Here is a 57319-nt window from a genome sequence, read left to right as displayed (position 1 = left end):
CGGAAGTCGTGCACCACGACCTCGCAGAACGAGCCGAGTGTCGCCGCGATGCCGTCGGCGACCGGGGCGAGCGCGTCGAGGATCGCGTCCTGTTCAGACATCGCGTACTCGGGCGAGGGCCTCGACCTCGACGACGCCGCCATACGGCAGGGACGCGACCCCGACGCAGGTACGGGCGGGCCGGGGCTCGGAGAAGAACTCTTCGTAGACGCGGTTGAGACCGTCGCGGTCGGCGATGTCGGTCAGGTAGGCGACGACCTTCACCACGTCGGCCCGGGTCGCGCCCACCGAACGCAGCGCGGAGTCCAGGTTGGCGAAGGCCCGCGGGCATTCGGCGTCGAATCCGCCGGGTACCAGTTCTCCGGTCCCGGTCACGCCGAGCCGCCCGGACACGGAAACCAGGTCGCCGCTGCGGAACGCCGGAGGGTACGGATGCTCATTGGTCACGAGACTGACTGTATAAGCGTTGGACGGAAAGTCCAACGAATTGAGAAGTGACCTGCCACTCACGCCCCGCGTCGGGGAACTGACCAACCCGGTCCGGCCTCGTGAGTGGTGAGGACGGTTCTAACCGTCCTCACCACTCACGAGCTTCAGACCACCTCGAAATTGGCCATCATCGCCATGTCCTCGTGTTCGGCGTTGTGGCAATGGAAGACGTAGCGGCCGCGATAGCCGTCGAAGCGGGCGATGACCTCGACCGACTCGCCTGGGCGCAGGTCCACGGTGTCCTTGATGCCGCCGTCGAACGGCCCCGGCGGACGTCCGCCGCGCGAGAGGATCCGGAATCCCACCAGGTGCAGATGCACGGGGTGGTGGATGTCGGCGACGAACCGCCAGATCTCCGTGTCGCCGAGGCGCGGGCTCGCCGATATCAGGTCCGGCGAGAACGGCTCCCCGCCGATCACCCAGCCCGCGCGTCCGTGGACGGTGCCGGCGCGGAACGAGAACTCCCGCGTGGTCGTGGCCTGCTCGCGAGTGAGCGGCGGGATTTCGCCGAGTTTCGCCGGAACCCGGCTGTCGTCCGGTGCGCGGCGCGCGACGACGAACCGCATGACCTGCGCGACCGAGCCGGTGCCGAGCCGGTTCACCAGGGTGACCTCGGTGCCGACCGGATACCGGCCGAAGTCGACGACGAGGTCGTACCGCTCCGCCGGTGCGATGGGGAGATGGTCGTGTTCACGCGGCGCGCCGAGGAGCCCCTGGTCGCCACCGATCTGCACGAAACCGCCTCCACCGGACGGCGGCGGGTCCAGTGCCAGGTCGTAACGGCGGGCGTTGGAGGCGTTGAGGACACGCAGCCGGTGCCGCACGGCCGCAACCTCGTGCACCGGCCACGGTGCGCCGTTGACGAGGATGACGTCACCGAAAACGCCCTCCACGTAAGCACTTTCGACTCCCGGCGTGGTCCGCAGCGTCCGGTCGAGGGAGGGATAGGCGAAGGCACCGTGCTCGTCGAAGGAACGGTCGGCGATCATCAGCGGCAGCTCACGCTCCCCGGACGGGAGCCCCAGCGAGTCTTCTTCGTCGTCGCGGATCAGATGGAACCCGGCCAGGCCCCGGTACACGGCCGGACCGGTGAAGTCCATGCGGTGGTCGTGGTACCACAGGGTCGCGGCCCGTTGCCGCGACGGGAAGACGTAGTCGCGCTCCCCGTTCGAGATCCGGGCGCGTGCGTCGACCATGCCGTGCCCGGTGTGCGCGGTGTTCCAGCCGGACCGCGGCAGGACGAGGTCGGTCGGGTAACCGTCGGACTCGGCGGGCGTGTGCCCGCCGTGCAGGTGGACCACGGTCGGCACGGGAAGTTCGTTGCGATGGTGTGCCACCACCGTCCGGTCCCGCCGCGATTCGATCGTCGGACCGGGGAAGATCCCGTCGTAGCCCCAGATAGGCGTCCGGACGCCGGGCAGGATCTCGGCCGTCGCCGCCCGCTGGGTGATCGTGTAGTGATCGGCGCCGGCGGTCCTTTGTGGACGCAGGACCGGCGGGATCGGCAGCGGTACCCGGAACGGTTCCGGCAACGGAAGCCCGCTGCGCAGCAATTCGCCGGTCCCCGGCGCACCCTGCGCGAGCAGCCGGGGAGCCGCGACCCCCGCGGCCACGAGGACACCTGCGCTGCCGGCGAGTCCGAGGAACGTCCTGCGAGGCAGCCGACGGCTCATCGGCCTGCCCGCCAGGGCTGCGGGCGCCAGACGGCGATGGCCGTCAGCGCCGTTCCGGTGACGAGCGCGACTCCGAGGGGTATGTGCAGGTCGAGCGCGCCCGCCATCCCGGCGAGGTACTGCGCGGTCTCGCCCGCCGCGAGCAGCAGGCTGATCCAGAACAGCCAGCGCGGCCCGCGCACCAGCCACAGGACCAGCGCCGCCAGGATCTGCGCGTACGCCAGATACGACACGGCGTCGGCACCCCAGCGGTGCAGCCAGAGCATGTCGTAGTCGCCGCCGAGATAGCCGCCGGCGAACACCGGCTGGCCGATGATCGCGACGGCGTGGGCGCTCACCAGCACCCGGTTCACCACCAGAGTGCCGCTCGCCTTTCGGCTCGGGCTGGTCAGGGTTTCACTCACGCGCTCGAACGTAAGAGCCGACGACTTATGCTGTCCAAGACAAGATCGGTTATCTGTTCATAACAGGCGAGGTATCAGCAGTGGATCTTCTGGCGCTCCGGTACTTCCAGACGGTGGCCCGGCTCGAACACGTCGGCCGCGCCGCCGAGAAGCTGCGTGTCGCGCAGCCCTCGCTCAGCCGGACTTTGGCCAGGCTGGAAAACGATCTCGGCGTACCCCTTTTCGACCGGCACGGCCGCCGGATCAGGCTCAACCGGTTCGGCACCGCGTTCCTCCGCCGCGTCGACCGGGCGCTGGCCGAACTCGACGACGCCCGGCAGGAACTCGACGACGCCGCCGGGCTGGAACGCGGCACCGTGACCGTCGCGGCCGAAAGCCTGCTCGTCCTCACCGAACCGCTTCGCACCTTCGTCCCCGGCCATCCGCTGGTGGACGTGCGGCTGTCCCAGTCGTCGGGGGAGGGCATGGCGGAGAAGCTGCGATCCGGCGACGTCGACCTGTGCGTCACGTCGCAACCCTTGACGGGCAACGACATCCGCAGCCGCGTGCTGCTCGACGAACAGGTGATGCTCTGCGTGCCTTCCGGGCACCGGCTCGCCGGACGCGGCCGCGTCGGCCTCGCGGATCTCGAGGGAGAGCCGTTCCTCACCACGCGGCCGGGCTACTGGCAGCGCGCGCTCGCCGAGCGCCTTTTCGCGAAGGCCGGTCTCGAACTCCACATCGTCTGCGAGGGCGACGAAGCCGCTGTGCTCTTCCAGCTCATCGACGCGGGCCTCGGTATCGCGTTCGTGCCCTCTCTCGGGCTGCGGGCCGACACCAGCTCCACGGTGAGCTGGCTCGACGTCGACGATCCCGAATGCCGCCGCGTGCTCAGCGTCGCGTGGCGCGAGGACACGTACCTTTCCGCCGCTGCCCAACGCTTTCGAGACCACACGGTGGACCATTTCCGCGCACAGGCCGTGCCCCGGTCGCGGTGACCGGGGCACGGCTTCGGGATCTGCTTACGGGTTGAGCGTGACGCTGTAGGCGCTCAGCGCCTCGCCGATCGGCTGGAAGTACGAGGTCCCGCTGCCCTTGCCGGAGGTGATGCCCAGTCCGACGCTGCCGGAGAAGAGGCAGCCGCCCGAGTCGCCGGGGTTGACCAGCGCGTTGGTCTGGATCAGCTGGTGCACCGAGCCTTCGGCGTAGTTCACCGTGACGTTCAGCCGCTGCACAGAGCCCGAGGTGAGGCGGGTGGTGCTGCCGCTCTTGCTGATCCGCTGCCCGACGGTGGCGGAACCGGCGGAGGCGATCCGCTGGGTGGAGCCGTTCCACAGGGTGACCGCGCCGGGCGCGCTGCCGCTGGTGTTGCGGATCAGGCCGTAGTCGTTGGTCGGGAAGCTGGCGCCCTCTGACGGACCGACGTTCCATTGCGACACCGCGCGGGTGCAGTGACCGGCGTCGAGGATGTAGTTCTGGCCGCCGCGGTTGGTGTTGAACCCGACTGAGCAGCGGGTGCCGCCGCCGGTGATGGCCTCGCCGTTGTAGATCGCGGTGTGCATCTCGCCGGTGGTCCGCTCCACGCGGACCCGGTCGCCGAGCGCTTCAGCGGCCTTCACGAGGCCCTCGGAGCCCTTCGCCGCGTCGGAGATGGTCAGCACGACCTGGTTGGCCTTCGGGTCGAGGCCGATCGACGTGTGCGCGACCGTCGGCAACGCCTGCAGGGCGTTCTGCGCGCCCGCCAGCGCCGCACTGGAGTGCTTGACCACGCGGGCCCGCGCCCCGGTCGCGGTCACCTGGTCCGCGGCGGCCTGGTCGAGCACGTTCACCACCGGTTCGGCGTCGTCGTCGAGGTATCCGTCGGCGGCACGGGAGCCGAGCGACGCGGTGACCTTGTGCAGCGTCTCGACGCTGGCCGTCTGCGTCCGGAGGAACTCGACGGCGGCGGCCTCGCTGATCCCGGCTTCGGAGGCTAGGGACGTCACCGCCTCGTGCTGCACGGTGGGGGAGTAGCCCGCGATGGTGGTGGCGGTGGCCGTGGACGGGGCGAGGAAGCCGACGGCGGCGGCCGCGGCCATCAGTGTGGTGGCGGTACGGGCCAAGGGGTTTGTGCGCATACCGGTGACTCACTTTCGCGAGGGAAGATCCAGCGCGAGGGGTGGCCGCACTGGACACAGTGGGGTCGCCGGGCACGGCCAAGGCGACCCGGCACCGGTGATCCGGTGCCGATCATGGTGATCCGCGGCACCGGTGGCGGATACCGACTTTCGTTGGACAGGAAGAAAAATAGGTACCCGCAGAGGGGCTAACGAGATATACGCGCACAGTAAACGCGGTGGCTCGTGAGTGGTAAGGACGGTTCTAACCGTCCTTACCACTCACGAGGTGTTTTGCGAAACGTTCCCCGATGAGCCGGTGCGTGGCCGCGTCCGGATGGAGGTCGTCGGGCAGCGGCAGGACGGCATGGTCCGCCTCGCCGTAGAGTTCGAGGCCGTCGAGGTAGCGAAGGTTCGGATCGGTCGTGCTCCGTTCCTTGACGATGCGGGCGAGTTCGCCGCGGATCACGGTGAGCGTCAGCTTCCCCGCGGCGGTTTCCGTGGGATCACCGGTGGCCCTGAACCGCACTTTTCCTTCCCGCAGGCCGTCCGGGTCGAACTGGCCGGGCCCCGGGGTGTGCTCGTGGATGGGGCAATGGATCGGCGAGACGACCAGCAACGGTGTGGTGGGATGCCCGTCCCGGATGGTGTCGAGGAAACCGTGCACCGCCGGGCCGAACGCGCGCAGGCGCATCAGGTCGGCGTTGACGAGGTTGATGCCGATCTTCACGCTGATCAGGTCGGCGGCCGTGTCCCGCATCGCGCGGGCGGTGAACGGGTCGAGCAGGGCACCGCCGCCGAAGCCCAGATTGACCAGGTCCACTCCGGCGATGGCTGCGGCCGTGGCGGGCCAGGTCCCGGTCGGGGTCACCGCGTTGGACCCGTGACTGATGGAGCTGCCGTGGTGCAGCCAGGTCTTGCGACCACTTGACTGTGCATTGTGGACGGCCGTGTCGGTGCGCAAGGCGACCAGCCGCGTCGTTTCGTTGTGCGGCAGCCAGATTTCGACGTTCTTCTCGTGACCGGGCAGGCCGGTGAAGCGCAGGGTTCGCACGGGACCGGGCTGGTGCCGTGCGGCGCCGGTGGCCAGGTCGACGCTGATCGTGTCGCCCTCGGTGACGCTCGCCTGCCCTGTGAGCTGCCCGTCGACGAGCATCTCGTAGACACCGTCCGGCCGAGATGGCACGCCGGCGAACACCCGTTTGGTGGCGAGGACGTCCAGTTCGACGATCGTGGCCGTGGTGCGGAAGGCCAGCCGCACCCCGGACGGCTGCGCCTCCGCCATGGCCAGCTGGCCGTCGGGGATCTGCTGCCTGGCGCGCGCGGGCAGCCGGTGGGGGAGCACGCCGCGTTCGGTGTGCTCGAGGTCCAGTGCGCCGCGGACGAGGTCGGCGGTGATCGGGGTCGTGAGCATTCTTCCGTTCATTTCCTTCGGGGCCAGGCGCGCAGGAGGACGTCGAGCGCGTCGAGGATCTCGGTCCAGCTCTCCTGTGAGCCGGGGGTGCTGTGACTGAAGCCTCCGGCGGCCTCCAGGCCGACATAGCCGCTGAACACACTGCCCAGCAGCCGGACCGCGTGCGTCTGGTGCGGTTCGGCGAGGTCGTAGCCGCGCAGGATCGCCCGCGTCATTTCGGCGTGCCGGACGCCGGCGCTGGTGGCGGCCGTGTCCGGCGCGAGCCGGAACCTGGCGGCGGTGAATCTGCCAGGGTGTCGGAGGGCGTAGTCGCGGTGGACGTTCGCCAAGGCGATCAGCGCGTCCCTGCCCGCCAGGCCCGCCACCGCGGTGGCGGCGAGGTCGGCGAGTTCGCTCAAGGCCAGCAGGGCGATCTCGGTCTTCAGTTCGTGGGCGTTCTTCACATGCGAATACAGGCTCGCCGTCTTGACGCCGCACCGTTTCGCGAGCTCTGTCGGGGTCACGTGCTCGAAGCCGATCTCATCGGCCAGTTCCGCGCCTGCCCGGACCACACGCTCCGTGGTCAGTCCCGCTCGTGCCATGTCCGCCACGTTAGCATAGTCCATTCTGGATTTGCCTAATGCAATTAGGAAACCGGAACCTGGGTTCGGTAGCACCCGGTCGGAGGAAGGCTGGGCGAAGACCGAACGAAGGTGAGCGTGATGAAACGGTGGTCTGCGGTTGTACTACGCCGATCGGTGGGTGCCCGCGGTCCTGCTCGTCCTGACGTCTCTGATCCCAGAAGAAGGTCTTCGTGGCGCTCCGGCGCCATCCCGCCCTCAGCGACTGGTTGCCCGCGGACTCAAGCCCGCCCCTGAACGTCTGGAGACACGTCCATGCCGCTCGCCCTTGTCCGCGGTTTCCTGACCGGGATCGTCACCGGGACGACCCTCTGCGCGTTCGTCGTCGGCATCATCATCGAGTACGTTCCGTTGATCATCACGGGCCTCGGGCTTCCCATCGCCTATGGGATCCTGCTTTACCTCGCCGGCGCCCCGCGACGTGCTCGTGAGGCGAAGCTCGCGCCGGTGATCGCGCTCGCCAAGATCGAGAGCCTCCGGGCCGGCGGCACCGAGACAGGCGACATCCCAGTCGACCTCGTCCTCACCGTCGTCCCCGACGGCATGGCGTCGCATCGAGTCAGGATCACCCACGGCATCAACCTGGTCGACATCCCGAACTACCGGCCGGGCGATGTCCTCGTCGTCCGGTACCCGCCGGACCGGCCGTGGAAGGCGCGGGTCGTGGAGCGGCCGTCGCCGGAGTGGGAGCGCCGCGCCGCCGAAGCCGTGATCGAATCCGCTCCGGAGTCCAGCCTGGTGCAGGAGCCGCCGGAGGGTTGCGCGTTCGGCGCGCTCGCGGTCCTCGGGTTCCTGCTCGGCGCGGCGCTCGTGCTGTCCCTGTTCCGCGCGGAGCTTTTCGCGCCGGAAGCGCCCGCACGGACGGAAGAAACCCTGTCCAGCGTGACCACGTCCTCCTCGGGATCGGCGACCGTGAACGTCGACAGATCCCTGCTGGGCGAAGGGGAGTTGCGCCGGGCGATCGACTCGCTGGCGCTGGCCGCGGACGTTTCGCAGGTGATCACCGTGGTCGTCGAGGACCGGCGGCTGACCGTGGTCTTCGCCCCGACGAGTGCCCAGGTGCCGCGGTTCGACCTCCGTGCGCTGGCGGTCGACCGCGTCCCGGCCCTGGTCCGGCGGGCGACGGCGACGATCGACGTCGGTTCGCCGCGGACGTGGCAGGTCATGATCGTCCCGTTCGGGACCGCGGTGAGCAGCCGGGTGATCGTGACCGGCCCCGGCGGCAGTGGCTCACTCGCGGACGGTGGCTGAGTCCCTCGACAGCTCGCCGAGGCCAATGCCCTGGACGCGCCGGGGAACCTGGTCCAACCCGGAACAGCGCTTGCGGGTGCCCTGAGCCCCGCGGCCACGAGCGGACAATCCGGACACTGGTAGAAATGTCCGGTGCGGGATTTCTTCAAAGGTTTCAGGATGTTCGGGCAAGGACTGGGCATCCTGCTGCGGTCGCCGAGGCTGCTGCTGATCGGCGCGCTGCCCGCGTTGCTGACCACGCTGTCGCTGGTCGGCGGGGTCGTCGCGCTGGCGTTCTGGATCGATGATCTCTCGCTGCTGCTCACCCCGTTCGCCGACGACTGGTCGCCGGGCTGGCGGACGACGATCCGGGTGGCGGCCGGGGTCGCGGTGTTCGGGGTGGCGCTGGCCATCGCCATGATCGGGTTCACGGCGATCACCCTCGCCGTCGGCGGGCCGTTCTACGAGCACATCGCGGAGAAGGTCGAAGACGACCTCGGCGGCGTGCCCGGCGCGGTGGACCTCTCGTGGTGGCGGTTGCTGGTGATGGGCCTGAAGGACGGCCTGTCCCTGGTGCTGCGCTCGCTGATGTTCACGATCCCGCTGCTGATCGCGGGCTTCATCCCTGTGGTGGGGCAAACCGTCGTGCCGGTCCTGCTGGCCTTGGTCACGGCGTGGTTCCTGGCGCTGGAACTGATCGCCGTGCCGTTCTACCGGCGCGGGATGGGCTTGAAACAGCGTCGGACGCTGCTGCGCCGTCACCGCGCGCTCGCCCTCGGGCTGGGTCTTCCCGTGTCACTGCTGTGCTTGATCCCGTTCGCTGCCCTGATCGTGATGCCGATGGGTTTCGTCGGCGGCGTGCTCGTCGCCCGTGAGGTCCTTTCCCCGGCCTCGTGAGTGGCTAGGACGGTTCTAACCGTCCTAGCCACTCACGAGGACCGCGACCAGCTTCGCCTAGCCGATCGGCTCGATCCAGATGTTGCGGAACCGCGGGTTCTCTCCCGGATCCCCGTGATCCTGGAGACGGATCGCGCCCGGACCGGCGTTCTCCAGGTTGCTGTCACCCGTGCCGCCGTCGATCGCCACGTCGTTGTGGACCACGACGCCGTTCCAGACCACGGTCACGCGGGCGTTGTCGGTCTTGTTCCCGGCGCCGTCGAACCGTGCGGCACGGAAGGTGACGTCGTAGGTCTGCCAGGTCCCGGGAGCCGTCGCCATGTTCCGGTCAGGCGCCTTCTTCGAGTAGATCGCGCCCGCTTCGTTGTCGGCGAGCGTGGTGTCCCCGAAGGATTCGAGCACCTGCAGTTCGTAGCGTTCCTGGAGGTAGACCCCGCTGTTGCCCCTGGCCTGCCCGGTGACCTCCGGCGGATAGTCCGGCTCGTTCCATTCGACGTGCAGCCGGAAATCGCCGAACTGCTGCTTCGTGCGGATGTCCCCGCCGTTCGACTCCATCGCGCCGCCGGACACCGGCCAGGTCGCGGCGCCGCCCGCGCGTTTCTCCCAGGCGTTCAGATCGGTGCCCTTGAACAACTGGATGCGCCGGGACTCGGTCAGGGTGAGGCTGTCGAGATTGACGTTGCCCGCGTCGCCCGTGTCGTAGCGATAGGAGATCGTGTTCGACCCGGCTTTGAGGTTCAGCGTTTCGGGCTGGGTGTTCCAGGTGTCCCAGTCGCCGGTGCTCGCGAGCCTGACCTGTTTCACCTTCGTCCCGTTGACGTAGACGGTCACCGATTTGGTCCCGGGAGCCGGATCCGGGCCGTTCGAGTAGCGCAAGGCCGCATTGTAGGCGCCGGACTTCGGCGCGTTCACGGTGAACGTCGTCGCGGCGCCCTGGTTCCAGTATCCGTCGACGAATCCGGTGCCCGCGTAGCCCGTGTGATTCGTGTTCGTCGCGGCGCCACCGCTCAGCGCGGCCCGCTCCGCTTCATATGTCGTGCTCGCCGGAGGGCCGCCGACCAGTGAGTTCAGCGTGTACCAAGCCTCGGTGCTCCACAGCGCCGCACCGGACTCCGCCGCGAACGGACGCGGCGACCGCACGTGGACCACGTGCCCTGCCTTCAGTCCCGCCACCTGCAGGGTGACCTTCTTGTGGTCGGCCGACAGGCTCGCGGACGTGACGGATAGGGTCTGCTCGTCGATCTTCGGCCCGCCGTACGCGGGAGTGGGCTGGTAGCGCCACTGCTGAGCCTGGTACTTCGCCGCGAGGTTCTGCGCGGTCTCGGCCGACAGTGGCTGGGTGTACTCCAGTTCGAAACCGCCCGCGACGGCCCGCATCGCGCGGATGTCGAAGGCGTTCGTGCCGTTGGGCGTCACCTTCTGGAGGCCGTAGGCGAGTTTGCCGGGCTGGCCCCAGTTCCCTCCGCCGTCGATCCCGCCGGTGTAGATCGCGCCGTCGGGACCGAGGCTGATCCGGCTGACTCCCGACTCGAGTCCTTGTGTGAGCCGGAAAACGGCGCCCTGGTACTCGCCGTTGACCTTCTCCAGGAAGGCTCGCTGCAGTCCGCCGTAGGTCACGTCGCCGTACACCATCTGCCCGGCGAAGGGACCCTGCGACAGCATGACCATGTTGCTCGGTGAGTTCGCGATCTCGTTGTGCGGCAACCACAACACGGGCGCGGTCACCGGTTTCGAGTCGAACGGTCCCGGGGGATTGGTGTAGTGGTTGAAGAATCGGTCCTGTTTGACCCGCACCAGCTTGTTCGCCGGCAGCCAGCCGCCCTGGTTGTCGGTGACGAAGACGTCGCCTTCCGGTCCCCAGCCGATGCCGTGCGGCGTGCGCAGCCCGCCGGCGATGTAGGACACCTGACCTGTGGCCTTGTTGATCTTGATCGTGGTGCCGCGGTTCGGCGCGGGCTGCGGGTCGGTCGTGGCGCCGCCGTAGTTGATGGCCACGGAAAGGTTGGCGTAGAAGAAGCCGTCCTTGTACAGCAGGCCGAACGCGAACTCGTGGAAGTTGCCGCCGAACGGCCAGGTGGCGACGGTGCGGTAATCGTCGGTCACGCCGTCGCCGTCTGTGTCGTTCAGTTCGACGAGCCGCGTCTTCTCCGACACGTACAGTTTGCCGTCGACGTACTTGACGCCCATCGGTTCCTTCAGCCCGCTGGCGACGCGCTGGGTCCGGACCTTGCCCGGGTCGGTGTTCCCGCTGACGTTGCTGAGCAGATGGACCTCGCCGAGGACCTTGTCGGATCCGCCCCAGGTGGCGATGGCGAGCCGTCCGTCCGGCAGCCAGTCCATGCCGGTGACCTGCGGCTGGAATCCCTCGGGACGCAGATTCGTCACCGTGAAGCCGGGGTGGACGCCGTTCAGCGGCAGGCCGTCACCGGGCGAATCCGTGGCGCCCTCGCATTCCTTGCGCCCCGGCGAGGTCACCCGGACGACGTCGGCGTCGGTGCTGAGCACCGAATTCGGCACGAGCGCGAAGCCGGCCGCGCCCGGCGGCCGCCATTCGAGGGTGACCTGCTGGTCGTTGGTGTTGTCGAAATGGTCGATCCGCAGCGCGTGATACCCCGTGCTCAACTGGACCGAGCCGGTCGCCGGGGTCGCCCCGTGCAGGCCGTCGTGGTTGATCACCGTCTGGCCGTCGATGCTGAGCCGGGAGCCGTCGTCGCTGGTGAGCCGGAATTCGTACTGCCCGGCCGTGCTGACGTTGAGGTTGGCGATGACTTCGGAGACGAACTGCTCGTTGAGCCCGAAGTCGGCCGTGGTGGTCCAGTCGATCGTCGGCATCAGTTTGTCGACGTTGGGTGTCTGGCCGGACTTGATCGCGCAGAGCTTGGTGATCTCACGCTGGAGGTCGTACGTGCGGAGCGTGACACCGGGTTGCTGGGGTGGGATGGCCGCTTCGGCCGGGGCTGTCACCAGCCCGGACACTGCCGTGACCAGCGCCAACGAGGCGACGATGGACCGGTTGAAGCGCTTGCGGACAGACGGAAGCATCGTTGCTCCTCGGGTCGGCGGCGGAGCACCTCTGTGACGCCGCTGAACCTAAGAGGGCTTTCGTTCGAAGTCAACGAAAGTATGCACGAAACGGACGAAAGTTAGCCCGAACGGTCTCTCGGATAGAGTGAAACAGCGCGAGAGGAGGGCGATTGGCGACGGGATCGGGCGAGCCCCGGCTGCGTTCGGCCGTCCTCACGCAGGCATGGGAAGGCATCGACGGCGTCGAGGTCTTGTCGACGGCAGACGGCGGACCGCTGACCCGGACGATCAAGAAGATCATCGACCCGCTGGTGGTCCGCACGGCGGCGCGTCCCCGGCTGGGGCGTCCCGTATTGGACCCGGTCGCGGCGGCGGAGCTGACGGAACTGCTGCTGGCCGACGCGGACAGACTGCGCGCGACGGCCGCGTGGTTCACCCACCTCAAACGTCAACGCCGCGCTTTGCGCATCACAGCGGGCAACGTCCAGGATGTCTGCTTCCCCTTGGCGTACGAGCTGGCGACGGGGTTCGGCACACCGGGGCCGGACGCGACCGCGACGGCCGCGGCGGCGTTGCGGGATCTGCACGGCGAGAGCGGCGCGGCGGGCGTCGATCAGCTCACCGGATATCTCGCGGATCCGCGGCATGCGGCGGAGCTGACCGCGGAGCTGCATCGCCGCTGGCACGCCGAGTCCGCCGTATCGCCGGACATCACCGCGCTCCGGGCGTTCGTCGACGGTCTTTCCGACACCACTTGGCGCGCCCTCGCCGATTCGGCCACGGGGCACGCCCTCGGGCTCGGGTTGCGACGGCCGGGCGGGGCTCGCGCGCTGAGCGAAGTCATCCAAGAGATCTCCGGCCTGCCCGCTCCGGACCTCGGCCTCCAGCGCGGGGAACGCACCGCCGTCCCACCTTTGAACCGGCGCGACGAAACCGGTCCCGAACTCCTCGAACGCAGTGTCGAACGACGGGTGCGCGCGACCTTGCGCCGTCTTCCCCCGGACGAGCGGGCGCCCGTCGAAGACCTCGTCGACGACGAACTCAGCCGGGTCGCCGCCGGATTCGGGCTCGGGCTGCCCGCGCTGGCCGCCTGTTTCGCGCTCGGTGTCGTCCTCGCGCCCGCGCTTCGGCCACTCGACGGCGCGGCACCGGCGGGCGTCCCCGAATTCGCGCGGCGGCTCAATGCGCAGGTCGCGCGGGAGGGTTATGTCCTGCACGCCCGTCGCGCTCTTGCCGGAGCCACACCGCTCACTCCGCGGCCCGACGCCGAACTCCTGCGCGACCTTCGCGAGTTCGCCAAGCAGTTCCTCGGCAGGCTGTGGGTTCGGCTGCACGGTTTCGACGTCCGCGGTGACCTGCCCGCCGACGCCGCGGACGTCCGCGACCTCGTCACCGGCGTCGTCCGTTCGACCTCGTTGGATCTGCGGACGAAAGTGCGCCGTGCGCTCGTGGCCCGCCTGCCGGAACTGGAGGCCGTGTCGTGACGCATCCGGTGCACACACCCGTCCTCGCGGCCGACGGCGGCCTCATCCGCTTCGCCCTGGCCGATCTGCTCGCCGGCCGGACGACCACGATGCGCGTCGAACTCAGTGACGCCGGGGCCGCCGAACCATGGCTGACCCGGATCGCGGGAGCGGAAGCGAGCCTCGCCGCGCTCGGTCAGGGCCACGCGGACCTCCCCGCCCGGCCGGAATTGGGCAGACTCGCTTCGCTGCTTTGGTTGCGTCGCTGGTGGCCCGCCAGTCCGTCGCTGGGAATCCCTTCGCTGGATCCGGCGTTGCTGGACCTCGAAACGGCGGTCGCGACAGCTGACGTCGAGGACGTGGCCGAAGGTCTCCTCGACGGTTTCGAAGCCTCCCCGGCCGAGCTGTTCGACGCGGCGATCGCGGGCGACGCGCTACTGGCGGCGGCGCCGCCGGTCGCCGAGGAAGTCCGGGGACTGTGCGCGCGCCTCGCCGCCTGGTTCGACGACCAGGACGACGTCGTGCGCGCCGAAGCCGCGGCGGACGTGTCGGCACGCTTGGACACGGCGGCACCGAGCCAACGTGCCTACGCGCTGGCTGCGGGCCTTGACCCGGTCGCGCCCGGCGAAGGCGTACTGGCGAGCGGACGCGCGAGCGTCGACTGGGCGCGGGTGCCGCCAGGGATCCTGGACGCCGGCGAGGACACGGTGACCTGGCGGATCGTCGCCGCCGCGGCCGCCACCCGGCTCGAAGTCGTCGTCGCGGGCGCGTTCGCCGACGCGGCCATCACCGCGTTCGCGAGCCATGAGGGCGAGCCGTTCGCGGAGGTGCCGCTGGAGCTGGGTGCCGGGCGGTTCACCGGCACGGCCGATTTGGACGAGACCGCGACCCGCCTCGCGGCCGGTGTGCACAGCGGACGGATCGCACTCGCCGTCGGTGTGGCGGGCGAGGGGGTCGGCGGGACCACGGCGGAAGACCGGGCAGAGGTGGTCGCGCTCGTACGTGCGCGCCCGCCGGACGCCGGAACGCTCGCCGAACGGGCGGCGGCCGCTTCGACCGACGAGGAGTTCTGACGTGCTCGTCGGCATGCCGCCGCCCCGGAACCCGCCGGACCGTCCGCTCCCGCCCGAATTGAGCGCGACGAGTTCACACGGTTACAACTGCCGTTGTGTCGCCAGGCATTTCGGTCTCGATCCGGCTCCGTACGGCGAACTGCCCGCATGTTCGCTTTCCGAACGCCAGTACCGGAAGCTGCTTGTCGACGCGGTCAAGCTCCAGGACAAGGCCAAGCGGCTCGCCGCGGCGCGGGACGTCGCCGGTGCGCACCGGACGTACGGCCGGATGCGGGAGATCGCGCAGCGGCTCGACAGGACGGATCTGGAACTCGCCGCGGTCAGCGACCTGGCCACCGTCTGCTATTCCGCGGGCGACCTGCGCAACGCGCGGCAATGCGCCGAAGCCGTGCTCCACGCCTTCAAGATCAGCACCATCGGCATCGTCCACTTCGGGCAATACGCCGAACTGCGGATGATCGAAGGATCACGGGAGGTCGCCGAACGCGTGCTCATCTCACTGTCCACGGAGGAGGGTGAGGTCACGAAGGCGCGCGAGCTCATCGCGGATCAGCGGCGGCGGGCGGCGTTCCGCAAGGCCGCCGAGCCGGGACAATTCCCGCCCGAGCTACTGGACACGCACTGTGCGGACGAGTTGGAGCTGCGCATCCTCGACGCCCGCGTCTCCATCGCGGCCGGGGATCCGGCCGGCGCACGGGACGCGCTCGACGAGATCCTGACGGCGCTGGACGCGCTCGCGGACGTCGACGCGGTCCGCGAGCAAGTGGCGTCCCTGCAGGCGATGGCACGAGCCGAACGGGCACGCGTCCGCCAGACAGGTGGCGAGGACGCGGACGCGCGGGCGGATCTGCTGCGCCTCAGTGCTCAGCACGAAGGCCGCCCGCTGGCCGCCAAGGCGGGCATCGATCTGGCGGCGGACCGGGCACTCGGCGGCGACTTCCCGGGTGCGGTCGAGGCGATAGTGGCGGCCCGGGACGAACTCGCCACGGCGGGCCTGACCGGGGACGTCGCCGAGGCGAGCCACGCGCTGGGCGGGTTGCTGCTGATGGCGGGCGAGGTAGGACAGGCCCGCGACCAGTTCGAACACGCCGGAAGACTGTGGACGGCCAACGGCGACACCGCGGGCCTGCGCCGTCTCGACGTGGCGCTGGCCCGCTGCGCCGCGGCGACGGGTGACTGGGCGGTGGCCGAGGAGCACGTAAGCCGCGCCCGGGAGTCGGCGCGGACGTCGGGGGAGTGGCCGGACCTCCTGCACACGGATTTCGTGGCGGCAACGATCGGATTCGCCCACGGGAAGGACCCGCGTGCGGTGCTGGATCTGCTGCTCCCGCTGACGCTCGCGGCGGCGGAGTACCGGTTCGAGTTCACCGCTCCGCAGGCACGCACGGCCTGGGCCCGCGATGTCGCCGGTCCGGCGATGGAACTGCTGATGGCGTTGCTGGCGAGGCTCGACGAGCGGAGGCTGGCGGCGGAACTGATCGAGCGCACTTGCGCCGTCGGCGCGTACACCGGCGCGGAAGAGCGCTCGCTGGACCTCATCGGCGCACCGCCCACTCTCGACGTGGGCCCGGTCGCCGAGGGACTTCCGTTGGCGGCACTGGGTTCCGTGACGTCCTCGCTTCCGCTGCGGCTCGCTCCGCCGCCCGCCCTGCGCTGGTCACCTTCGTCGCCCATGGAGCTGGATCCGTGGCTCCGCCTCGCCGCCGAGCGATATCACCTCCCCCGTCCGGTCGCCGAAACCGTCGAGACCTGGCCGGCCGCGAAGCCCGGGCGCGAGACCTTCCTCCTGCGCTTCGCCGACGCCGGGCACACCTTTCTCACTTGGCGGACCACCGAGGACCTCGACACCGTCCACACGCATCCGATCGACTTCGCTCTGGTCGGTACCGCTCGTCAGTGCCTGGACGCCGCGTCCCCCACGCCGCACGAGGGCGAGAACGTGGCCGACGCCGTCCGGCGCTCACTGAGCGAAGACGCGTTCGGCGGCTTCGCCGGTGAACAACGTCTTGCCCGCGTCCTCGCACTCAACCTCCTGCCCGCCGACCTGATAGAACGGCTCCGATGTGCCGCCGGCAGCGGAAACCGCCCGCTCCTGCGGATCCAGCCGTCCCCGAGCCTCGCCGGTGTCCCGTGGGGACTGCTGGCCCTGCCCGACCGGCGGGCCGATCACGTGCTCGGGATCGACGAGATCGGCATCTGTTTCGACAGCGACGAGCGCGTCCTCGACGTCGCCGACGTCTCGCTGCTCGCCCCTGCCGCGATCCCGCGCCGTCCGCCCGTCGCGGACGGCCCGCCCGTCTACCTGCTCGACCCGCGAATTCCAGGTCAGAGTGCCTTCGGCGAACTGGGTTCCGTGCTCGGCAAGCAGGACGCGGCGTCGCCGCTGATCCGCCATCTCGACGCGCGGCTCGCCGAGGGCCCGGTCCTTCCCGCCGCCGGACGCGGGCTCGATCTGGTCCGCCGCACCGACACCGACCGCCGCCTGCTCGCCGAACTCCTGGCGCGGCCCTGTTCGCGGCTGGTGTTCGTCGGACACGTCAGCCGCGTCAGCGACGAGCACGGCGCGCAGACCGCGCTTCATCTGTCCTGTTCGGCCGACCTTCCCGGCACGGCCACGCCGATCGGAGCGCACCGGCCGTTCACCGCCGCCGACCTCGCACTGTCCGAAATGGACACCATGCCCGCGCGGGTGGCGCTGATCGGCTGCGCCAGCGCGAGCGATTTCGGCCTCGCCGAACCGTTCGGTGTACTGCTCGCCGCAGTCGCGGCCGGAGCGGGGCTCGTCGCCGCCACGGTCTGGGCGTTGCCGACCTCGGCCGCCGTGCCCGGTTCGGACCCGATGTCCGAACTGGTCATCGCCGTCGACACCGCGCTCGCCGGTGACGACCCGGTCACCGAACTGTGCGCCTGGCAGCGGTCCCGGCTCGCCCGCTGGCGCGAAAAGCCCGAACCGGCGGCCTCGCCGGTCTTCTGGGCGCCGCTGACCTGCCTCGACGCGACCGACGACGGGAAAACCTGGGTTCGGTAGCAGGACGTTCCGCCGAAGCTGTTTCCAGCACGAACGACACGGCGAAAGGCGGCACCCGATGTTCAAGAAGATCCGCGACAAGATCAACGACGCGACGCAGCAGGGCATGACGCGGGGCGCGCAGGACTTCCAGCGCCACGCGGAGCAGTTCCGGCAGGCCGCCGCCGCACAGGGCCACGACATCACCCCGCAGCTGCCCACCCCGCAGCTGGCCGCACAGGCGTTCCGTAACCTCGACGCCGACCCGGACATGGCGGCGTTCCTGGCGCTGCCGATGGAGGAGCAACTGCGTCAGCAGCAGGAACTGCAGGCCTACGGCACCGAACTGCGGCGGCTCTACGACACCTGCGAGCCCGCCACCCTGGTGATCCGCGAGCTCGAGCCGACCGGCCGGAAGATCGCCGGACAGGCGCAGTACACCGCGACGCTCGAGGTCACCCGCGCCGACGGCACCACGTACCGGACGGTGACTCGGCTGATCACGCCGCTGGCGACGATCCAGCAGTACGCGCCCGGCACCCGCCACGAGGCCCGCGTCGACCCCGCCGACCCGGCGAAGGTCGCCGTGTTCGGCCCGATCTCTTAGGCCTGGTAGGCGGAGCTGCGAGAGGTCCGGAGAAGTGACCATACGCATGAACCCGCCGGCCGAAGGCCCCGCTATCGCGGTGGCAGGGCGCCTTGTTCGCTCGACATGACGTGTTTTGCCATGCCCGCCCTGCCGACGTCGATCGCGGTCGCGGGTTCACCCACGAACAGTTAGGCGGTGGCGATGTTCGGCTCCTTCGAGTTCGGCCTGCCGGAAGACCCCCGGCGGGCCCGGCGCGCCGGCCTGCGTCTCTGGCTGCTCGGCGTGCCGACGACGCTCGCCTGGGCGGCCGTGGGCTGGTCGGGCGCCCTCGGGCTGCTGGACGGCTTCCGGCTGATGTCGCTGAACCGCGTCGACGCGTGGGGGGCCGACGCGGGCCCGGCGGTTTCGCTCGTCCTGTTCTTCAGCATCTCGATCACGGTGGCTTCGTCGCTCGGGTTCGCGATGCTGTGGGGTGGCGGGATGTCGCTGCGCGGGATGGGCGTCGGCTTCCGGGCGAGCAGTTTGGCCGCGTCCCTCGGCATCGCGCTGGGGAGCGGCGTCGCGATCCCGTCGTGGACACCGCCCGAGTCGGTGGGGCAACGGCTGCCGTTCGGTGACGGTCCCGCCGAACCGTGGACCGACGTCGACTGGATCGTCTACTACGAGCCGTATCTCGTGCCGGCGGTGGCCGGCGTGACGGCGCTGGTCATGATCATGGTGCTGGGGCGGGCGTTCGTCACCAAAGCCGAGGCGGACGATCGCGCGCAGGCGCTGGCCCAGACCGGACGCCAGGTGACCGGCCACGTGATCGGCGTCGAGTTCACGAACGTCTGGGTGATGGGGAATCCGAGGTTCACCGTGCAGGTCCGGTTCCCCACGGAAACCGGTGAGCGGACGGTCGTAGCCACGATGATCACCCCGCCGTTGCAGGCTCCGGCCCGCGGTTCGACGGTGAAGGTCACCTACGACCCGCGGAACCCCGACTCGGTCCAGGTCGATCCCGATCCGGCCGATCGGGCCGCCGGTGGGAACCTCGGTGCCTTCCTGCCCCCGCTGTTCTGATCGCCCTCTACACTCCCGCGGATGGACGAACAGACGGCAGAGGTGTCCACCGCGCAGGCGGTCCGCAAAGCGATGATCCGGCTGGTCCCGTTCCTCGGGCTGCTCTATCTGCTCAACTATCTCGACCGGGTCAACGTCGGCTTCGCGGCGCTCACCATGAACGCCGACCTCGGCATCAGCTCGGCCGCCTACGGGCTCGGCGCCGGTCTGTTCTTCGTCGGGTACTTCTTCTTCGAGGTGCCCAGCAACGTGATCCTGCACAAGGTCGGTGCCAGGGTCTGGATCGCGCGGATCATGGTCACCTGGGGCATCGTCGCCTCGGCCACCGCGTTCATCCAGGGCGAGGTCAGCTTCTACATCGTCCGGGTGCTGCTCGGCATCGCCGAGGCCGGGTTCTTCCCCGGCATCATCCTGTACCTGACCTACTGGTTCCCGCGGAAGGTGCGGGCCAAGATCGTCGCGCTGTTCTTCCTGGCGGTTCCGCTCTCGTCGGTCATCGGCAGCCCGGTCTCCGCGCTGCTCATCAAGCACGGTGAAGGGGTCCTCGGCTTCGACGCGGGCTGGCGCTTCATGTTCTTCGCCGAAGGTATTCCTTCGATCCTGCTCGGCGTCGCGGTGCTGTTCCTGCTGCCGAACCGGCCGAAGAACGCGAAATGGCTGTCCCCGGAGCAGCGCACCGCACTGCAGTCGACCCTCGACGCGGAGGACACCCGCGAGGTCGGCCACGAAGTGAGCACGCGATCGGCCCTGACCGATCCGCGCGTGCTCGCCCTGAGCGCCGTCTACTTCGGAATCATCTTCGGCCTCTACGTGCTCGCGTTCTTCCTGCCGCAGGTGATCAAGGGCTTCCAGCAGCAGTTCCAGACCACGTACAGCATCGTGGAGATCGGGCTCATCACGGCGATCCCCTATGCCGTGGCCGCCGTCGCCATGGTGTTGTGGGCACGCCATTCCGACCGCACCGGCGAACGAGCCGGGCACGTCGCCATCGCGGCGTTCGTCGGCGCGGTCGCGATCGCCGCCGCGTTGTACCTCGGTTCGCCGTTGCTGGTGATGGCCGCGGTGACCCTCTGCGCGGTCGGCGTCTTCACCGCGGTCCCGGTGTTCTGGCAGCTGCCCAACGCCTTCCTCACCGGGGTCGGCGCCGCCGCCGGGATCGGCCTGATCAACTCCTTCGGCAACCTCTCCGGTTTCGTGGGCCCCTATCTCGTCGGCTGGCTGCAGGGGATGACCGGCAGCTTCCGCCCCGGCATGTGGGCCGTCGCGTTCTTCATGGGGATGGCGGGCGTCATCGCGTTGTTCTTCCGCCGCAAGGAGAAGGCCGTCGTCAAGTGAGGTGATCGAATTCGTCCCAGAACTCGGACGCCGGATCGGGCGCGGGCAGCCATTCGCGAGTGCGCTCGCTGGCCAGCACCGGAACTCCGCCCAGCGCACGGCTCCAGCTCAGCCGGGCGCCGAACATGTCGCCCGCTTTCTCGATGCCGGCCGGGTGTTCGATACCGCATCTGCCGCGAATCCACCTGATCGACAGTTTGCGGCCTCCAGCGCGCTCAAGGTCAAGACGCGTCTTCCCCCGGCTCGCCGAGCCGGGGGAAGACGGGGTTCAGCCGATGGTCGTCTTGCCGAGGACGGCGTCCTGGTCGGGCGGGTCGAGCGTGAGCTGGACGTCGAACTCGCCCAGCGAGCTGTCGGTGATGATGTGCGAGGTCGCCGCGGCGTCCACGCTGCTGGTCGCCTCACCGGCTGGGGTTCCCGCCGGGATGGTGAAGTCGACCTTGCCCTCCGCGGTGAACTTCAGCGGGCCTTCGGCGGGCACCTCGGTGTCCGGGATCGGCAGCTCGATGGGGATCGCGACCTTCTGTTCGCCGAGCGCGATGTTCACCTTCGAGCTGATCGTGCCGGACAGCTTCTTGGCGCCGACAAGCCGGAGTCCGTCGCCCGCGGACTGGCCGGCGTCGACGTCGAGGGTGAACGGCACCGAAATCGGCTCCCCGGCCTTCGCGGTCGCCGGGATTTCCGCCTTCACGACCACCGCGACCTGCTGGTCGCCGATGATGGGGAAGCCGCCCTTGTACGTGAGATTCTTTTCGACGGCGGCCGCGGTTCCCGCCGCGGTGAGCATCACGGTTCCGGCGACCACGGCCGCGATCCCGGCGGCACAGAACCGGCGAACACCCTTCCGTACGAGGGTTTCCGTCATGTCAGGTCCTTTCGTCGTTGAATGGGCTCGAAACCGAACTTAGGTGGAAAGTCACCAACGAGGAAAGGGAAAGATCTCTCGCGTTTTCTTTACGCTTCGATCTTGTCACGCGTATGTGGAATAGCGAGTTCGTGAATTGTCACGTGAAGGCGGAAAGGGGAAATGCCTTCTGCTTTCTTGTCATCCCGGTGACAGGTGCCCCGGTCCGGTGGAGAGCGGGCTAAGGTCTTGATCGTGACCGAACGAGCCGAGCCGTGGCACCTCCGGACCCGCAGGTTCCTGCGCGCGACGGACCAGCGCCGCGAACTGGTGCGCGGCGCGAGGTTCCTCCGCAGGCTGGTCCCGGGGGACGGCACGCCCGGCGATCCGCCGTCGACGGGCCGTTCGTCCGACCGGCTCGCCCGCCTGCTCGCCGAGGCGGGCGCGGACCGGCCCAGCGCCACCCGCGAGCTGGGGCTGGCCGCCGTGCAGGCCTGGCAGGCCGTCCGCCGATCCGGCGCGCCGCCGGTGGCCGCGGACGAGATCACGGTGCTGTTCACCGACCTGGTCGGCTTCTCGACCTGGGCGTTGCAGGCGGGCGACGAGCGCGTGCTGGAGCTGCTGCGTTCGGTCGCCGAGGTGACCGAGTCGGTGGTCGCGGGGCACCGTGGCAGTGTCGTCAAGGGACTCGGCGACGGCGTGATGGCCGTGTTCGCCGACCCGGGCGAGGCGGTGAACGCCGCCTACGAGACGTGCTCCGCCGTGAGCGTGATCAAGGCCGAGGGCTATCTTCCTCACCTGCGCGCGGGGCTTCATCGCGGGAACCCGCGGCGGGTCGGCGACGACTACCTCGGCGTCGACGTGAACATCGCCGCCCGGATCATGGCCGCCGCCGACGGCGACGAGGTGCTCGCCAGCGGAAGCGTCGTCGACGAGCTGGACCCCGGCGCGGTGATCGTGCGCCCGCGCCGGAGTTTCCGCGCCAAGGGGACTCCGAAGGATCTCCGTGTTTACCGGGTCGTCCCGCGCTACTCCTCGTGAGTGGTAAGGACGGTTAGAACCGTCCTGGCCACTCACGAGGGAATCCGGCTAGCCGGGCATCTCCGAAGGCTGCGAGTCCAGCCCCGCCCGGGGCTTCGTCCAGCCGCCACGCGTGAAGTCCGGCACCGCGACCGGTTTCCCGCCGCGGGCCAGTGAGATCACGCTCAAGGGCACGGGGGAGCACCAGGCCGCGGAGTCGTAGACGTCGATGTCCGGCACCAGCCCGGCACGCATCTGCTGCACGATCCGCCACTGCAGCACGTAGTCCATGCCGCCGTGCCCGCCGAGGTTCGGATCGTCCTTGAGTTTCTTCCACAGCCAGTGGTCGTGGCGGTCGCGGTACGGCCCGAAGTCCTTCCACGCGTGACCGCTGTGGTCGGGCTCCACGTAGATGCGGGCGGGATAGTCCTCCACGATTCCGCGGCTTCCGGCGAGGCTGTTGATGCGGCTGTACGGACGCGGCGAGCTGACGTCGTGCTCGGCGCGGATGATCCGGCCCTGCTCGGTCTCGATCAGGCAGGTCACCAGGTCGCCGTTGATGTAGGTCTCTTTCCACGACGGGTGGCCCGGCGGCATGTGGCGCTTCCGGTAGTCGGCGAGCCCCTTCGGTTCGGTCGCCGTGGCGCGCAACGTGGCGAACCGGTCGCCGCGGTTGACGTCCATGCAGGCGGCGATCGGTGCGAGGCCGTGCATCGGGTAGAAGCTCGCGGTGCTGCGGGTGTGCCACTTCCGGCGCCACGCGTCGGTGTAATACGTGTCGGAGAACAGCAGTTCGCGCAGGTCGTGCAGGTAGCCGCCGTGCCCGTTGGTGACCTCGCCGAAGACACCCTCGTGCGCCATCTTGAGAATGGCCAGCTCGTTGCGGCCGTAGCTGCAGTTCTCGGCGAGGAACAGGTGTTTGCGGGTCTGCTCGCTGGTGTCTACCAGGTCCCACAGCTGGTCGAGTTCGGTGGCGATGGGCAGTTCGACGCCGACGTGCTTGCCGGAGAGCAGCGCGGCCTTGCCCTGCGGGTAATGGAACTCCCACGGGGTGGCGATGTAGACGAGGTCGATGTCGTCGCGGGAGAGCATCTTCTTGTAGGCGTCGGCGGATCCGCCGTACTCGGCCGGGCGCGGACGCCCGTCGGCGGCGAGTTTGTCCGCGGCCGCTTTCGCGCGCTCGGCACGGATGTCGCAAACAGCGGTGACCACGGCGCCAGGTACGGCGCTCCATCCGCCGATCATGGACATACCGCGATTGCCGAGACCGATGAGCGCGATCCGGACGGTCTGGTGCCGCTCGAACGGGACCCCGATCATGCTGCGCTGACCAGGACGGCGGGGCGTGCTGTCCGCTCCGGTGGCCTCTTCCGCGGCGGTGGCGCTCGTCGGGATCGCGGCGAGCGCGCCGGCGGCGAGAGCGCCACCGAACAGTGTCCGCCGGGAGACAGAGGGCAGGTCGGCCATGAAGAACACTCCTTCGTGTCGCCTTCGGTGCCCAGACTGTGTCCAATCGCCGCCGGATATGTCAAGAGATGCGCCAAAGTGAGCATTAAACTGCACTAATGCGCAGTTTGGGTGCTTAATTCCGGCCGCTTCGCGCAACCCGGATGCGCGCGCACCCGGGTCACGCGTCCGCTCAGCGGCGGATCATCACCTGGTCGATCGACTTGCGCACCAGGTTCGGCACCACGCAGTCGTCCGCCGGATAGCCGACCGGGATGACGGCGAACGCCTTCTCGTTCTGCGGTCGCTCGAGCAGTTCGCCGAGGAACCGCATCGGTGACGGCGTATGCGTCAACGCGGCGAGTCCGGACAGATGCAGCGCCGTGAGCAGCATGCCGACCGCGATTCCCACCGACTCGTCGACGTAGTAGTGCTTGTGCTTGGTGCCGTCCTCGTCGAGGAAGTAGCGCTGCTGGAAGACCACGATGAGGTACGGGGCGTCGGTGAGATGGGTCTTGACGGCGTCGGTGCCCAATGGGCGCAAGGCGGACAGCCATTCCTCGCCGAGCCTGCCCTCGTACGAGACGCGTTCCTCCTCTTCGGCGGCGTCGCGGATACGTTGTTTGGTCGCGGCGTCCTTGATGAGCACGAACGTCCACGGCTGCTGATGCGCGCCGCTGGGTGCTGTCGCCGCCACCGCGATGGCGTCCACCACCACCTGCTCGGGCACGGGGTCGGTCGAGAACATCCGCACGGTGCGGCGAGTGTCCATGCGGCGGCGCAGATCGGCGGCGGTGGCCAGCGATTCTTCCGCGGACATGCGCGCCGGACGGTAGGGCACCGGCTCGAAGGGGTCGCCGTAGGTCGGGGTCCACTGTGCTGTGGTCATGATGCCGATTGTGGTGGCGGACGACGCTCACCGGAAGCCCTGGAGCGAGGTTATGCCCCTGGAGTTATGCCGCCGTCTGTCTCAAGTGGACGGATGCCGGATGGAGCAGCCTGCAGGTCGTTCCGCTACCTAGAGGGGCACTTAGCGGTAGTCGCGACGAAGAGATAGGTACCTACTGCACGACTTTCGTCGGTGTCCGATTTCTCTTGCCTCGTCACAGAATCAGCACACCCGTCCCCATCGCGCGGCTGAGTCCCGGCCGCAGAAATGAGTCGGAACCATGCGACTGCGCTCTTTCGCCCTGGTCGCCGGCACCGCCTTCGCGGCGTTGCTCGGCGTCACCGCCCCCGTGGCCTCCGCCGCGGAACCGTCCTCCGATGTCCAGCCCATGATCATCGGCGGCCAGAACGCGTCGAGCGGCCCCTGGGCGGCCAGGCTTTTCGCCAACGGCCGGCAGACCTGTACCTCGACGATCATCGCGCCGCAGTACATCCTGACCGCGAAGCACTGCGTGGCCGGCGGCGGCACGTTCACCTTCCGGATCGGCAGCCTCGACCAGCAGAGCGGCGGCACCATGGCCACCGGCTCCACCGTCACCCGGCACGCGAGCGCGGACCTCGCGATCGTGCGCCTCACCGCCCCGGTGAACGCGACGTACTCGCCGCTGGGCACCACCGCCAGCGTCTCCGTCGGGCAGACCGTCCAGGTCTACGGCTGGGGCGCGACCAGCCAGTGCGGCTCGGAGATCAACTGCCAGTCGCGTTACCTGAAGGTCGCCAACGTCCAGGTCACCTCGGTCTCGTGCCGTGACTACAACGGCGGCGTCGCGGTGTGCGCGCGCCGCGGCGACGGCATCACCGCCGGCGGGGACTCGGGCGGCCCGATGTTCGCCTCCGGTCGTCAGGTCGGCGTCGCTTCGACGAGCGACCGGCAGACGACCACGGCTTACACGAACATCACGCAGTACCGGTCCTGGATTCAGCAGGTCGCCGGCGTCTGACGCTTGGTTGTAGCGGTGCCCTCCCCGGCGTTTGCAGGGGAGGGCACCGTGTTTGCGGGTACGAACCACTGATCGGCGGACTCGATTGACGAATCTTCCTTCTCGGGTGCCTCGAGTCGATCCCTTACGTGCTTGTCGAGCAGAGTGGTCTCATCGGCGATCGCATGCGGCAGCTGGACCGCGTCGACCTGCGCTGACTCGAGATTCGCGCCTCGTATTGAGAGGTAAGGCAACGGTGGCTCAGTGTCAGGGTTGGCGGCGGGAGCGGGCTCGCCAAAGCGACCTGGCGCATTCTTGACTGTCCATAAGAGACACTGATCCTGATCAAAGTGCCCGATTTGCGCACTTCGCACGGGGGTCGTGAGTGATAAAGAGCGTTCTATTTGAGGGGTAAGGCAAAGGTGGCGTGTTGCGTGCCGGCGGCCGGCTGATCGCGATCTTACCGTCCACAAGGGACACTAAACTCCTCCGCGTGTCCGATTTGAGCGGTTTTCGCGGGGGTCGTGAGTGGCAATGATCGTTCTAGCCCTCTTTGCCACTCACGACCCGCGCGAGAACTGGACATCAGGACATCAATCAGGCGCACAATCCGTGCGAAGTGTCCCTTGTGGACACATCGCGCCGAGGTCATCCCCGCGAGCCAGTCCGGAACCCTGCTGTCCGGGGCGGCCATCTCATCGCGAGTCGGCGAGGACGGCCTGTGCGGCAGGGGTTCGATCACGCCACGTTTGACTTACCCCTCGATAACCCTCTTTATCACTCACGACCCCCGTGTGGAACTGTACATATGGGCATCAATCGGATATTTGCCGCCAGAAAGTGTCCCATGTGGACACTCGATGCATGGCTGGTCTCGTCGGCCAGTCCGGAACAGTATGGCGAAGGACTCTCTGCCCATCTTGAAGTCAGCGAAGAAGGCTTTTGCCACAGGAGAGTCGGTCACGACACGTTTGTCTTACCTCGTCATTCGTGCGCTGCCGCTTGGCGCGCTCGGTGGTTCGCGACATTGACGCGGTTTCCGCATAACCCCGGCATGCAGTATCGCCGCCGCCCGGGTCGCGTCGTGTCGATGAACGCGCCCCGGCAAGTGGGTGCGCCGCACGCGCGGAACCGTTCTGCGCCGAGCGTCTGGACGACGCCGAGTATCCCGATGCCACAGATCAGGGACAGCGTGTCGGTGACAGTCGCACCCGGTCGGAGTGAAACGGTCCATCGACGGCGGTCGGACGAGGTATCGAGGGTGATGCCGCCGGTCGGCGAAGTGAGTGCGGATGCTCCGGCGATGAGGCGCGCCTGTTCCGGGTGATCGATCAGATCCCGCACGGTGGCGCGAAGCCGGTGAACGGCACGCGGATCACCAGGCCGAGCGCGTACTGGTAGCGAGTGAAGGTCAGCGAAGGCGGCGAGGGATGCCAGGTCGGGCAGTTTGTCTTCCCCGTGCCAAACCTCAGGAGCGGTGTTGACCAGGTCGGTTGCGATGCCCGCCGCCCAGACGTAATCGTCTAATGCCACTTGCATCCCTTACCAGCCTCTCGTACGTTCGCGGTTAACCAACACTTTAACCCTTACCGGGAGGTTTGCTGTGGAGATCGACGCGTTGGTGTTCGACATACTCGGGACGCTCGTGGACGAACCGGCCGGGATTCGCGCGGCCATCCGGCAGGCCGTACCGGATGCCGATGCGGATGAGCTGGTCAAACTGTGGCTGGACCACGTCGAGATCGAGCAGCGGCGCATCGTCGAAGGGGAAAGGCCGTACGCCCCGAGTGACGTTCTCGATCGCGAAGCGGGCCAGCTCACCACTAAGACAGACGTGGCGCCGAAGCTGCCGCCCTGGCCTGACACCGCCGAAGGGCTGGCTCGGCTCGCTGAGCAGTGCCCGCTGATCGGCCTTTCCAATGCCAGCCGGACGAGCCTGCTCAGGATCAACGCCCACGCCGGGCTCCGCTGGCATCAGGCTCTGTCCGCGGAGGAGGCGCAGACCTACAAGCCGGACCCGGCTGTCTACGAACTGGCCGTCAAGGTCTCAGGCGCGCCGCCGGAGCGGCTGCTGATGGTCGCCGCCCACGCGTGGGACCTTAGGGGAGCGCAGAGCGTCGGCTTTCGGACCGCCTACGTCGCCAGGCCCGTCGGCGACCCTCCGTCGGCGGCGGATCGGTTCGACTTCCAAGCCGACGGTCTCGCCGATCTGGCCGTTCAGCTCGCAAAACGCCAGATGTGATCAAAACTGTCGGTGCCTCCCGCTAGGTTCATCCCAGTCCCCACCGAGGCACCCCGCAAGGAGAAGATGCGTTGTCAGACTGGGAAAGAGCAAGCACGGCCAGGGTGTTGCCACCTGCCCGCCCGCGCAAGCTCGCGAAGGTCCCGTTCGTCGAACTGGCCGACGGACGGGTGCAGGGCGTGGTGTCCAGCGGCTCGGACATCGGCCGGGTGTACGTCTCGTCGGTCGCGGCGAGCACGTACGAATTCGCCTGTAGTACCAACAACAACCGGCCTTGCGGCGGGGCTCGGGGGATGTTCTGCAACCACATTCTCGCCCTGATCAACGAATCCACTCTTCAGTACGGCGCCGAGCGGGTGGCGCGGTACCTGCGCGTCGAAGTTCCCGAGCCGACCGCGCAGGCCATTTCGCAGACCATGAGCGCGACACGGCCGTCGCAGGGTGACAACACCGCCGCCGCTTCGGTGTTCAGCCAGTTCTTGCGGCACTTGGCATACCTCGAATTCGAGCCGTCGACGGCGCCGGTGCCGGAGCTGCAGTGGTTCCCGCCGACCAGGGCGGTGGTGTGATGCGCATCGACCTGCTCACCGATCCCATCGCCGGTCTCGACGAGGCGCTGGCGGTTGTCGACGCCTTCGACGACGTGCTCGTCGCCGGGCTGCTTCGTCCCCAGAAGATCGCGGGCTTGACCGAGCTGGCCGACGCCGTCGCGGGGTCGCCGTTGGCGGCACGGGTGGCGGAGGCGGCCGAGAAGACCGCAGCCGGTGCGGCGGGGGAGGAACACTTTGTTTCCCTTGCGGCGGCGAGGATCGCAGTCTTCGGCTCCGTGCATGACGCGATCCTCGCGTGCCTCGCCGAGGCGTCCGGTCGTCCACTGGACGAAGAGGTCGCCTGGCAAACCTCGGAGACGGAAGCACCGAATCTGCTGGCCGCCGCACGGTCCTGGCTGTCCGATCTGGCCCGTGCCGGGTGGCGGGGCATCGACCACGACCTGATCTCGGCTTCGGCGCCGGTGATCTCCGCGCTGCTCGCGGAACCGACCTCGCGCCGGCTGGCTGTCCTGCTCGACGGCTTCGCGGCCGAGCTCGCGGCGTCCTGCCCTGGTGCGGCATTGGAGCGCGTCCCCGCCCGGCGCTGGGGTGACCTGTGGTCACGCGGAATGGTGCTGACCTTGCCCGGGGCGGCGGCGACGCCCGCGACCGGCACGATCACGGGCCGCCTGCTGCCGCTCGGGGTCGATCTGCTGGAACATTCGACGGCCGCACAGGCCCAGGTCCACGCCGTGTTCGAACCCGACGACGGCGCAGCGCCCCGTCTCGTGCGCGCGAACGTGACCGTGCCGAAGCCGGACACGATCATCGGCGCCGGGATCTGGCAGTTGCTGCGCCCGCATCTTTCCCTGCTCACGGCGATCAGCGAGGGCCGGTCGATGGACCTCACCGACATGCCGGTCACCGCCGAGGGCGACCTGCTCTGGCAGGACGAGCATGCTCGCCTCGGCGAGCCCGCGGACGCCTTCTCCACCGCGCGTGTCGCTCTGCCGAAGGCCTTCACGCCGGTGGTCGCGCCACTGGACCGGCACCCGGTGCGGATCGCCGTCCCTGTCTTCCTCGAGGGTTACGGCATCGAGGGCGACGAGGACGCGCTCACGTTCACGTTCGCCGGGAACCAGCTCTCCGTCGAGACCGATCGCATCCCGGCCGCCGGTCCGCTCACGCCGAAGGCGGTCGCGAGTTCCAGCGCGTGCATCGGCCTGATCCGGTGGGACGGCGGTTTCCGCCTGCAGCCGCTCGCCGTCGAGACCACCGTGCGCAAAAAGACCACCCCCGTGCACGCCGGCGCGTGGGCCGGGGGCACCACGGACAAGGCCGGGGTGAAAGCCGAGAAGGCCGCCACCGACGCCGCGGCCGTACTGCGCGAGCGCGCCGGAAGGCTGTTGCGGAAATGACCGAACCCGAGGACAACCGCCGCCAGGTCCTGTACTGGCGGCTGCTCGCCCGGCTCTTCGACACCGAGGAGCAGGCCGCGCTCGAATCGGCGAGTGTGGCCGTGGTCGAGGACATAGGCCTGCCGTCCGCGCTGCTGGACCCGAACGTCGCGGTCGACTCGGTCGTCCAGCGTCATCCTGAGCTGGCCGCCGAGTTCGACGGGCTGATGGTCCCCGAAGCCGAGGACATCAGGGACAAGGCCGCGGAGGTGCGGCGCGCGGCGCTGGTGTCGAAGGTGTTGCTCAACGTCTTCGCCCCGGCACCTCACACGGTGACGGCAGGGCAGCTGTCCTGCTGGCAGGCCGACGCGGGCTGGCTCGAGCGCGCGTTGGGCTGCCGTCCGGGCGAACTGCGCGGCGGTCGTCCCGGTGGCGCCCCGACCGGACTCGGCGGCACCGGCGGGGGAGGCACCCCTGACCTGAGCACCCTGATCCCGGCGATCGGCCCGGAACTCGGCGCCCTTGAGGCGGACCTCGTCAAGCGGATGCATCTGCGCGAGGTCCTCGCCGATCCCGCGCTCGCGGCGAAGCTGAGCCCGAGCATGTCCCTCATCGAACAGTTGTTGCGGGACAAGGACAATCTGTCCGGAGTGGCGCTGGCCAACGCCAAGTCGCTCATCCGCCGTTACGTCGACGAGATCGCGGAGGTCCTGCGGACCCAGGTCGAAAAGGCCTCGACGGGCAAGGTGGACCGCTCGGTCCCGCCGAAGCGCGTTTTCCGCAACCTCGACCTCGATCGCACCATCTGGAAGAACCTCACCAACTGGAGCCCGGAAGAGGAGCGACTCTACGTCGATCGCCTCTACTACAAGCAGACCGCGAAGAAGACCACGCCACAGCGGCTCATCGCGGTCGTCGACCAGTCCGGCTCGATGGTGGACTCGATGGTCAACTGCGCCGTGCTGGCCTCGATCTTCGCCGGACTGCCCAAAGTGGACGTTCATCTGATCGCCTACGACACCCAGGCGCTCGACCTCACGCCGTGGGTGCATGATCCGTTCGAAACGCTGCTGCGCACCAACCTGGGCGGCGGCAACGACGGCATGGTCGCGATGGCGCTGACCCAGCCGAAGATCGCCGAACCCGCCAACACCGTGGTGGTGTGGATCTCCGACTTCTACGAGACCCGCGTCGAGCAGCTCTTCGAAAGCATGGCCGCGATCCACCGGTCCGGGGCGAAGTTCATCCCGGTCGGTTCGGTCACCAGTGCCGGCCGGGGCAGCGTCAACCCTTGGTTCCGCGAGCGCTTCAAGGATCTCGGCACGCCGGTGATCTCCGGCCACATCACCAAACTCGTCCACGAACTCAAGACTTTCCTCACCTCCTGAACCTTCCCGAAAGGCAAGACATGTCCGACCTGTTGCGCGCCCCCGCCGAGATCAAGTACGCCGAAGAGCTGGATTGGCTGGAGTCCGTCGACGACAACCCCAAACCGTTCGCGTGGCGCCTGTCCCCGAAGATGCTGCGTCTGTTCATCCTCGGCTCCGAGCGAGCCGACGGACTCGACCGCGAGATCTCGCAGAAATGGTTCGGCGACCGGAGCATCGTCGAGCGGGCCATCGTCACGCTCGCCTCCGACCGCGGGCTCCTGCTGATCGGCGACCCCGGCACCGGCAAGAGCTGGCTCGCCGAACTGCTGGCCGCGGCGATCTCCCGCAACTCCACGCTCGTCGTGCAGGGGACCGCCGGCACCACCGAGGACCACATCAAGTACTCGTGGAACGTCTCCATGGTCATCGCCAAGGGCCAGTCCCGCGAGTCCATGATCCCCTCGCCGATCATGACCGCGATGGAGGCGGGTTCGATCGGCCGGTTCGAGGAGCTGACCCGGTCCACCAGCGACGTGCAGGACGCGCTGATCTCGATCCTGTCGGAGAAGTACATCTCGGTGCCGGAACTGGACAATGACGGCATCGTCTTCGCCAAGCCCGGCTTCTCCGTGATCGCCACCGCCAACAGTCGCGACCGCGGAGTCAACGACCTGTCCTCCGCGCTCAAGCGCCGCTTCAACTTCGTCCGTATCCCGGTGGTCACGAACAAGAAGAGCGAGGCGGAGATCGTCCGCTTCCGCACCGAGGAACTGCTGCGTCGCCACCAGATCGAGCTGGACGTGCCCCCGACGCTGCTCGACGTGCTGCTGCGCAGCTTCGGCGACCTTCGCGCCGCGGCGGCGTCGGCGGGCAGTGACGACGAGAAGCTGGAGTCCGCGTTGTCCACCGCCGAACAGATCGGCGTGCTCGAAGACGCGGTGCTGCACAGCAACTTCTTCGGGGAACGCGCACTGACCGCCCGCACGCTGGCGTCGTCGCTCGTCGGCTCGCTCGCCCGTCGTGAGCCGGAGGATCTCGCGATCCTCAACAAGTACCTGCACGGCGTCGTCGAACCTCGAAGCAAGGACGAGGGCGGGGACTGGCCGGAGTTCCTCGACGGCGGCCGCGACGCGATCGCCACCCTCTCGTGAGCGGCGCCTTCGAGGCGTTGCGCGGCCAGCTGCAGGAGGCCGCGGCCGCCTTCGCCGACGGACCCGCAGCGCTGGAGGGCATCCTGCTCGGGCTCGTCGACGACGTCGACCGCGCGGTGCGCGAGCCTTTGGAGATCTTCCCGGTCTGCCACCATTCCCCGGCTTCGGCCGTGGCGATGGCACGGCGGTTGCGGGAGAAGCAGCCGAAGGTGGTCTACCTCGAACTGTGCGAAGACATGGCGCCGTTGCTGACCGAGCTGCGGAACTGCCGTCTTCCGGTGGCGGTGCAGGCTTTCGCGACGGACGTGAAGGGATTCCCCGCCGAGTGGGCGCCCCTGTCCGTGGTCGCGCCGATCACCGAGGCTTCGGCGGAGTACCAAGCGATCGCGTACGCCCTCGACACCCCGGGCGTCGAACTCGTCCTCGTCGACCGGTCGGCGGACCACGTCTTCCAGTGGAACGAACGGGAGCCGTCCCCGGACCCGGACGAGCCGCCCGCCGAGGAGGAGGCCGCGCTGCACGGTGACGCGGTCGGCGTCGAGATCGGTGATCTGCGGCCCCGGTTCGCCGAACTCGAGGAGCACCTGCTGCGGCACGGGCGGGTGCGGCACTGGTCGGAGTGGTGGCACCAATATGTCGAGCTGCCGCTCGGCGACAGTGACCATGACACCTACCGCCAGGTCATGTTCCTGATCGGCAGCCTGTTTCGCCGTCTCGCGCCGGGGGACACCCGGCACGTGCGGGTGGACGAAGACCGTGAGCGTTACATGTGGACCCGTATGCGTGAGCATCTCGCCGCCTCGGGCGCGGATCCCGCGGAATGTCTCTACATCTGCGGCGCCTTCCACGCGGCCAGCCGGGTCGCGGAATTCGGTGTCGAAGGTACGGACCGGTTCGTGATCAGCCCGCGCAGTGCGAGCACCTGGCAGTACGGGCTGATCCCTTCTAGCCACGCCTCGATCGAGGCGCAGTTCGGGCTGGCCGGGGGATCGGTGTCGATCGCGGCGACCGAGTGGGCGAAAAACCTCAAGCGCACCAAGGTCAAGCAGTTCCAGCTGGAAGGACAGGTGGGCGGGCCGAAGCGGAAGAAAGCCGCGGAGCTGCCCGCGCCGACGCCGGATCCGGTGGCGGCGGACCGGCTTTCCGGCTTCCTGCAACGACCTCCGGTGCTCGACAGGCTGGACGAGGCCGAGCTGCTGGGCTGGTCGGTCGAGATCGTCCGGGCGGCGCGCCGCAACGGGTACCTGTCCTCGACTGCGGACGCCATCGCGGTGTTCGAGACCTCGATCCTGCTGGCGGGCCTGCGTGACCGGGCCAAGCCGACGCCGTACGACTTCCAGGACGCGGCGGTCACCTGTATCGAGAAGGACGTCGTGCCCGGCAGGCGCGACGTGCGCCGCCTCGTCGAGATCATGATGGGCGGCGACCGCATCGGCCAGGTCGGCTACGACGCTTTGCCACCGCTGGCGCGCGACGTGCACGACAGACTGGAGCCCCTGAACCTCAAGCTGCAGCAACGAGGTGTGCAACGGGCGCTGCTCGACATCGCGACGAAGCCGGAGCTGGAGCCCTGCTCCGATCTGCTGTGGATGCTGCGTTACCTGATGCCGCACGGCGCGGCACGGCCGATCATGGGGGAGCGGCGGCTCGGCGAACGGCCGATCCAGGAGTCGTGGGATCTGGCGCTGGGCACTCACCAGCGCGCCCTGATCGAGCTGGGCTACGAGGGCGTCAGCGTCGAACAGGTGCTGGAACAACGGCTTCGGCGAGCCGCCTATCACCCCCAGGCCACCGCCGCGAAGGTGCTCGGAGCGGTCGAGGACGCGACGCTCTACCTGCGCAGCGCCCGGCTGGCGGGGGAACTGGGCACGCGTGCCCTGGAGGTACTGGCCACCGAGCGCACCGTCGACGGCGCTCCGGAAGTGCTGCGGCGGGTGCGGAGGCTGCTGGCGCACTACCGGACCAGCGAGCCGGTGCTGCCGCGTTGGATCGAGGACTTCGTCAGGACGGGGTACGCGCACTACTGCACCCTGCTCCCGGCGGCCTTCGCCGACGAGGAGGCCGGTGTCGAGCAGGTCGCCGCGATGCTCGGCTTCCTGTTCAGCATGGAGGCGCTCGCCTTGTCATTGGGGTGCGACCGCACGCAGCTGGAGCTGGCGATCACCGGATCCCATCCGGAGGAGCCGTCGAAGGTGGCACTGCTGTGGGCGGCGCAGGTCCAGCTCGGGCGCCTTTCGCGCGCGGAACTGCGTGAGCGGTGCGCCGGACTGCTGGCGAACCCGATGGTGCTGCCCGCTTACCCGCGCTACCTGAGCGGTTTCGTCCACGCGCTGGAACCGGCGCCGGGATTGGCGGACTTCGTCGTCGAGGCGGTGTCGAACGCCTTCGCCGAGCTTCCGGACAGATTGCTGCTGCCCTGGTTGCCGATGTTGATCACCACGCTGCGCTCCCGGGGCGCGGAGCTGGTACCGCTGCTCGTGCGCGAGGCCGGGCGGATCTTCCCCGGCCGTCTCACGGCACTCGACGAATGGGTCCCGCCCTGGAAGGATCAGCCGGAACCCATCGCGGTGACGAGGAAGACCGGAGGCGGCGGCCTCGCGTTGCTGGCGGCGCATCCGGCGGCCTGTGATGCCGTGGCGGGTCTGCTGGGCTGCGACGAGCCGTGGGGGAGCACCGCGTCCACCGGTTTGGCGCTGCTCGAGCGCTACCCGGACTCCGCCGCCGCGGTGGAGGAGGTGCTCACCGGAGTGTGAACCGGGGGGTGGTCGCCGGGCGTCCGGCGACCACCCGATCGGTCAGTCGGCGACCCAGCTTCCATGGAAGCCCAGCGGCACCGGCCTCGGCAGGTGGATGCGTGCCAGCGGCTTCGCGGTGAAGTCTTGCGCCGCGAGGATCACCAGGTCAGAGGCGTTGCGGTCAGGGTTGTTCACGTAGGCGAGGGCATAACCGTCATCCTCGGACTTGCTGCGGGACGACGGCACGAACACCGCTTCGCTCGCGTCGGCGCCCCGGCCGAAGCGGTGCACCTCCGAGCGTCCGCTCCGCAAGTCGTGCTTGATCAGCGCGTTGCCGAAAGAGCCGGAAGGCTTGTCCAGGTAGACGTCGAACAATTCGCCGGGGGAGGCCGAATAGCCGTACCTGTGCCGCCGTGACACCAGACTTTCGTTGAGCCGTGGGAACTCCTGCGGCCGGTCGTCGAGAACACGGCGCCGGACCCGCCCCTGCGCGAGATCGATCGTCCAGCGCTCCAGCACGGGCGGACCTGACGCCGACGGGCCGCCGAAGCCCTGTTTACCGGCCACCTCGAACGGGGCCGGCATCGTGGTCAGGTCGACCACCACGGTGGAGCCCTGCTCGTAGGCGTTGAGCGTGTGCGAGTAGAACACCGGATCCACCCCGAACCAGCGGACGGGGCCGCCGTCGCGTTTCATCACCCCCACCCTGGCCGGGTGCTCCGTGTTCCATTTGTAGGGCACCACCTTGCCGGGCTGTGGATCGAAGGTGACAGGCACGTCGAAGACGACCACGTAATTCTCGGTGAGCCCGAAGTCGTGCATCATCGGGCTGTCGGTGACCGGGATCCGGGTGGTCCGCACCACGCGGCCGGTCCGGTCGACCATCAGATGCCGCACGTGGTCCCAGGTCGGGTGATAGGTCACCGCGTGCAGTTCGTCGGCACGGGCGTCGAACTTGGTATGCGCGGTGTAGGAGCCCTCCAGCGAACCGCTGAAATCGAACGGCCCCAACGTGTTCAGTTCGCCGTCGAGTTCGTACGGCGGGGCGCCGGACTCCTGCAGGGTGAGGATGCGGCCGTGGTGGCTGATGACGTGCGTGTTCGGCGCGAAGTCCTCGGCGGGCACCGGCCACGGATACCGCTCGCCGAGTTTCGCCGCGACACCGGACGAACGCACCCAGCGGTTGCGGTACCACTCGGCCTTCCCGTCGCGCAGCCGGACGCCGTGCACCATCCCCTCACCCAGCATCCAGTGGTGGGCGCGTGGATCCTCGAGCCCGAGGACGTTCGGCCCGGTCCGCAGGTACCGCCCGCAGAGGTCCTTCGGAATGCGGCCGGTGACCGGCAGGCCGAACGCGGTCACCTCCTCCTTGACCGGCGCGAAAGCACCCTCGACGAAAGGAAAACGCTCCTTCGCGGCGCGGATCGAAGGGGACTGGGCGGCGAAGGCGGACCCTGTGCTCCCGTAGGCCGCGGCGGCTCCGCCGATGGCCAGTGCGGCCGCCCCGCGGAGCACGTTCCGCCTGTTCGGTTCGGTCATGGTCGATCCCCCAACTCAGGAAGTAACTGTGTATGCCATGAACAGTGTATGCCTTTACCGGTTTCGGGTGCAACAATGCCCCGATGGACGACGTCAAGATCGAGTTGCTGCCGCCGGGCACCGCGCTGGCGTGGGGGCACGCCCCGGCGCCCCGGCGGGGACCGAAACCGGGATACAGCCACGAGCAGATCGTCGACGCGGCCATCGCGCAGGCCGACGCGGAGGGTTACGCGGCGCTGTCCATGCCGTCGATCGCCAAACGTCTCGGCATCACCGCGAACGCGCTCTACCGGTATCTGAGCTCCAAAGAGGAACTGCTCGTTCTCGTGGCCGAAGCGGCTTGGGGGCCGCCGCCGGAACCGTCGTCCGGCGATTGGCGCGCCGCGGTCACCGCCTGGGCCCGCGCGCTCCTCGAACGCTGCCGCCGCCACCCGTGGCTGATCGACCTGCCGGTGCGAAGCGCGCCGAGTACGCCGAATCTGCTGGGGTGGCTGGAGAACTTCCTCGAGGGGATGGCGGATTCAGGGCTGAACGCCCAGGACGTGACGCGCTGTGCCGTACTGGTCGACGGGTGGGTTCGCAGTACCGCCTCCTTGCTGCGAGACGTGAACGCGAGCCCGCCTGAACAGGTCCGGGCGTTGAGCGCGTTTCTGGGGCCACGTCTCGAAGGGCGGGGCTACACGCGCGTCGCCGCCGTGATTTCCGGCGAGGCCTATGGTGAAGAAGGCATCGAGGACGCCGACATCGAATTCGGTCTCGGTCGCATCCTGGACGGCATCGAGGCGCTCATCGGTCGCCGCTGAATACTCCGTCGAGCCGATAGTCGACGATCTCCGCCGCCCGTTCCGCGGTGTAGGCGTCGACCAGGATTCCCGTGACGAGGCCGGCGGACATCGTCGCGAGCGCGTCGGCCTCCAGACGGGGGTCGACGCGGGCGGGTACGTCGCCTTTCTCCTGGGCCGCCCGGAGCAGCCCGGTGATCGCGTGGACCAGGTGGGGCAGAAGCGGTTCCTGGTCGGGATCTTGGCTTCCGCGCGTGACGTCGACGGCGAAGTACGCGATCTGGACAGCGGCGAGCATCCGGCCGCGCTCGCCTTCCGGCAAGACCGCGGTGAGATAGGCGCGCACGATGGTGCGCTCGTCCTCGGTCTTCATCGCCTCGCCGATGGTCTTCCCGGCGTTCTCCATGGTCAGTTCGACGATCCGCCGCCAGGCGAAGCCCAGCATCTCTTCCTTGGTGGGGAAGTAGTACTGGACCAGGTTCATCGAGATGCCCGCCTCCGCGGCCACCGCACGCAGCGTGACCGCCTGCAGGCCTCGGCCTGCCGCGATCCGGAAGAGCGCCTCCGCGATCTCACGCCTGCGCTCTTGGTGGTCCACACGTTTCGGCACGCGATCACTCTGCCACGTCGTCGAGTGTTGGCCTCGGCGACCACCCGCTGTTATAGTGCAAGTGCACTATAAAACTTCGAGGAGGTCCGATGCTGGGGGAGTTCATCGACAAGAATGCGGAAGAGCGGTTCTTCGCCACCTATGACGCGATCTTGCGGAAATGGCCGGTTCCTGCCGAGGAGCTGGACATCGAGACGAGATTCGGCCCCACCCGGGTCCGGAGTTGCGGGCCGGAAGAAGGCCCGCCGATCGTGCTGCTTTCCGGTGGGATGGGCACGTCACTGTCCTGGTATCCGCATATCGCCGAACTCGCTGTCCGGCACCGGATCCACGCGGTCGACTCCATCGGCGAACCCGGGCGATCGATCCAGGCCGCGCCGATCGAGTCCACGGAGGACTGCGCGGACTGGCTCGCCGAGGTCGTCGACGGGGTGCTCGCGGGAACCGGTCATGAAAAGGCATACCTCGCCGGTGTTTCGAGAGGCGGTTGGCTGGCTCTGAACCTCGCCTCCCGGACGACCGATCGGATCGCCGGTGTCGTCACCGTCGAAGCCGCGGGATTCGGCGTGATCGGCCGGAGCTTCATCTGGTGGAGCCTCCGCGAAATCTTCCGCTGGTTCCTGCCCAAGTGGTTCCTCCGACTGATGTCGTCAGGAGATCCGGACGTGCGGCACACCGTGCGACCTCTGCTGTTGGCCGCGCTCAAGTACAAGCAGCGTCTCCCGGAGATGCACCTGTTCGGTGATGACGAGTTGTCGTCGATCGACGTACCCACCCGGATCGTCGTCGGCGAACGCAGCGTCATCCATGACGCTCCCGCGGTGGCGGCCCGGCTCGGGTCCTTGAGCCCGCATATCCGCGTCGAGGTCGTGCCCAAGGCCACCCATGGACTTTCCTTGGAGAAGCCCGGCTTGGTCACCGCCCGGATACTCGAGTCGGTGCGGGAACATCACGCCGATGCGACGGAGTGACTCGAGGTCCGTGCTCCACAGGCCGGTCGGGGATCCATTCCTTCACGGTGAACCACGCCTCGTCCCGTGTCACCGGTCGTCACACCGATGCCGGTCGACATCGAGCCGACGGAGCGGTGGTCACTCACGGACGGCCGGCGTGAGATTCATTTGGGGAACCATCCGGTCCGGCCACGACGGGGAGCGGCCCAGCAGGGCGACGATCGTGTCCAAATCGGACGGTCCTGTCGCGTCGACGGCCGGGCCGAACGCGGCGCCCGGTGCGTCCCGGCTCTTCCCGTTCGGGATCGCCTTGGCGAACCCCAGTCCGGCGTCGAGTACCTCTTTCTGGAACTCGACCGGCAGGCCGAGGGTTTTGGCCACGTCCCAGGAGTGCACCAGGTAGTCCACGAAATGGAACCCGAGAGCCTGCTCCGCGGTGAAGGTGATTTCGGTTGAGAACTCGGGAAGGGCGAACTTCCGGTCGGCGAGGTCGTGGGCGGCGAAGGCGTTCAGCACCCGGTTCACTGAGGCGCGGTAGGTGTCGATGGGGTCGTCGCCCAGTGGGAGCAGTCGCCAATGGTCGGGATGGCTCTCGCCATCGGCCGCGGCGGCGAAGCCGTGGTGCTGGGTGGCCATGTGCGCTAGCAGGCCGTGCAGGGTCCAGGCGCTGCACGGGGTCGGCTTGGCCAGATCCGCGGGGGTGATCTTGGTGACGAGGTCCAGGCTGGTCCGGGTCACGATGGCATCCAGGATGCGAAGGTTATCGATAGGCATACGCATATCATCTACAGATGCTTACGAGTTCGTCAACCGGTTCCGGGAGGCCGGTCGGTATGGTCTGCGCATGGCGGAGCAGGGGAGGCCGGATCTCGCGGCGATGCTCGGCGGGCTGATGCGACGGCTGATGAACGCCGAGACACCGGTGCTGGCCGAGCACGGGTTGACTATGTGGGGTTACGTGGTGCTGAGCGCCCTCGACGACGGGCCCGTCCGCACGCAGGCCGCGCTCGCCAAGGCGATCGGCGCGGACAAGACCCGGATCATCGGCACCCTCGACACCCTCCAGGAGGACGGGCTGATCACCCGCGAGCCGGATCCGAAGGACCGCCGGGTCCGGCTGTTGGGGATCACCGAGGCCGGCCGCGCGGCGCGGAGGTCGGCTCAAGCCCGGATTCAGGAGCAGGAGGAACGGCTGCTAGACCACCTGTCCGTCGCCGACCGCAAGGCGTTCCTCAAGGCCGCGCGCGTGCTTTCCGAAGCGCGGTGGCCGTGAGTCAACGCCCCGGAACGTCCTTCATCCCAGTTTCTGCATGACCATTCCGGCAGGGTAGTCCGACGGCGACCGGCGCCACCACGCGCTGAATGCCTTGGCCGGCCGTCGCGGCACCTCGACCTGCGCGCCATCCCCGTGACGGTTTCCGCCGGAATGACCGTATCAGTGGAACCAGGTCGAACCGTTGCCGCTCGGCGCCGGGAGCATGCCGTGACTGGGCGGCCACAACACCGTCGACGGCACCTGCTTCAGCTGTCCGCGCAGGGAATGCACGGGCAGCGGCCGTCTCCGGGTGAGCATGGTGGTCGTCCGCGGGTGCAGATCCACGAACGGGTAGGTCGCGTGGAGGGCGCCGAGCCGCCGTTCGAGACGGAGGCTGCGTTCGGTCAGATCTGCGGCTTCCAATGCGGGTTGGACGAGCAGGAATTCGTCGGTGCCGAGCCGGACGGCCTTGTCCAGCGGGCGCAGATCCTCGCGGATCAGATCCGCGATGTTCTGTTCGGTGTGCATCCTGACCCGGTTGCCGTGGCGCCTGCCGACCTCGGCGAGGTCGTCGACGGTGATCAGGATCAGACCGAGCGGGACGGTGTCGGTCGACGCGCCCAGCCAGCCGGAGATCCCGGCCATGGTCGCCAGTCCGGTGTCGGGATCGGTCGCGAGTGCCGGTTCCTCCGGTTTGGCCGGCGCTCGCCGTTCCAGCCGCCCGGCGAGGTGACGCAGGGCCGCTTCCGCGCGGTTCTCCACCGGCGCCGCCGCGGGGGTCGTCACGCTGTTCAGGACCTCGTCGATCTTGATCCGCGCGGTGGGCGGCAGGCGATCGCCGAGCGCGTCGCGCAGGCGGACGACCTCGGCGTAGGCCTCGTCGCGGCGGAAACCCCAGCGGCCTTGGAACCGCCGTGCCGCTTCGACGGTGGACGCGGACGGGTCGACGTCGTCGAGGTCCTGGGCGACGACCGAACCGCCGAAGGTCGGGGTGAGCACCGCGACCGACCATTCGCGGGCGAGGCTCTCATCGGCGCGCAGCAGGACCGGCGTCACGCCGTGCGGCAGGTCCGGGCGTCCCGAATCGACCATCCCGACGACGGTGACGGCCGCGCGGCGGGCGATCCTGGCGTAGACCTCGCGTTCCCGTTCGAAGTAGGGCAGCCGCTGGAAGAGCGCGACCACGACCATGTTCTCGTCGGTGCCTTCGGCGAGCGCGGCCCGCTCCACGACGTGGGAAGCGATCACGAGCGCGCGTTTCGACAGCACGCCGGCGCGTGCTCCTCCGTCGGTCATCGAATGGTCGCTTCCGTGTGGGGACGAACTGATAAGGCTAGAAGAGCAAACGATCTTCGCCTAGCTACACGATGGTGTGACCCTCGCTGACCGGACGCTGATCGGTCCCGGGCATGCTGGGGGAACAGACCGCGGAGGGGAGAACATGTCGTCACTCGTCGTGCACGGCCTGTGGTCCCGTGGCCGTGGGATCGTGCTCTGGGGCGAACACGGTGACCGCCCGGCGACGACGTCGATGCGGCCGTCGAGCGCGGTCCGGCCGCATCCGTTCGCCGCGTCGGTCGCGCACCTGACCGCCCTGCATCCCGGCAAGCCGGCGTCGGCCGTCCTGGTGCTGCCGTCGCGGCGCGGCGGTCCGGTCGCCTCGCCCGAACTGGGCGCTCGGGGCCGTCCGCAGCAGGAACCGACATTGGAACCCTGGTCGGTACCGGCGCTCTTGATCGACCCCTCGGAGCTGGGGGACTTGGCCGACACGGTCAGCTACGGCACTTCCGTCCGCCACCTCCGAGCCGTCGTCCGGCTGGCGGACGACCTGGTGCGCCGCGGCCGGGTGCTTCCCACGCTCGTGCGGGACGAGATCGTGGCGCGGGCGCGCTGGCGGCCGGTGGCCCGGGGCGGCGACGCGGTCACGCTCCGGGCGCTGATCGCGGCCACCCCGCCGGTGGGCCGGGCCGAACACCCCGGACCGGATCCGGCGGCGCTCGTCACCGACGCGCTCCACACGCTGGTCGACGCCGCGGTCCGCGATCGCCTGGCCGCCGCCGGACATGCCACGGAAAGCGACGGGCGCGAAGGCCCGTTCGGGTCGTGGCTCCATGCGCTGAAGAGCGCCGACGACCGGATCGGCCAGGCGCCGGGCCGCATGGGGATCGTCGCCGAGGGCATCGCCGCCTGGGACGCGATCGGCGACACGGACCTCACCGAGGGCACCGTCTGCTTCAGACTCGACGAGGTTCCCACCTTGCACGGCCCGGCCGACGACCCGGACGACCAGACCGGCGACGGGACCAAGTGGCAGCTGCGGTTCCTCCTGCGCTCCGCGGCCGATCCCAGCCTCCTGCTCCCGGCCGAGGACGTCTGGTCCGGCAAGGCGGGAGCGAAGTTCACGGACCCCGAAGGCCTGTTCACCGCCGAGCTGGAGCGGGCCGCCGGGGTGCTGCCGCTGCTCGGCCCCGCGGTCGAGGCCGAGAAACCGGGTGTCTACGACCTCACCGTCGGCGAAACCGTGGAATTCCTCGACGGCGGCGCGGAACAGCTGATCGCGGCCGGGTTCGACGTCCAGCTCCCGGCGAGCTGGGGCGGCAGGCGGAAGCTCGCGCTCAAGCTGTCCGTCCGCGGCGCGCCCGTCGATCAGGCCGCCGTGCACCGGCTCGGCCGCCACCAGCTCGCCTCCTACCGCTGGGCGCTCGCCGTCGGGGAGGACGCGCTGACCGACGAGGAACTCGCCGGGCTCGCCGCCGCGAAGTCGTCGCTGGTCCGGTTGCGCGGCCGCTGGGTGAGCGTGGACCCCGAACTGCTGCGCGCCGGTCTCGAGTACCTCCGCCGCGACCCGGACCGCGAGAAACCACCGCTGCCCACCCCAGCGGACCTCCTTGCCCTGCTCCACGGGTTCGACGACACGCCGCTCCCGGTCACCGAGGTCACGACCGACGGCTGGATCGACGACTTCCTCGCCGGACGGGTCCAGCGCACGATCGAACCGATCGAGACGCCGCCGGCGTTCGTGGCGACCCTGCGGCCCTACCAGAGCCGCGGTGTCGCGTGGCTTTCGTTCATGACGTCGATCGGGCTCGGGGCCTGCCTCGCCGACGACATGGGACTCGGCAAGACCGTCCAGCTTCTCGCGCTCGAAACGATCGAGCGAGCACAGGACGACAGGGAACCGACATTGCTCGTCTGCCCGATGTCGCTGCTCGGGACGTGGCAGCGCGAAGCGGCCAAGTTCGCGCCGGAGCTGCGCGTCCACCTCCATCACGGTGCCGATCGAGAGCACGGCGCGCGGCTGGCCGCGCGGATCGAGGGCGCGGATCTCGTCGTCACCACCTACTCGACCGCCGCGCGCGACGCAGACGAACTCGCGGGCATCCGGTGGCATCGGCTCGTGCTCGACGAGGCTCAGGCGGTCAAGAACCAGAACACCGGGCCCGCGCAGGCCCTGCGCCGCATCCCCGCCGGGCACCGGATCGCGCTGACCGGTACGCCGGTGGAGAACCGGCTCGCCGACCTGTGGTCGCTTTCGGACCTGCTCAACCCCGGCGTCCTCGGTGGCAGGCAGGAGTTCCGTGAGCGGTTCGAGGTGCCCATCGAGCGCCGGGGCGACCTGGCCGCGGCCACCGAGCTGCGCCGGCTGACCCGGCCGTTCCTGTTGCGGCGCCTCAAAACCGATCCCACCGTGCTCGCGGATCTGCCCGAGAAGATCGAGATCCTGCAGGAATACCGCCTCACCCGCGAACAGGTGACGCTGTACCGCGCGACCGTGGACGAGATGATGACCAAGATCGCCGACAGCGCCGGGGTCAAACGGCGCGGCAACATCCTCGCCGCGATCACCAAGCTCAAGCAGATCTGCAACCATCCCGCCCATCTGCTGCACGACGGTTCGCCGATCGGGCATCGCTCCGGCAAGGTCAACCGGCTCGAAGAACTCCTGGCGGAGATCCTGGAATCGGGCGACCGCGCGCTGTGCTTCACCCAGTTCGCCGAGTTCGGTCACCTGCTCGTGCCGCATCTTTCGCACAGGCTGAACGCGAAGATCGCGTTCCTGCACGGAGGCCTTCCGCAGCGGCGCCGCGACTCGATCGTCGAGCACTTCCAATCGGGCGAGGGCCCGCCGATCCTGCTCGCGTCGTTGAAGACCGGGGGAGCGGGACTGACGCTCACCGCGGCCACCCACGTCCTGCATCTCGACCGGTGGTGGAATCCCGCGGTCGAGGAACAGGCCACCGACCGTGCCTTCCGCATCGGCCAGCGGCGCAGCGTCCAGGTGCGGAAGTTCGTCTGCCCCGGCACCATCGAGGAGCGGATCGACGCCGTCATCACCAAGAAGGAGGCACTGGCCGACCTCGTCGTCACCGACGGGGAGGACTGGCTCACGGAGCTGTCCACCGATTCGCTGCGCGAAGTCTTCACACTCGGGCGGGAGGCGGCCGATGGCTGAGGGATTCCGCCGGGCACTCGACGAGCTCGGTGTCCACAGAGGACTTGTGCCGCCTTGCCGGGTCGACACGCTCACGATCGGGCCCGGCGCCGCCGTCGCCCGGGTCCGGGTCACCCGGCAACGGTTCCACGAAGTCCGCATCGGCCTGCCGACGTTCGGCAAGCAGGTGTGGACGGCGGTCACCGCCGCCGTCGTCGCGGACGAGGCCATGAAGACAGCCTTGCTCGACGGCCGGGTCCCGGACGGCATCGATCGCTTCTTCGCCGCCGAGCAGGTGCCGTTGTTCCCCGAGGCGGCGTGGGAACTCTCGCTGGACTGCACCTGTCCCGGCACACGGGTTCCCTGCGATCACCTCGTCGCGGGACTGATCGCGCTCGAGGACGAGGCGGACCCGTTCGCGATCTTCACGCTCCGCGGGCGCGACCGCACGGCCTTGCTCGAAGACATCGGACGGCAGGCGGGCGCCCGGGTGACGGCCCCGTCGTCGGAAGCCGAGACGCCCGGGCTCGACGAGGTAATGGACGACTTCTTCGGCTGGGGCCCGGCCGGGGACGTCACGAACACGAGACGACCACCGGCCGGGGACCCGCTGGGACTGCTCGACGAGGTCCCGCCGCTGAAGGCCACTGTGGACGGAACCTCGGTCACCGCCCTGCTGCGGCCGCTCTACCGGGCGATCACCGGTCAGGAGTGAAGGAACTTCGGCTCGCGTTTCCCGGTGAACGCGGCCATGCCCTCCTTCTGGTCCTGGGTGGCGAAGGTGCCGTGGAACAGGCGCCGTTCGAACCGCAGGCCGTCGGCCAGACCGGACTCGAAGGCCTGGTTGACGGCTTCCTTGACCATCATGGCCGCGGGACGGGACATACTCGCGATCTTCGCCGCGACCGCGAGCGCGTCGTCGAGCAGGCTCTCGGTGGGCACGACGCGGGAGACCAGTCCCGACCGCTCGGCTTCGGCGGCGTCGATCATGCGGCCGGTGAGGCACAGGTCCATCGCCTTGGCCTTGCCGATCGCGCGGGTCAGCCGCTGGGAGCCGCCCATGCCGGGGATGACGCCGAGGGTGATCTCCGGCTGGCCGAATTTGGCGTTCTCGGCCGCGATCAGGACGTCGCACATCATGGCGAGTTCGCAGCCGCCGCCGAGGGCGTAGCCGGAGACCGCCGCGATCAGCGGGACACGGACCCGCGAAAGCGCGTCCCAGCCGGCGAACCAGTCGGCGGCGTAGACGTCGCTGAACGACTGAGGCTGCATCTCTTTGATGTCCGCACCCGCCGCGAAGGCCTTGGCCGAACCGGTGAGCACGATCGCGCCGACGCCGGGATCCTGGCCGAGTTCGCCCGCGGCGCCGGTGATCTCCCGCATGGCCAGCAGATTCAGCGCGTTGAGCGCCTTGGGCCGGTTCAGGGTGATCAGGGCGACGCGATCGGCGGGCCGCTCGACGGTGATGGTCTCGTATTCGCTCATGCGCTTTCCTTGCTGAGGAGGCCGTCGCGGACGGCGGTGATGATGGCGGAGAAGTCACGGCCGGGGCCGTCACGTTCGACGAACGCCGCGTAGAGTTCCGCGGCTCTCGTGCCGAGCAGGGTGGCGACGTCGTTGTCCCGGGCCGCCGATTCGGCCAGGCGCAGGTCTTTCAGCATCAGGCCACTGGCGAATCCGCCGCTGTAGCCGCGGTTGGCAGGGCTGGCCGGGACGGGACCGGGCACCGGACAGTTGGTGGTCAGTGCCCAGCACTGCCCGGACGCGGTCGAGGCGACGTCGAACAGGGCCTGATGGGTGAGGCCGAGTTCCTCGCCGAGGGCGAACGCCTCCGAGACGGCGATCATCGACACGCCGAGGATCATGTTGTTGCAGATCTTCGCGGCCTGACCGGCGCCGGACGAGCCGCAGTGGATCGCCCTGGCACCCATGATGCCCAGGAACGGCTCGGCGGTGACGAACGCCTGCGAGTCGCCGCCGACCATGAACGTCAGCGTCCCGGCTTCGGCGCCGACCACCCCACCGGACACCGGGGCGTCGAGGGCTCGATGACCGGCCGCGATGACGAGCTCGGCCGACCGCCGCGCGTCGGCGACGTCGATGGTGGAGCAGTCGACGAACAGCGTCCCGGGGCGGACGGACGGCAGGATCTCCCGATAGCAGTCGAGGACGTGCCGTCCGCTGGGCAGCATCGTGATGACGACGTCCGCCGCCGCGACGGCCGCGCTCGCGCTGTCGAACCTGGCCACACCCTCGGATCGCGCGGCGGGAGCCGGGTCGTGGCCATGGACGGTCTCACCGGCTTCGACCAGGTTGGCGGCCATCGGGCCGCCCATGTTGCCGAGGCCGAGGAAGGCGATGGTCATCGGCCCACCCCGTTCCATTCGGCTTGCCCGAGATCGGTGAAGTAAGCGTCGACGAGTTCGCCGTCCACTTCGGACAGCGTGGCGGGGGACCACTTCGGGGAACGGTCCTTGTCGATGATCTGCGCCCGGATGCCCTCGACGAACTCGGCGGACGCGAGCGCGTGGGCCGCGATCCGGTATTCCTGCGCCAGCACGGTTTCCAGATCGGACATCACCGCCGCGGACCGGAGTGCCCGCAGGGTCACCTTCAACGCGGTCGGCGACTTCGCCTCGATCTCCTTGGCGGCGGTGGCGGCCGCGTCACCCCCGGCGTGGAGCCGGGCCAAGATCTCTTCGACGGTGTCCGCCGCGTAGCAGTGGTCGATCCAGTCCGCGTCCTTCGCCAGCGCGCTCGGCGGCGCGGGCTCGGCGATCAGCTCCAGCGCGGCGTCCGGGGTCCGGGAAGCGAGCGCGTCGAGCAGGTCCGGGATTCGTTCGCTGGGCACGAAATGATCGGCGAGCCCGCAGTGGATCGCGTCAGGGCCCGAGATGGAACCGGCGGTGAGCGCGATATGTGTCCCGAGTTCGCCGGGCGTCCGCGACAACAGGTATGTGCCGCCGACGTCCGGGACGAAGCCGATACCGGTCTCGGGCATGCCGACGCGGGAGCGTTCGGTGACGATCCGGTGGCTGCCGTGCGCGGAGACGCCGACCCCGCCGCCCATCACGAGTCCGTCCATGAGCGCGAGGTACGGCTTGGGGTAGCGCGAGATGAGCGCGTTGAGCCGGTACTCGTCGGCCCAGAACCGCAGGGACGCGGTGCCGCCGCCGCGGGCGTCGTCGTAGATGGCGCGGATGTCGCCGCCCGCGCAGAGTCCGCGATCGCCGGCACCGTCGATCAGCACGGCGCGGACACCCGGGTCGGCGCGCCACGCTTCGAGGTGTTCGAGCATGGCGAGGACCATCTCGTGGTTCAGCGAGTTCAGCGCACGCGGCCGGTTCAGCGTGATCCGGCCGATTCCACTGTGGACGAGAAACTGGACGTCGTTCACGAGGCCTCCTGCAGCATCCGGCGCGAGATGATCACGCGCATGATTTCATTGGTCCCTTCGAGGATTTGGTGCACCCGCAGGTCGCGGACGATCTTCTCCAGTCCGTACTCGGCGAGGTAGCCGTAGCCGCCGTGCAGTTGCAGCGCCTGGTTGGCCACCTCGAACCCGGTGTCGGTGCAGAACCGCTTGGCCATCGCCGACAGCTGGGTCGCGGCGTCCTCGCCTTGGTCGAGCGCGTCCGCGGCCCGCCAGAGCAGGGTGCGGGCGGCTTCGAGATCGGTGCGCATGTCGGCCAGCCGGAACTGCAAGGCCTGCTTCTCCGACAGCTTCTCACCGAACGCCGAACGCTCCGACAGATGCCGGACGGCCATGCCGAGCGCGGCCTCCGCGCCGCCGAGGGAGCAGGCCGAGATGTTGAGCCTGCCACCGTCCAAAGCGGACATGGCGACCCGGAATCCGTCACCCTCGCCACCGAGCAGCGCGGACGTCGGCACTCGGACGCCCTCGAAGATCACCTGCCGGGTGGGCTGGGCGTTCCAGCCCATCTTGATCTCGTTGGGGCCGAAGGAGACACCCGGCGTGTCCCGTTCGACGATGAACGCCGAGATGCCCCGGGCGCCGGGGCCGCCGGTGCGGGCGAGTACGACGTGAACGTCCGAAGTGCCCGCGCCGGAGATGAACTGCTTGACCCCGTCGAGCACGTACTCGTCGTCCTCTCGGCGGGCGCGAGTGGAGAGCGCCGCCGCGTCGGATCCCGCGTCCGGTTCGGTGAGGCAGTAGCTGCCGAAAGTGTCCATAGTGGACAGCCGTGGCAGGTACCGGTGCCGTTGGACGTCGTCGCCGAACTTGTCGATCATGGTGGCGACCATGTTGTGGATGGAGATGTACGCGGCCAGCGACGGGCAACCGGTGGCGAGCGCCTCGAAGACGAGAACGCCGTCGAGCCGCCCGAGCGCGGAACCGCCGAGGTCCTCGGGCAGGTAGATGCCGCCCATGCCCAGCTGGGCGGCCTTGCGCAGAACATCGACCGGGAAGTGTTTGGCCTGGTCCCATTCGATCGCGTGCGGCGCGAGGTGTTCCGCCGCGAATTCCGCGGCGGTCTCGCGCAGGGCCCGCTGTTCGTCGGTGAGTCTCATCGCGGCCTCAGCTCATCGTCGGGATGACGAAGCTGGCGCCTTCCTTGGTGCCCGAAGGCCAGCGCGAGGTGACGGTCTTGGTCTTGGTGTAGAAGCGGATCGAGTCCGGTCCGTGCTGGTTGAGGTCGCCGAAACCGGAGCGCTTCCAGCCGCCGAAGGTGTGATAGGCGATCGGGACCGGGATGGGCACGTTGACCCCGACCATGCCGGTGTTCACCCGCGAGGTGAAGTCGCGGGCGGTATCACCGTCGCGGGTGAAGATCGCGACTCCGTTGCCGTACTCGTGTTCGCTGGGAAGCCGCAGCGCTTCCTCGTAGTCGGCCGCGCGCACGATCGACAGCACCGGGCCGAAGATCTCCTCGCGGTAGATCCGCATGCCGGTGGTGACGTGGTCGAACAGGCAGCCACCGAGGAAGAAGCCGTTCTCGTGACCGTCCACAGTGGTTTCGCGACCGTCGACGAGCAGCTTCGCCCCCTCGGCGATTCCGACGTCGATGTAGTCGCGGACGCGCTGAACTGCCTCGGCGGTCACCAACGGCCCGAAGTCGGCCGCCTCGTCGAGAGAGGCGCCGACCTTCAAGGTCTTGACTCGCTCGGTCAGCCGGGCCGCCAGCGCGTCGGCGGTGGCCTCGCCGACCGGGACGGCGACCGAGATCGCCATGCAGCGTTCGCCGGCGGAGCCGTACCCGGCGCCGATCAGCGCGTCGACGACCTGGTCGAGGTCCGCGTCCGGCATCACGATCATGTGGTTCTTGGCGCCGCCGAAACACTGCGCGCGCTTCCCGTGCGCGGCGGCGGTCGTGTAGATGTACTCGGCGATCGGCGAGGAGCCGACGAAGCCGACGGCCTCGACGCGGGGATCGGTCAGCAGCGCGTCGACGGCTTCCTTGTCGCCGTTGACGACGTTGAACACGCCCGGCGGCAGGCCCGCTTCGAGGAAGAGTTCGGCCAACCGCAGCGGTACCGACGGATCGCGTTCGGAGGGCTTGAGCACGAACGAGTTCCCGCAGGCGATCGCCGGGGCGGCCTTCCACAACGGGATCATCGCGGGGAAGTTGAACGGCGTGATCCCGGCGACCACGCCGAGCGGCTGCCGCATCGAGTAGACGTCGATGCCGGTGCCCGCGCTGTCGCTGTACTCGCCCTTGAGCAGGTGCGGGATGCCGATGGCGAACTCGACCACTTCGAGACCGCGCTGGATGTCGCCGCGTGCGTCGGGGACGGTCTTGCCGTGTTCGGAGGCGAGCAGCCGGGCGAGGGAGTCCTCCTCGGCGCGGACGAGATCGACGAACCTCATCAGCACCCGTGCCCGCTTCTGCGGGTTCCAGCGGGCCCATTCGAGCTGGGCCCGCGCCGCGTCGGCGACCACGGCGGCCACCTCGTCGGCCGAGGCGAGCGGAACCCGGGCCTGGACGGTGCCGGTGCTGGGATCGAAGACGTCGGCGAAGCGACCGGACGTCCCCGGTACCGGCTTGCCGCCGACGAAGTGACTGAGTTCGGTGCTCATGGATGCCCTTTCCGAAAGTACGCAGGACGAAGCCGCCCGAGGGCCACGATCGGTGGCCGGGCAGGGGAGTACGGACGACTTACCGCCGGGGTGCGGGCGGGTCGGCGACTTTCGCGCAGGCAGGAAGAATCCGCATGCGTTCAGCTCCATCCTCGTGGACGAACGTGGACATCTGCGGCCGGTATCCTGGCTCCCGGATCCGCGACGGCTCCGGCCTTCCCGGCTTTCGCCAGTGGCCGATTCTCGTGGAGCGCCGCTCCCCGGTCACAGTGGCGGGACCGCTCCGGATTCTCACCGGCTTCCCTGCACCGCAGACCTGTGGACACCATAAAGTAGGAAGTCCGACTATGTCGAGGTTGTGGCGTACGCCTCAGCGGGCGGTGTGTCTCGTGGAAGGTAAGGACGATTCTCTTGAAGGGGAAGGCAATCGTGGCTTGCCGCGGGGTCGGCTGATGAGAAACCGTCAGCGGGGGCCGGTGTGCTGTCCTGGCTTCCCCAGCTCGAGCCGTCGGGGGAGCAGGCGGAGGAGGACTTTCTGGCCAGGCTGGCGGCGTTCCCGGAGTTCTTCGCGGCGCTGGCCGACCGCCACCGCGCCGGTGTCACGGCGGGCCGGACCCCGGTGGAACGCGCGGTGCGCGGCGCCGTCGACCACGTCGACCGGTTCCTGGCCGCCGAACCCAATCCGCTGCTCGTCCCGCCGCTGACCGGTGACCGCGTGGCGCGGCGGGAGCGGCTGTTCACCGAAAAGGTGCGCCCGGCGCTCGTCGCCTATCGCGAGGTTCTCGCCCACGAGATCGCCGGACGAGGAGTATCGGCGGCTCGGCACGGCTCGTCGTCGACACCGGACTGCACGCGCTGGGCTGGAGCAGGCAGTGCTGCGTGGACTACCTCACCGAACAGTGTGTGCTCAGCGACGTCGAGGTGCAGTCCGAGATCGACCGGTACATCGAATGGCCCGGTCAGGCGCTGTCGTACATGACGGGCAGGTGCCGCTGCCCGTGCTCGGCGACATCGTGCGGGAGTGGGTGACGGAGACGCGGCGCCGGGAGTGACCCCGGCGCCGCGTGACCCTGGCTCAGTCGCGCTTCGCGAGCATCGCGACCTCGGCCTCGGACAGCGGCCGGTCGTAGAGCCGGACGTCGTCCACCGCCCCGCGCAGGAAGTCGACCTGCTGACCGCCGTACTGGCCGCGGCCGATCACCGTGTGCCCGGTGCTCGGTGCGGCGGAGCAGGCGTTCTGCGAGGAGACCTTCTTGCCGTCGACATACAGCGACAACGTGCCCGCCTTGGCGTCGCGGACGCCGGTCAGGTGGTACCAGCGGCCGGCTTCGGGCTTCTCCGGAGACAGGGCGCGGAGACCGACGAAGCTCATCGCCCACCGCTGGTCCTGCCCGGAGTACTGCAGGAAGAACGCGCTGTCGCGGCCGGTGTCCTGGCTGACGACGGTCTGGAACGCACCGCCCGCCTCATCCAGCTTCGCCCACGCCGAGACCGAGTAGCTGCCCGCCGTGTCGACCAGGTTCGCCCCGGTGTCGGCCTGCCCGTTGCCCGCGAAGGCCAGTGCGCCGCCCTCGACACCGCGTGCCCACTGCGCGTTGGTCAGCGTGGCGTGCGCCGTGCCGACCGAATCCGCGGCGCTGGAACCGGTGCCCTCGTTGAACTTGTAGGCGTGCACGCCGTCGAGGCCCGGAGTGCCGGGGCCCGGGTCGGGCGCGCCGGAACCGCTGCCGTCGGCGCCGGAGATGATCGCCTGGTTGACCGCGCGCACCTGCGCGAAGTCCATCTTCTTCACCCGCCTGTCGTAGGTGAAGAAGCCGTTGACCTCGTGCTCGACGTCGGTGATCTGCGTGTAGATCGAGCCGCTTATGCCGCAGCTCTGCGCGGACGCGAGCACATCGCGCTGGTTCTGGACGTACCGGCTGTTCAGGGTCGCCTGGTCCTTCACCATCTCGTAGGCGTGACCTTCGCCGAACCACATGTGGTCCTGGACCTCGAGGCCGTAGCCACCGTGTTCGCCGTCGATCGAGATCCGCTTGCCGTCGGGCATCGGCTTCGCGGGGCCCGGGTAGGAGTGCCAGTCGATGACGTCACCCTTACCGGAGTCGCCGAGGGTGTCACAGCAGTTGACGCCGCTGTGCGCGTTGACCAGCCGGGTCGGATCCTGGGCCTTGACACTGTCGGCGATCTTGCCGGTCTCCTCGCGCGACCACTCCGCCCAGCCTTCGTTGAACGGCACGTAGCCGACGATCGAGGTCCAGTTCTTCTTCTGCTCCACCAATTCCTTCAGCTCGACCTGGAACTGCCGCTGAGCGTCGGCCGGCGGACGCCCGCCGGTGCGCATCGACGGCATGTCCTGCCAGACGAGCAGACCGAGTTTGTCGGCGTGGTGGTACCAGCGGTCGGGTTCGGTCTTGATGTGCTTGCGGACCGTGTTGAAACCGAGGACCTTGTGCTGTTCGAGGTCGAAGCGCAGCGCCTGGTCGGTCGGCGCGGTGTAGATGCCGTCCGGCCAGTAGCCCTGGTCCAAAGTGGACTGCAGGAAGAGGATCTTGCCGTTGAGGGTGAACCGGAGTTTGCCGTCGGCGCCCTTCGCGGTGCCGAATTCGCGCATGCCGAAGTAGGACGACACCTTGTCGACGGTGCGGCGGCCGTCCTTCAGTTCGACGTCGAGGTCGTAGAGGAACGGCGAATCCGGCGACCACAGTTTCGCCTTGGGCACCGGCAGCGAGATGGTCGCCGAACTGGATGACGCCTTGCTGCGGCTGACCACCTTCCTGCCGTCGCGGACCACGGCCTCGACGGTCAGCCCGGAGTTCCCGCCGGTGTCGACGGTGAGCTTGAGCGTGGAGGACTCGAGGTCGGGGACCATGCCGAGCGTGCCGATGTGCTTGGCCGCGACCGGTTCCATCCACACCGTCTGCCAGATGCCCGAGGCGCCTTCGTAGAAGATCCCGCGATCGGGGACCAGCCGCTGCTTGCCGACGGGCTGCCAGGTCGCGTCGGCGCGGTCTTCGACACCGACGATGATCTCCTGTTCTCCTTTGGGCTTCAGCGCCGAGGTGACGTCCGCGGAGAACGCGCCGTAGCCGCCTTGGTGCGAGGCCACCTCCTTGCCGTTGACGTAGACCTTCGCCTTGTAGTCGACGGCGCCGAAGTTGATCCGGAGGGTGTTGTCCTTGCCGACGTTCCAGTTCCTGGGCACGGTGAACGTGCGCCGGTACCACATGAAGTCCTCGTGCCGCTGGATCCCGGAAAGCGCCGATTCGGTGGGGTAGGGGACCAGGATCTTCTCGGCGAGCTTCTCGCCGAAGGGCGGGACCTCGCCGGGGGCGGCACCGGCGAACTCCCAGACCCCGTTGAGGTTCTGCCAGTTTTCGCGCACCAGTTGCGGCCGGGGGTACTCGGGCAACGCGTTGGTGGGCGACACCTGGTTCGTCCACGGGGTGGTCAGGCGTGGCTTGCCCATCTTCCAGCCGCTCTCGGCGGCCGTCGCGGCCCCCGACGTCAACGCCAGGGCGGATACCACCGCGACCGCGGTCGCCAGTGATTTCCGGAAGCGTCTCGTCTTTCGGGGACGGTGTGGTGACAACGTTGGCAACATCTGCTCGACACCCTTCTCCGGGGGCGGCCGCCTCGGCGGAGGTGCGCCTCCCGCTGGACCTGTGCAGGCGTGAAACCACGACCCCGTGGCGGTGGGAACCGGTGTGAGCCGGGCCACGGCTGGTCGCCAGGATGTTTTTACATCGTTGATACAACGTTGTAAAGCGTCGAAGGCCTCGAATCGGTCCTGGATGGCAGAGCTGTCCTGCGTTTCGGAAGTGGCGGGATTCCCGTGGTCACTCGTCGAGTTCGCGGTAACCCGGGCCGGTCACCTGTGTTCCGTACGTTGACACGGTAACTGACCAATAAGTAACTTACTGAAAAGTCAGATCGAACGGAGTCATCGATGCCGGCCGAGGAGCGTTCGTGGTGGGGCTGGGGCACCACCGACGGCGAACTGTCCCGGGAGGAGTCCGACGCGCTGGTCGCCCGCACGGCGGGTGTGCTGCCCGGCCACGACTTCACCGACCACGCTCCGCCGGACCCCGCGGAACTCGACATCCCGGCGTCGCGGATCCGCCCGCCGGCGGCGCTCGCCGCGTTGTGCAGTGACGTCCCGGTCGACCGGTTGTCCCACGCCCGCGGCAAGGCGTTCCGCGACGTCGTCCGCAACCTGCTCGGACGGCTCGACCACGTCCCCGATCTGGTCGCCCGTCCGCGTACGGAACAGGATGTCATCGACCTCCTCGACTGGTGCGCGGCTTCCGGCACCCCGTTGATTCCTTACGGTGGCGGCAGTTCCGTGGTGGGCGGGGTCGAACCGCGGTTCGACGGTCCGGCGATCTCGATGGATCTGGCAGGCCTCGGCGACGTGCTCGAAGTGGACACGGTCAGCCGCGCGGCCCGGATCCAGGCGGGGATCTTCGGCCCGGCGCTGGAAGACCGCCTTCGCCCGCTGGGGCTGACCCTGCGGCATTTCCCGCAGTCCTTCGCCCATTCGACGCTCGGCGGCTGGCTCGCCACCCGCGCGGGCGGGCATTTCGCGACCCTCGCCACGCATATCGACGATCTCACCGAATCGCTGCGCATCGTCACGCCGGCCGGCGTCAATGAATCGCGGCGTCTCCCGGGTTCGGGCGCGGGCCCCTCGCCGGACCGGATGTTCCTCGGCTCCGAGGGCACGCTCGGCGTGATCACCGAAGCTTGGATGCGCCTGCAGGACCGGCCGGTCTGGCAGGTCACCGCCTCGGTCGCCTTCGAACGGCAGGAAGACGCGGTCGCCGCCACCCGCGCGATCGCGCAGTCCGGGCTCCACCCGTCGAATTGCCGGCTCCTCGACCCTGCGGAGGCGCTCATCAACGCGGGCGCGAGTGTGGGCGGTGGCCTCCTGCTGGTCGCGTTCGAATCCGCCGATCACCCGGTCGGCACCTGGCTCGACCGCGCGCTCGAACTGACCGCGGGCCACGGCGGTGTGGTGAAAGCCAGGCGCAGCAAGGATTCCACCGGCCAGGACAGCGCTTCGGCATGGCGATCGTCCTTCCTGAGGATGCCCTATCAGCGCGACGCCCTGGCCCGCCGGTCGCTCATCGTGGAGACCTTCGAGACCGCGTGCACGTGGGACGACTTCCCGGAGTTCCACGACGCGATCACCTCGGCGGCACGCGCCGCGATCGACGAGGCGTGCGGTGGCGCGGGTGTCGTCACCTGCCGATTCAGCCACGTGTACCCCGACGGCCCCGCGCCCTATTACGGCATCTACGCCGCCGGGCGCTGGGGGAGCACGGTCGCCCAGTGGGACGAGATCAAGGCCGCGGTTTCCGAGGCGATCGTGGGCCACGGCGGCACGATCACCCATCACCACGCCGTCGGCCGCGACCACCGGCCGTGGTACGACCGGCAGCGTCCCGACCCGTTCGCCGCCGCGCTCACCGCCGCCAAGTCCGCGCTCGACCCGGCCGGGATCCTCAATCCCGGGGTGCTGATCGGCTGACCGGCGGGCGGACGAACGAGGTCGGCAACGCGGTGAACCGCATGGCCACCAACGACGACGTCCGCCCCGCCATGGTCTGCACCTGGGCTTCGCGTTTGCGGAACACGGCGTTGTCGAGCAGCGCGTAGGCGACTCCTTCGGTGACCGCGTCCTGTTCGATGTCACCCGGTCCGCCGACGAGCGCGATCCCGCCGCCGCATCGGACGAACCCGTGCTTCGGGCTCAGTTGGTTGTTGGCAAGCCGGCGGCGGGCTTTCGGCTTCGAACTCGGTTTTGCGGCGGGCTGAGTGGTGCTCACCCTTGCCTGCAGCCACGCTACTACGAGACCTACCTTGCGGCGGTCGTGATCAGGTCTGCTCGGTCAGCCTGCGGGTGAGATCATCCAGGCGGGCGCTGAGTTCCTCTGGGTTGGCGAGGTCGTAATGAACGCAGTCGACGACGCCGGTGTCGAGGTTTCCGACCTCGAGTTCGGCTTCGCCGCTGGTCCAGATGCTGAACCAGCCCACCATGTCGCCGGTCTCGCAGACAACCCCGGCCGCTCTCTTCTCGTAGTCAGGGCCGAGAGTGAGTTGCCATTGGATCGCGGTAGCTTCCCACTTCGGTGCGTAGGTATGGACGGCCGCGACGAACTGGGCGAGGTCGAGCTCGTTCACCTGCCGATGCTATGCCGCCGCGGCTGTCGTGGGCGCCCGGTAGTACGTCTTGTTGCGGGGCATGGCGAACGGGACGTCGCAGCGGCGGCGGGCCAGGCGGATCAACGCAGCGTTGTGCTTCTTCTTCTCCTCGTCGCGTTTCCACTGGTAGTAGGTCCTGCTGGTGGGGACGTGCAGGGCTGCGAACGCGGCGAGGAAGAACGCGCGTTTGAGCTTGCGGTTGCCGGTGCGAGCCGGGTGTTCGCCCTTGATCGAGGCGCCGGAGCTGGGGCGTCGCCGATCTCCGGCAAGATGCGGGCGGCGGTCCTGACTCCTATGCCGGGCAGCGAGGTCAGGGCCCCGGCAAGAGAGTGCGTATCGAGTATCTCCTCGCCCTCGGCAGCGACCTGTTTCCGTTACTGGAGCACGGTTTTCAGGCTGTCTACCAAGCGGGGCAGCACTGTGTTGGCGGCGGCGGTGCCGGGGGCGATCACGGCCCGCTCGTCCAGCGGGACAGGATTTCCAGCACCGCCGGGTGGCTGATTCTGGGGCCAATGGCGCGTTCGAGGGCGGGGTGGATGCCGGTGA

The 57319-nt window shown here is 68.9% G+C and carries 50 protein-coding genes, 2 pseudogenes and 1 riboswitch (2 of these 53 cut by a window edge); of the genes and pseudogenes, 25 read left to right on the top strand and 27 right to left on the bottom strand.

Annotated elements, in window-relative coordinates; all coding sequences use genetic code 11:
• The 4 genes from H074_RS06645 to H074_RS06630 all read right to left on the bottom strand — a co-directional run.
• Window positions 1–101 carry the start of a helix-turn-helix transcriptional regulator gene (locus H074_RS06645; protein WP_007029259.1) on the bottom strand. The gene continues 544 nt to the left of window position 1, outside the view, so the window shows 101 of its 645 coding nt (coding positions 1–101); it begins with the start codon at window positions 99–101; the stop codon falls past the left edge of the window.
• A complete protein-coding gene (locus H074_RS06640; protein ID WP_007029258.1) occupies window positions 94–447 on the bottom strand; it encodes a RidA family protein in 354 nt (117 codons plus the stop codon). Before H074_RS06640 ends, H074_RS06645 begins: the two co-directional genes overlap by 8 nt.
• 146 nt (window positions 448–593) lie before the next feature.
• Window positions 594–2162: a multicopper oxidase family protein gene (locus tag H074_RS06635; protein WP_007029257.1), complete on the bottom strand. Its 1569-nt coding sequence runs from the start codon at window positions 2160–2162 to the stop codon at window positions 594–596.
• On the bottom strand, window positions 2159–2566 hold the full coding sequence (locus tag H074_RS06630; protein ID WP_039921649.1) for a hypothetical protein: 408 nt from the start codon (window positions 2564–2566) through the stop codon (window positions 2159–2161). Before H074_RS06630 ends, H074_RS06635 begins: the two co-directional genes overlap by 4 nt.
• Window positions 2567–2646: 80 nt before the next feature.
• On the opposite strand from H074_RS06630, the gene H074_RS06625 reads away from it, so the two are divergent.
• On the top strand, window positions 2647–3543 hold the full coding sequence (locus H074_RS06625; RefSeq protein WP_007029255.1) for a LysR family transcriptional regulator: 897 nt from the start codon (window positions 2647–2649) through the stop codon (window positions 3541–3543).
• Window positions 3544–3567: 24 nt separating this feature from the next.
• On the opposite strand, the gene H074_RS06620 is transcribed toward H074_RS06625, so the two are convergent.
• The 3 genes from H074_RS06620 to H074_RS06610 all read right to left on the bottom strand — a co-directional run bounded on the left by H074_RS06620 (window position 3568) and on the right by H074_RS06610 (window position 6636).
• The gene (locus tag H074_RS06620) at window positions 3568–4623 is read right to left on the bottom strand and encodes a S1 family peptidase (protein ID WP_200865753.1); all 1056 of its coding nucleotides are present in this window, start codon (window positions 4621–4623) and stop codon (window positions 3568–3570) included.
• A 283-nt stretch (window positions 4624–4906) separates the two neighbouring features.
• Entirely contained in the window at window positions 4907–6055 is a 1149-nt protein-coding gene (locus tag H074_RS06615; RefSeq protein ID WP_007029253.1) for an SGNH/GDSL hydrolase family protein, read from the bottom strand.
• Window positions 6056–6063: 8 nt separating this feature from the next.
• Window positions 6064–6636, bottom strand: a complete 573-nt coding sequence (locus H074_RS06610) for a TetR/AcrR family transcriptional regulator (RefSeq protein WP_007029252.1) — start codon at window positions 6634–6636, stop codon at window positions 6064–6066.
• A gap of 294 nt (window positions 6637–6930) precedes the next feature.
• Here H074_RS06610 and H074_RS06605 point away from each other — a divergent pair, with 294 nt between their 5' ends.
• Both H074_RS06605 and H074_RS06600 read left to right on the top strand, forming a co-directional pair.
• On the top strand, window positions 6931–7926 hold the full coding sequence (locus tag H074_RS06605; RefSeq protein WP_007029251.1) for a hypothetical protein: 996 nt from the start codon (window positions 6931–6933) through the stop codon (window positions 7924–7926).
• Between the two features lie 132 nt (window positions 7927–8058).
• Window positions 8059–8802: an EI24 domain-containing protein gene (locus tag H074_RS06600; RefSeq protein ID WP_007029250.1), complete on the top strand. Its 744-nt coding sequence runs from the start codon at window positions 8059–8061 to the stop codon at window positions 8800–8802.
• A gap of 57 nt (window positions 8803–8859) precedes the next feature.
• Here the strand turns inward: H074_RS06600 and H074_RS06595 are convergent, their stop codons facing one another.
• On the bottom strand, window positions 8860–11844 hold the full coding sequence (locus H074_RS06595; protein ID WP_007029249.1) for a 3-keto-alpha-glucoside-1,2-lyase-like domain-containing protein: 2985 nt from the start codon (window positions 11842–11844) through the stop codon (window positions 8860–8862).
• A gap of 152 nt (window positions 11845–11996) precedes the next feature.
• Between H074_RS06595 and H074_RS06590 the strand changes: the two genes are divergently transcribed.
• From H074_RS06590 to H074_RS06565, 6 genes are all read left to right on the top strand, one after another.
• Window positions 11997–13310 carry a hypothetical protein gene (locus H074_RS06590; protein WP_007029248.1) on the top strand — a complete coding sequence of 438 codons (1314 nt, stop codon included), beginning with the start codon at window positions 11997–11999 and terminating at the stop codon, window positions 13308–13310.
• The gene (locus tag H074_RS06585) at window positions 13307–14362 is read left to right on the top strand and encodes a hypothetical protein (protein WP_007029247.1); all 1056 of its coding nucleotides are present in this window, start codon (window positions 13307–13309) and stop codon (window positions 14360–14362) included. Before H074_RS06590 ends, H074_RS06585 begins: the two co-directional genes overlap by 4 nt.
• Before the next feature lies 1 nt (window position 14363).
• On the top strand, window positions 14364–17390 hold the full coding sequence (locus tag H074_RS06580; RefSeq protein WP_007029246.1) for a hypothetical protein: 3027 nt from the start codon (window positions 14364–14366) through the stop codon (window positions 17388–17390).
• Between the two features lie 58 nt (window positions 17391–17448).
• Complete coding sequence (locus H074_RS06575; protein WP_007029245.1) at window positions 17449–17976, top strand: hypothetical protein; 528 nt, start codon at window positions 17449–17451, stop codon at window positions 17974–17976.
• A gap of 183 nt (window positions 17977–18159) precedes the next feature.
• Window positions 18160–19020, top strand: coding sequence for a DUF3592 domain-containing protein (locus tag H074_RS06570; protein ID WP_039921698.1), 861 nt, complete (start codon window positions 18160–18162; stop codon window positions 19018–19020).
• A 21-nt stretch (window positions 19021–19041) separates the two neighbouring features.
• Complete coding sequence (locus H074_RS06565; RefSeq protein ID WP_007029243.1) at window positions 19042–20355, top strand: MFS transporter; 1314 nt, start codon at window positions 19042–19044, stop codon at window positions 20353–20355.
• On the opposite strand, the gene H074_RS41990 is transcribed toward H074_RS06565, so the two are convergent.
• Together H074_RS41990 and H074_RS06560 are read right to left on the bottom strand one after the other, a co-directional pair.
• Window positions 20348–20482 (bottom strand): hypothetical protein, encoded by a 135-nt coding sequence (locus tag H074_RS41990; RefSeq protein ID WP_007029242.1) that lies wholly within the window; start codon window positions 20480–20482, stop codon window positions 20348–20350. The genes H074_RS06565 and H074_RS41990 overlap by 8 nt on opposite strands.
• A 141-nt stretch (window positions 20483–20623) precedes the next feature.
• A complete protein-coding gene (locus H074_RS06560) occupies window positions 20624–21220 on the bottom strand; it encodes a DUF6801 domain-containing protein (RefSeq protein WP_007029241.1) in 597 nt (198 codons plus the stop codon).
• 228 nt (window positions 21221–21448) lie between these two features.
• On the opposite strand from H074_RS06560, the gene H074_RS06555 reads away from it, so the two are divergent.
• The gene (locus H074_RS06555) at window positions 21449–22240 is read left to right on the top strand and encodes an adenylate/guanylate cyclase domain-containing protein (protein WP_007029240.1); all 792 of its coding nucleotides are present in this window, start codon (window positions 21449–21451) and stop codon (window positions 22238–22240) included.
• Between the two features lie 48 nt (window positions 22241–22288).
• Here the strand turns inward: H074_RS06555 and H074_RS06550 are convergent, their stop codons facing one another.
• Both H074_RS06550 and H074_RS06545 read right to left on the bottom strand, forming a co-directional pair.
• Window positions 22289–23686 (bottom strand): Gfo/Idh/MocA family protein, encoded by a 1398-nt coding sequence (locus H074_RS06550; protein ID WP_039921697.1) that lies wholly within the window; start codon window positions 23684–23686, stop codon window positions 22289–22291.
• A 172-nt stretch (window positions 23687–23858) separates the two neighbouring features.
• Window positions 23859–24554 (bottom strand): nitroreductase family protein, encoded by a 696-nt coding sequence (locus tag H074_RS06545; protein ID WP_007029238.1) that lies wholly within the window; start codon window positions 24552–24554, stop codon window positions 23859–23861.
• Window positions 24555–24834: 280 nt separating this feature from the next.
• Here H074_RS06545 and H074_RS06540 point away from each other — a divergent pair, with 280 nt between their 5' ends.
• The gene (locus tag H074_RS06540; RefSeq protein ID WP_007029237.1) at window positions 24835–25554 is read left to right on the top strand and encodes a S1 family peptidase; all 720 of its coding nucleotides are present in this window, start codon (window positions 24835–24837) and stop codon (window positions 25552–25554) included.
• A 963-nt stretch (window positions 25555–26517) separates the two neighbouring features.
• Here the strand turns inward: H074_RS06540 and H074_RS39120 are convergent.
• Window positions 26518–27072, bottom strand: a complete 555-nt coding sequence (locus H074_RS39120; RefSeq protein ID WP_420805367.1) for a CGNR zinc finger domain-containing protein — start codon at window positions 27070–27072, stop codon at window positions 26518–26520.
• Between the two features lie 64 nt (window positions 27073–27136).
• Here H074_RS39120 and H074_RS06535 point away from each other — a divergent pair, with 64 nt between their 5' ends.
• The 6 genes from H074_RS06535 (at window position 27137) to H074_RS06510 (ending at window position 34976) form a co-directional block, all read left to right on the top strand.
• Window positions 27137–27775 (top strand): haloacid dehalogenase type II, encoded by a 639-nt coding sequence (locus H074_RS06535; RefSeq protein WP_007029235.1) that lies wholly within the window; start codon window positions 27137–27139, stop codon window positions 27773–27775.
• 71 nt (window positions 27776–27846) lie between these two features.
• On the top strand, window positions 27847–28344 hold the full coding sequence (locus tag H074_RS06530; protein ID WP_051071892.1) for a hypothetical protein: 498 nt from the start codon (window positions 27847–27849) through the stop codon (window positions 28342–28344).
• Window positions 28344–29723 (top strand): hypothetical protein, encoded by a 1380-nt coding sequence (locus tag H074_RS06525; protein WP_039921694.1) that lies wholly within the window; start codon window positions 28344–28346, stop codon window positions 29721–29723. The genes H074_RS06530 and H074_RS06525 overlap by 1 nt, the downstream gene beginning before the upstream one ends.
• Window positions 29720–31090, top strand: coding sequence for a VWA domain-containing protein (locus H074_RS06520; RefSeq protein ID WP_007029232.1), 1371 nt, complete (start codon window positions 29720–29722; stop codon window positions 31088–31090). The genes H074_RS06525 and H074_RS06520 overlap by 4 nt, the downstream gene beginning before the upstream one ends.
• A gap of 20 nt (window positions 31091–31110) precedes the next feature.
• Window positions 31111–32223: an ATP-binding protein gene (locus H074_RS06515; RefSeq protein WP_007029231.1), complete on the top strand. Its 1113-nt coding sequence runs from the start codon at window positions 31111–31113 to the stop codon at window positions 32221–32223.
• Window positions 32220–34976, top strand: a complete 2757-nt coding sequence (locus tag H074_RS06510; protein WP_007029230.1) for a DUF5682 family protein — start codon at window positions 32220–32222, stop codon at window positions 34974–34976. The genes H074_RS06515 and H074_RS06510 overlap by 4 nt, the downstream gene beginning before the upstream one ends.
• Before the next feature lie 42 nt (window positions 34977–35018).
• On the opposite strand, the gene H074_RS06505 is transcribed toward H074_RS06510, so the two are convergent.
• Window positions 35019–36497, bottom strand: coding sequence for a carotenoid oxygenase family protein (locus H074_RS06505; RefSeq protein WP_007029229.1), 1479 nt, complete (start codon window positions 36495–36497; stop codon window positions 35019–35021).
• 83 nt (window positions 36498–36580) lie between these two features.
• Here H074_RS06505 and H074_RS06500 point away from each other — a divergent pair, with 83 nt between their 5' ends.
• On the top strand, window positions 36581–37300 hold the full coding sequence (locus H074_RS06500; RefSeq protein WP_007029228.1) for a TetR/AcrR family transcriptional regulator: 720 nt from the start codon (window positions 36581–36583) through the stop codon (window positions 37298–37300).
• Here the strand turns inward: H074_RS06500 and H074_RS06495 are convergent.
• Entirely contained in the window at window positions 37284–37889 is a 606-nt protein-coding gene (locus H074_RS06495) for a TetR/AcrR family transcriptional regulator (protein ID WP_007029227.1), read from the bottom strand. The two genes, H074_RS06500 and H074_RS06495, sit on opposite strands and share 17 nt — an antisense overlap.
• A gap of 89 nt (window positions 37890–37978) precedes the next feature.
• Between H074_RS06495 and H074_RS06490 the strand changes: the two genes are divergently transcribed.
• Entirely contained in the window at window positions 37979–38860 is an 882-nt protein-coding gene (locus H074_RS06490) for an alpha/beta fold hydrolase (RefSeq protein ID WP_007029226.1), read from the top strand.
• Between the two features lie 120 nt (window positions 38861–38980).
• Here H074_RS06490 and H074_RS06485 read toward each other — a convergent pair whose 3' ends face one another.
• The gene (locus H074_RS06485; RefSeq protein ID WP_235096674.1) at window positions 38981–39580 is read right to left on the bottom strand and encodes a TIGR03086 family metal-binding protein; all 600 of its coding nucleotides are present in this window, start codon (window positions 39578–39580) and stop codon (window positions 38981–38983) included.
• A gap of 106 nt (window positions 39581–39686) precedes the next feature.
• On the opposite strand from H074_RS06485, the gene H074_RS06480 reads away from it, so the two are divergent.
• The gene (locus H074_RS06480) at window positions 39687–40115 is read left to right on the top strand and encodes a MarR family winged helix-turn-helix transcriptional regulator (RefSeq protein WP_007029224.1); all 429 of its coding nucleotides are present in this window, start codon (window positions 39687–39689) and stop codon (window positions 40113–40115) included.
• A gap of 162 nt (window positions 40116–40277) precedes the next feature.
• On the opposite strand, the gene H074_RS06475 is transcribed toward H074_RS06480, so the two are convergent.
• Window positions 40278–41393 carry a DICT sensory domain-containing protein gene (locus tag H074_RS06475; protein WP_007029223.1) on the bottom strand — a complete coding sequence of 372 codons (1116 nt, stop codon included), beginning with the start codon at window positions 41391–41393 and terminating at the stop codon, window positions 40278–40280.
• 145 nt (window positions 41394–41538) lie between these two features.
• On the opposite strand from H074_RS06475, the gene H074_RS06470 reads away from it, so the two are divergent.
• The gene (locus H074_RS06470; RefSeq protein ID WP_007029222.1) at window positions 41539–44550 is read left to right on the top strand and encodes a DEAD/DEAH box helicase; all 3012 of its coding nucleotides are present in this window, start codon (window positions 41539–41541) and stop codon (window positions 44548–44550) included.
• Window positions 44543–45244 carry an SWIM zinc finger family protein gene (locus tag H074_RS06465; RefSeq protein WP_007029221.1) on the top strand — a complete coding sequence of 234 codons (702 nt, stop codon included), beginning with the start codon at window positions 44543–44545 and terminating at the stop codon, window positions 45242–45244. Before H074_RS06470 ends, H074_RS06465 begins: the two co-directional genes overlap by 8 nt.
• Here the strand turns inward: H074_RS06465 and H074_RS06460 are convergent.
• From H074_RS06460 to H074_RS06440, 5 genes are read right to left on the bottom strand one after another with little or no spacing between them, the layout of a single operon-like run.
• Entirely contained in the window at window positions 45235–46014 is a 780-nt protein-coding gene (locus H074_RS06460; protein ID WP_007029220.1) for an enoyl-CoA hydratase, read from the bottom strand. The genes H074_RS06465 and H074_RS06460 overlap by 10 nt on opposite strands.
• A complete protein-coding gene (gene mmsB, locus H074_RS06455) occupies window positions 46011–46895 on the bottom strand; it encodes a 3-hydroxyisobutyrate dehydrogenase (protein WP_007029219.1) in 885 nt (294 codons plus the stop codon). The genes H074_RS06460 and mmsB overlap by 4 nt, the downstream gene beginning before the upstream one ends.
• Complete coding sequence (locus H074_RS06450; RefSeq protein WP_007029218.1) at window positions 46892–47926, bottom strand: enoyl-CoA hydratase/isomerase family protein; 1035 nt, start codon at window positions 47924–47926, stop codon at window positions 46892–46894. The genes mmsB and H074_RS06450 overlap by 4 nt, the downstream gene beginning before the upstream one ends.
• Window positions 47923–49062, bottom strand: a complete 1140-nt coding sequence (locus H074_RS06445) for an acyl-CoA dehydrogenase family protein (RefSeq protein WP_007029217.1) — start codon at window positions 49060–49062, stop codon at window positions 47923–47925. The genes H074_RS06450 and H074_RS06445 overlap by 4 nt, the downstream gene beginning before the upstream one ends.
• A 7-nt stretch (window positions 49063–49069) precedes the next feature.
• Window positions 49070–50569, bottom strand: a complete 1500-nt coding sequence (locus tag H074_RS06440) for a CoA-acylating methylmalonate-semialdehyde dehydrogenase (protein WP_007029216.1) — start codon at window positions 50567–50569, stop codon at window positions 49070–49072.
• Window positions 50570–50728: 159 nt separating this feature from the next.
• A riboswitch (cobalamin riboswitch) is annotated at window positions 50729–50914 on the bottom strand.
• A gap of 133 nt (window positions 50915–51047) precedes the next feature.
• Here H074_RS06440 and H074_RS42340 point away from each other — a divergent pair.
• A pseudogene (locus tag H074_RS42340) lies at window positions 51048–51326 on the top strand (DUF885 domain-containing protein); the annotation flags it as partial.
• Window positions 51327–51388: 62 nt separating this feature from the next.
• Window positions 51389–51556, top strand: a pseudogene (locus H074_RS42335) (DUF885 family protein); the annotation flags it as partial.
• Between the two features lie 88 nt (window positions 51557–51644).
• On the opposite strand, the gene H074_RS06430 reads toward H074_RS42335, so the two are convergent.
• Window positions 51645–54170: a LamG-like jellyroll fold domain-containing protein gene (locus H074_RS06430; protein ID WP_235096673.1), complete on the bottom strand. Its 2526-nt coding sequence runs from the start codon at window positions 54168–54170 to the stop codon at window positions 51645–51647.
• 345 nt (window positions 54171–54515) lie between these two features.
• Here H074_RS06430 and H074_RS06425 point away from each other — a divergent pair, with 345 nt between their 5' ends.
• Complete coding sequence (locus H074_RS06425; RefSeq protein WP_007029212.1) at window positions 54516–56099, top strand: FAD-binding oxidoreductase; 1584 nt, start codon at window positions 54516–54518, stop codon at window positions 56097–56099.
• On the opposite strand, the gene H074_RS06420 is transcribed toward H074_RS06425, so the two are convergent.
• The 4 genes from H074_RS06420 to H074_RS42325 all read right to left on the bottom strand — a co-directional run.
• Window positions 56074–56397 carry a hypothetical protein gene (locus tag H074_RS06420; protein ID WP_007029211.1) on the bottom strand — a complete coding sequence of 108 codons (324 nt, stop codon included), beginning with the start codon at window positions 56395–56397 and terminating at the stop codon, window positions 56074–56076. The genes H074_RS06425 and H074_RS06420 overlap by 26 nt on opposite strands.
• Window positions 56398–56446: 49 nt before the next feature.
• Window positions 56447–56752 carry a hypothetical protein gene (locus H074_RS06415; protein ID WP_007029210.1) on the bottom strand — a complete coding sequence of 102 codons (306 nt, stop codon included), beginning with the start codon at window positions 56750–56752 and terminating at the stop codon, window positions 56447–56449.
• A 101-nt stretch (window positions 56753–56853) separates the two neighbouring features.
• Entirely contained in the window at window positions 56854–57042 is a 189-nt protein-coding gene (locus tag H074_RS42330; RefSeq protein WP_420805366.1) for a hypothetical protein, read from the bottom strand.
• A gap of 179 nt (window positions 57043–57221) precedes the next feature.
• Window positions 57222–57319 carry the 3' end of a hypothetical protein gene (locus H074_RS42325; protein ID WP_152521356.1) on the bottom strand. The gene runs 136 nt beyond the window's last position, so 98 of the gene's 234 nt are visible here — the last part of the coding sequence; its start codon lies beyond the right edge, outside the window; the stop codon is at window positions 57222–57224.

Origin of the sequence: Amycolatopsis decaplanina DSM 44594, assembly GCF_000342005.1 — a bacterium.
GTDB classification, from domain to species: domain Bacteria; phylum Actinomycetota; class Actinomycetes; order Mycobacteriales; family Pseudonocardiaceae; genus Amycolatopsis; species Amycolatopsis decaplanina.
The sequence above is the reverse complement of the archived record's forward strand: the minus strand, read 5'-3'. Positions and strand labels throughout refer to the sequence as shown.

Coding starts and splice junctions, on each gene's coding strand:
- H074_RS06635 (WP_007029257.1), bottom strand. CDS start 2,162: ATGAGCCGTCGGCTGCCTCGCAGGACGTTCCTCGGACTCGCCGGCAGC.
- H074_RS06620 (WP_200865753.1), bottom strand. CDS start 4,623: ATGGCCGCGGCCGCCGCCGTCGGCTTCCTCGCCCCGTCCACGGCCACC.
- H074_RS06615 (WP_007029253.1), bottom strand. CDS start 6,055: ATGCTCACGACCCCGATCACCGCCGACCTCGTCCGCGGCGCACTGGAC.
- H074_RS06610 (WP_007029252.1), bottom strand. CDS start 6,636: ATGGCACGAGCGGGACTGACCACGGAGCGTGTGGTCCGGGCAGGCGCG.
- H074_RS06605 (WP_007029251.1), top strand. CDS start 6,931: ATGCCGCTCGCCCTTGTCCGCGGTTTCCTGACCGGGATCGTCACCGGG.
- H074_RS06595 (WP_007029249.1), bottom strand. CDS start 11,844: ATGCTTCCGTCTGTCCGCAAGCGCTTCAACCGGTCCATCGTCGCCTCG.
- H074_RS06575 (WP_007029245.1), top strand. CDS start 17,449: ATGTTCAAGAAGATCCGCGACAAGATCAACGACGCGACGCAGCAGGGC.
- H074_RS06570 (WP_039921698.1), top strand. CDS start 18,160: ATGTTCGGCTCCTTCGAGTTCGGCCTGCCGGAAGACCCCCGGCGGGCC.
- H074_RS06565 (WP_007029243.1), top strand. CDS start 19,042: ATGGACGAACAGACGGCAGAGGTGTCCACCGCGCAGGCGGTCCGCAAA.
- H074_RS41990 (WP_007029242.1), bottom strand. CDS start 20,482: ATGTTCGGCGCCCGGCTGAGCTGGAGCCGTGCGCTGGGCGGAGTTCCG.
- H074_RS06560 (WP_007029241.1), bottom strand. CDS start 21,220: ATGACGGAAACCCTCGTACGGAAGGGTGTTCGCCGGTTCTGTGCCGCC.
- H074_RS06550 (WP_039921697.1), bottom strand. CDS start 23,686: ATGGCCGACCTGCCCTCTGTCTCCCGGCGGACACTGTTCGGTGGCGCT.
- H074_RS06545 (WP_007029238.1), bottom strand. CDS start 24,554: ATGACCACAGCACAGTGGACCCCGACCTACGGCGACCCCTTCGAGCCG.
- H074_RS06540 (WP_007029237.1), top strand. CDS start 24,835: ATGCGACTGCGCTCTTTCGCCCTGGTCGCCGGCACCGCCTTCGCGGCG.
- H074_RS39120 (WP_420805367.1), bottom strand. CDS start 27,072: ATGCAAGTGGCATTAGACGATTACGTCTGGGCGGCGGGCATCGCAACC.
- H074_RS06525 (WP_039921694.1), top strand. CDS start 28,344: ATGCGCATCGACCTGCTCACCGATCCCATCGCCGGTCTCGACGAGGCG.
- H074_RS06520 (WP_007029232.1), top strand. CDS start 29,720: ATGACCGAACCCGAGGACAACCGCCGCCAGGTCCTGTACTGGCGGCTG.
- H074_RS06515 (WP_007029231.1), top strand. CDS start 31,111: ATGTCCGACCTGTTGCGCGCCCCCGCCGAGATCAAGTACGCCGAAGAG.
- H074_RS06505 (WP_007029229.1), bottom strand. CDS start 36,497: ATGACCGAACCGAACAGGCGGAACGTGCTCCGCGGGGCGGCCGCACTG.
- H074_RS06500 (WP_007029228.1), top strand. CDS start 36,581: ATGGACGACGTCAAGATCGAGTTGCTGCCGCCGGGCACCGCGCTGGCG.
- H074_RS06490 (WP_007029226.1), top strand. CDS start 37,979: ATGCTGGGGGAGTTCATCGACAAGAATGCGGAAGAGCGGTTCTTCGCC.
- H074_RS06480 (WP_007029224.1), top strand. CDS start 39,687: ATGGCGGAGCAGGGGAGGCCGGATCTCGCGGCGATGCTCGGCGGGCTG.
- H074_RS06475 (WP_007029223.1), bottom strand. CDS start 41,393: ATGACCGACGGAGGAGCACGCGCCGGCGTGCTGTCGAAACGCGCGCTC.
- H074_RS06470 (WP_007029222.1), top strand. CDS start 41,539: ATGTCGTCACTCGTCGTGCACGGCCTGTGGTCCCGTGGCCGTGGGATC.
- H074_RS06465 (WP_007029221.1), top strand. CDS start 44,543: ATGGCTGAGGGATTCCGCCGGGCACTCGACGAGCTCGGTGTCCACAGA.
- H074_RS06460 (WP_007029220.1), bottom strand. CDS start 46,014: ATGAGCGAATACGAGACCATCACCGTCGAGCGGCCCGCCGATCGCGTC.
- mmsB (WP_007029219.1), bottom strand. CDS start 46,895: ATGACCATCGCCTTCCTCGGCCTCGGCAACATGGGCGGCCCGATGGCC.
- H074_RS06445 (WP_007029217.1), bottom strand. CDS start 49,062: ATGAGACTCACCGACGAACAGCGGGCCCTGCGCGAGACCGCCGCGGAA.
- H074_RS06440 (WP_007029216.1), bottom strand. CDS start 50,569: ATGAGCACCGAACTCAGTCACTTCGTCGGCGGCAAGCCGGTACCGGGG.
- H074_RS06430 (WP_235096673.1), bottom strand. CDS start 54,170: ATGTTGCCAACGTTGTCACCACACCGTCCCCGAAAGACGAGACGCTTC.
- H074_RS06425 (WP_007029212.1), top strand. CDS start 54,516: ATGCCGGCCGAGGAGCGTTCGTGGTGGGGCTGGGGCACCACCGACGGC.